This window comes from Pediococcus stilesii (genome assembly GCF_001437075.1).
Taxonomy (GTDB): Bacteria; Bacillota; Bacilli; order Lactobacillales; family Lactobacillaceae; genus Pediococcus; species Pediococcus stilesii.
Genome location: NZ_JQBX01000004.1, coordinates 1 through 54949, shown reverse-complemented (window position 1 = coordinate 54949; position 54949 = coordinate 1). Strand labels below are relative to the sequence as shown.

Here is a 54949-nt window from a genome sequence, read left to right as displayed (position 1 = left end):
CAAACCCTGAAGAGGCAAGAGGTACGCTTTGAATACGATCAATCCAATAACGTAATGACTCCTCATCTTCGGTTCTAAAAGCAACGTGATGGACATTTCCATAAGCTTGAAGCTCATCAGGCACCGAGCTTTTAACCGTCTCCATAATAACCTGTGCACCGTGACCACCATCATGAAGCTCGTATAACACTAAGCCATTTTCTGCCGTTTCCTTTTTGGTGAAACCCATCACTTCAGTCAAGACATGGTCAAGTTCAACGGGATAATCAACTGACACCATTGGAGCCCCAAGTCCAACAATCGCATACTCTTCTGGTACAGGACTGTAGCGATATGGCGTTCCACCGGCCACACCACTATTATTCTCATCCGAAATCAACTGATAATGCTCATGATCAAAATCGTAAAAATTTAAAACTTTACTCCCAAATTCAGTATAAATTTCTTCGTGTTCAACTTTAAATTCGTCAAACCGATTTTGCCAAAAATCGAGCGCAGCGTCTGATGGAACTCGGAAGCCAATTCGCGTTATTTCGTTCTTGCCCTTCGCTCCCTGGATCAATCCGGGAAAATCAAAAAAAGTAATATCCGTTCCCGGATTTCCCATGTCATCAGTAAAATATAGGTGATAGGTACGAATATCATCTTGATTAACGGTCTTTTTGATCAAATGTAATCCCATCACTTCGGTCATAAATTTAAACATTTTTGGTGCGCTAGAAGTTATAGCTGTAATATGGTGTAACCCAGTTAAATTTTTATTCATGGCAGATGCCCCCCGTAACTTATATTTCACGATAAGGATAACATGACTATTAAGAAAAATAATGCCAAACGACTTGGCTACCCTTATGAACTTTAATGATGATACCACACTTGCTAAAAGTAAGTAAAACTTTTTAAAGAACAAATTTATTCATTGCAACTGCAATTCCATCTTTATCATTCGAATTCGTTATAAAATCTGCATGGCTTTTAATAAATTCGGATCCATTCCCCATCGCAACCGCCATTCCCGCAAATTCAAACATTGGTAAGTCATTAAGTTCGTCTCCAAAAACAATCACTTCATCGGGCTTAACATTTAATTTTTCGGCTAATTTCTTTAAGGCACGCCCTTTATTAACGTCTTTATGCATAACCTCAAGAAAATTTTTAGCCGCCCGTACAACATAAAATTTTTCATCGAACGTTGCATGTACTTTGTCTTCCATTTGATCAAGTTCTGCATCTTCGCCAACGAAAATTCCCTTAACAATTGAAAAATCATCTGACAATTGATCCGGCGTGCGTACCAAAACACCAGCTTGATTCTCCCAAGCTTGAATTACAGTAATTCGGTTCACATCAAGATTACTAGTATAAATGTTGCCATCATCATCTAAAACGTTATATGGCAAATTATGTTGATCAGCAAAACTAACTAATTCGCGATAATCCGTATTGTTTAAAACCAATTTAGAGACTATCTCACCACCCACTGATTCAATCACTGCACCATTAAACGTAATTACATACTGATCTAATCCGTCAATTTCTAACTCACGCCAAAAATTCGATACGCCGACGAGCGGCCGACCTGTACACAGTACTACCTTAATACCTTTTTCTAGCGTCTTTTTGATAACTACTTTTGTTGAATCTAATATTTCCCCTTTTGAATTTAACAAAGTATCATCAACATCAATCGCCACTATTTTAAAAGTCATTTAGCTCTCCAATCTATTTGCCATTTACACTCATTATAATTAATTCTTAAAAATGAATTGTTTTATAAATCGGAATTTATTCCAAAACTAATAAAAAAGATATCTGACAAAGAATTATTTCGTCAAATATCTTTTTAGGCTCTCTAATTACTTCGAACGGTCATACTTCGATCAACCCTTGAGCGCCCTGTATTATAATCAAATTGAACTCCTGGCTGTACGTTCCAAACAAATACATTGAAGTTCAATGTTCCATCAGTTGAAAGTGCCTCAGCATGGTATCCAATTGGCATTAACCCATTACCTTTGAAAACAGTTGAAACTTTATAGATCACTTTTTTATTTTTCGCCAATGCGTTACGAACCCGTTCTTCAAAAATCTGCATTGTTTGCTGATTACTAAAAGCCGTTTGCGTTGCCAAATTTTTAGGGTTATCTAGTGATCCTAACTTTCGAGGATTATAGCGACCGTTATTATCAAACTTACCGGTGATTGAATAGGCTAATAAGTGCCCTCGATTCTGAATTTCAACCATTTTTCCATTAATTTTTAGTCTTTTTTGATGCCACCCGGTTGGATTCCAAGTTTGACTAGTACGCGTGTTCGACTTTACTAAATTGGCCCGGCTTAGATAACCAGTCGCCTGCGTTGTCCGATTTAGTCGATCTAAATTACCATAGACGATTTGATTTTGCTTCCAGTCCTTTGCATTTAGGTCACTTTTATTATTATTTACAAAAACGTAGGCAGTACCGCCGGATTTAAAAGTTAACTGTGATAAGCGATTATCCTCAACGCTTTTCACGGTTTTTGAATTACCAGGAATAAATTGATTAGTAAGATTATTGGCTAATTGATGAATATCTCCGCCCTTAAAGAAGAACGCAAAAACTGCCAAAATAATTACCAACCAAAAACTAGTATTACTGGATTGCTTTTTTCTTTTTCTTTTACTCATATGTCTTCCCCATAAGTAAAAAGTTGAGACGGCACTCTGATAGACGTCTCAACTTTTCGTGTTTAATTATTTTCGGAGTGCTAATGCCAATTCAATCGATTTATTGACCAAAACCGATTGCGAATCCGCAATTGGATAATTATGACGATGTGCCAATTCTTGGGCATACGATAACTCTGTACATCCCAAAATAACAACATCTGACTTTTGTTCTTCAATCATCATTTTTAAAATTCGATAAAATAACTCATCATCAACATAATTTTTTTCTTTAATGTCGTTAAAAATTAATTTGTTTGTCAATTTCTGGATTTCTTCCGTTGGTTTAACAACCTCATAACCCTGAGCCAGCAGTTCACGATCATAGATGCCGTCGCTGGTTGTTCCTGGTGTCCCAATAATACCAATTCTTTTTGCGGCAGGATATTCCTCTCGAATATGTTTAACCGTTTCACGTGGCATGTGGACGATTGGAATCTTGGTTGCTTTTTGTAAGTCATCATAAAAGTAATGCGCGGTGTTGCAAGCAATCACAAAAAAAGCTGGGTCTAATTTACTTTGAATTTTAATGTCATCCAATAAGTCAGGATATGGATTGGGCTTAGTATTATCCATTAAATAAGTCGAACGATCCGGCACGGTTGCGTGATTAACTAGAATGTAGTCTAAATAATCTTGATCGCGATGTGCTGGTGTTCTGGAATTTAGCAATCGGATATAACTTTCAGTTGCCGGTGTTCCCATTCCACCAATGATTGTAAAGAACTTTTCCATCATTAACTACCCCTTGTTCTCTTTAAAATACTTCTTAAAGTTTTTAACATAATTATGATTCATCCACCAAATAAGCAGACTACGCTTAAAATTCATATCATCATCATAGACAGCCGTAAATCCATACTGATCGCGGTCAATTAGGTCAAGGGCGGCTTTTTTATCTTCATTATCTTTTGCATACTTTTTAAATACCTTTACAGGTACTCCTAACCAAAGCTTGCGGTTTTCTGGAACATCGTTCGCATATACCGTTTCTCGATCGGATAACGTATTGTTTACTCGGTCATCAACCACCCATTTTGCCAGGTTATAGCCATTAAGGGTTACAAAGAAACTACTGCGTCCTTGTCGAATGTTAATTTCAAATAGCTTAAATTTGCCATCTCGATGATCATACTTCATATCAAAATTCGCATAACCGACATAATTAATACTTTCCAAGAACTTCTTTACAGTGTCATAAATTTCTTGATTAAACTCTGGAATAATTGTGACATAGTTTCCAATTGCCGAAGGTGCTGGGTCTTCAAGTAGCGGATGTCCCAAACACATCATCTTAACTTCATGATTTTGATCAACGTAAGCGTTCAAAACCCGCATGTTACTGTCATCGCCTGGAATAAAATCTTGCAAAATCAAATCCGATTTATATCCATTATCGTATATTTTACCAATGATATCGTCCAGTTCTTCTTGTGTCTTAATTCGAAAAGCTTTTTTTCGTCCTTCGAAATGAATATCAAGCCACTCCACGCTATCTGCCGGTTTTAAAGCCACCGGAAAGTCAAACGGTGAAACGAACTTTTTACCGCTCTCGTACTGATCCTTCGTAATAAATTGAGTTGCCGGATACGGTAGTCCATATTGATCACAAATTGCATAAAATCGTTCTTTATTATTTAGCTGCTTCAGCAAATCATAATCAATGTATGGACATACAAAAACTTTTGATAATTCGTCTTTATGTTTTGAAATTAATTCTGCGTATCCGTCACCCATTCCTAACAAAATTACTTTTTCATCAGAATTTTCATACTTTTTAGCAATTTTACGCATTGATTCGATAAAAACAGGATCTTCTGAAAAACCGGGAATAATTTCAACATTGATTATATTGGTAAATCGTGTCGGTGCTAACTCGGTCCCGGCAAACGCTTGTACTCGACGACCAGTTATTTCATAAAAAGAACGGGCCATTCCGTATGCGTTAAAATCGCTACCTAAAAGTATCGGTGTAAAATTATTTGTTGGTCTTTCCATAAATTAATCCCCTCTTCACTTCTTTTGCAACTCCCATATCCGTTGGCCAAGGTTCATCAACGCCCTCAATCTTTTGATACGGATCCTCACCTTTACCGGCAAGAACTACTACATCTTGACTGCCACTTAACTCAATAGCTTGCTGGATCGCATCTCGACGATCTAATACTTCCTTAATTTCAACCGTATTTGGTTCAATGCTTAACTCAATTTGCTTGATAATTTTCTCAGGCTTTTCAAACCCTGGGTCGTCCGTCGTTAAATACGCAATATCAGCCTGTTCGCTAAGCGCCTTCCCAAAACCAGCTCGTCTTGAAATTCCCTTATCTCCAGGACTACCAACAACTACAATAACCCTTCCATTTTGATACTGATGCTTTAAAAACTTCAGTAGTGCATGCAAGCTAGCGTAGTTATGCGCATAGTCCACGAAGACGGTCCCGTGGTTTTCAATCTCTAAATGTTCCATTCTTCCTGGAATCACAATTTCAGATAAGGGATTAATTGCATCTTCGTGGTTTGCTCCCACTAAACCTGCCGCAATGATAGCGGCCGTTGCATTGCTTTGATTGTAGTCTCCGGCAACATTTAAATCATAGTCTCCGGTAATATTCAAACCGCGAGAATTATCGGTATCAACAATAGTAAAGCGATTTACTGCAAGATCATCTTCATTATCTTGAATATTAAAGTCAACACCACCCGCCTCCGTATCAGCACTAAACAGATATATTTGATCAGGTTCGGTAGTTGCCTTCGCAGCACCAAAAACATCTTCAAATCGGTCGGTATCGGCATCAATGATACAACGCTTCGAATTAACCATTAATTGTAATTTACAATGTAAATAGTCTTCAAAATCCTTATGTTCATTTCTCCCAATGTGGTCGGGAGTAATGTTTAAGAAAATCCCGCAATCGAATTTCAAACCGTAAACTCGATCTCGTAGATACGCTTGTGAAGAAACTTCCATAACCAAGTATTTCATTCCATTATCAACAGCTCGACGCATATCATGAAATAAATTCATTGATTCGGGAGTTGTTAAATCAGACTTAAACGTATCTTCTGCTTTAGGTCCCACAATCCGATCAATCGTTGAAAATAAGGCCACTTGACCGGGATATTTTTGATTCAAAATGGCGTGGGTAAAGTAAGCTGAACTTGTTTTACCCTTCGTTCCAGTAATTCCAATAATATACAAATCATTTTGTGGAAAATCATAATATGTAGCTGAAAGAACCGCCATGGCTCTTGTAACGTTCGTTACAATAACTGCAGTCATGCCGGCTCCTTCAGGATATTCAGTCTCAGATACGTACGCGGTGGCACCTTTTTCTTTGGCTACTGATAAATACTCTGGTTTGAAATTTCCTTTGCAAAAGAACATATCATTCGGTTTTACAACCCTAGAATCATAAGTAACTCCGGTATTTAATGTTGTACCATTTGTTTTTATTTCTTTTAATAAATCATGTTCTGTAAGGATTGCCTTAACAGTGGCAATTTCAAGCTCCATTTACTCATCTCCACCTATACTTGAGTTCTTCTAACTAAGTTCACTGTCTTAGCACTTGTATTCTCTGGGAAATATACTTCATACCAAAGAATAAATGTGTAAATTGTAAAAATCTTTTGCATACTTGATTTTCCATTAACATGTTCTTCAAGAATATGCATCAAGGCCTCTGGTTTAAAGAACTTCTTGGCCACATCAGAATTGAAAGCTTCTTCAATTCGCTGACGATACTTGTCTTCTTTAATCCAATTAGCGATCGGTGATGGAAAACCTAGTTTTTCCTTCTTGGCAACACGTTCTGGCAGTTCAGCCTCTGCTGCCCTTCGAAGTGAAACCTTTGTTTCATCTTTATGAATTCTAGTTTTAATTGGCATCGTTGAAGCAAACTTAGCCACTTCACGGTCAACCAATGGTGTTCGGACTTCAAGTGAATTGGCCATGCTCATTCGGTCAGCCTTGTGCAAAATATCGTATGGAAGCCAGGTATTGATGTCAAAATACTGCATTTGAGTCATCTCATCTTTACCCTTAACTTCGTCGAAAATATGCTGTGTGTACGCACCAGAGTCAACATTTAATTCTGGTTTACGTAAAATTTGGTCACGTTCTTGTTGATTAAAGACGTAGTTAACACGATAGTAACGTTCACTCAATGGCTGAGCACCACGCATTAAGAAACGTCGTCCATGGAAACGAGGTAGCCCAGAAACGGCCTTTGCCAATCCTTTTCGGATAAATTGTGGAACCATTTTTTGATAACGTTCAAAGGTAAAGGACTCAAGGTACGTATTGTAACCACCGAAAAATTCGTCTGCCCCTTCACCTGATAAAGCAACTTTAACACTTTCGCGTGTCCCTTTAGAGAGATAGAACAATTGCATTGCTGAAGGGTTAGATAATGGTTCGTCCATATAGTACATGATCGTTGGTAAAATATCGAAGTAGTCATCACCATCCATGTAAAGTGGTGTATTTTTTTGGTGGATTTCCTTTGCAAACTCCGTTGAATAACTTAATTCACTATATTTTGAATCTCTAAATCCTAGTGAGAAAGATTGAATTGGTTTGAACTTAGCTGCTTCAGCCAAAACGTAACTTGAATCAATTCCACTAGAAAGAAAGCTACCTACTTCAACATCAGCAATCATATGCGCATCAACTGAGTCACTCACAATTTTACGAATCTTTTTAGCATCGTCTTCAATTGTTTGTGATTCATCAATATGATCATAATTAAATTTAAAGTACGTATGCGTTTCCGTCTTACCATTTTTATGAAGGAAATAAGTTCCTGGAAGAAGCTTATAGACGTTTCTAAACATGGTTTCCTTAGATGGAATAAACTCAAAACTTAAATGAATTGGTAAAAGTTCCTCGTTAAATTCCTTAACAAAGTTTGGATGATCCATGAATGCCTTAATTTCTGATCCCCATAGGAATGTCTTTCCATCATCATAATAGTAAAGTGGCTTGATTCCGAAATGGTCACGCGCCCCAAACACTTCTTGTTTTTCCATATCATAAATTACAAAAGCAAACATTCCGCGAAGTTTTTGTAACAATTCAGCTCCCCACGCATCGTAGCCGTGAATTAAAACTTCAGAATCAACATCTGTTCTAAACTTATAGCCTAGTTCCTTCAGTTCTTCTCGAACCTGTTTGTAGTTGTAAATTTCGCCATTGAAAGTTAGCACCTTTGTTTCAGTACTATTCATCATTGGTTGACGTCCGTGAGCCAAATCAATAATTGATAGGCGTCGGAATCCCATTGACGCATTTTCATCTTGGAAAAATGCTTCATCGTCTGGTCCTCGATGTTTAATTCGATCGGCCATCGACTTGATTGTGTCTTTATTTACATTAGCTTGATTAATGTAACCAGCAAATCCGCACATTTTTTAATCCCCTTTTATCTTTCAAATATATAGGTACTTATTTCCCGTAACAGATAATATTTTAGCAAAAATTACATATCAATACTACTACTGTTAGTTTTTCTTAAAATTGCACCAAAAATATCATATTTTTGGTTACTATACAAATTTTTAATATTAATGCGTTTTAATTGTATTTTATTATAAAAATAATTAAAATTAACTTATCAAATCGAAAAGAGAGGTCGAGTTATATGATAAAAGAATTTAGAGAATTTATTTCCCGTGGTAATGTGATGGATCTTGCTGTTGGGGTTATCATTGGTGGAGCTTTTACATCAATTGTAAAGTCACTTGTTAGCAATTTAATTAATCCTTTGATTGGAATATTTGTTGGTGGAATTGATTTTTCCGACTGGAGTTTCAAATTCCAAGATGCAACATTTAAAGTCGGCAGTTTCATTAATTCCATAATTAGTTTTATAATCGTCGCCTTCGTCGTTTTTATTTTGGTTAAAATTGTTAACCGGATTACAAGAAAAAAAGTTGATGATGATGAAGTGGAACCAGATCAATCAGAAATCTATTTAAAAGAAATTCGAGACCTCCTCGCAAATTCAACCATCAAGGAAGGTAGTGATTACAGTGGAAAATCGGATAAACAAATTTGACCCTTTTGCTTTAGTCTTAGGAATTCTATTCATAGTCATTGCCATTATGGCTTTTCAAAATCCGCTCTCAACTTTTGGGATCGTCGTCATTATTGCTGCAATTGCTAGTTTATTAGTTGGAATGTATAAATTGTTTTGGATTCGTCCTTTTTTAGGTAATTCCACGTGGTTAACATTTAATGCAATTTTCGATATTATTATCGGCCTTATTATGCTCTTCAATAAAGAATTTGGAATGCTACTTGTTACTATTTCACTAGCATTGATGTTCTTGTTAGACTCAATTACGACACTTGGGCTAGCCAAAACAATCCAATCATTTAGTACAAAGTACTACACCATTGATACTATCATTTCAATTATTGGAATCATTTTAGGAATTGTTTTGCTGTTTTCCCCAATTATTACGGTAATTTCGATTTCAACGATAATTGCCTTACTATTTATAATTTTTGGTATATCACTTATAACGCACTCATTTTAAACTAGTAATTTTACCCAGATAAATCTTTTAAATTCCAGTAAAAAAATAAAAGTAGTCACGGCAACTTGTTGTGACTGCTTTTATTTAGTTAACTTTATTTTTTTAGATTGAAAATTTTTGAATTGTTCGACCATTGATTTCTTGAAATTTTCGATTATTGTGATCTGGAAAAGCGGCTACGTACTGATCTAATTGTTTCAGACTTAGTTCTTGTGGGCTTTCAAAAACAACCCATTCTACTCCCTCTGAAAGTGGTGGCGTAGTTAGCGAACCCAAATAACGTAAATAATGACCTTGGGTTGGGATCAATTCGGTTAAACTAAACTTTCCGGTAATTTGATAATGGTCTTGCATCGCTGCAATTACCTTTTGAATTACCGGATTTTCTTTTCCAATTTTCATCGTTACTGCAACAACTGCAACTTGTCCCAAAGAGTTTTGATGGACAAAATGAATTTCCAGCGGTCTTAATTCTTCTTCACCCTCAAAGCCGTGTTCTGCCACATGATGAAAATGAACCTCTTGTAATGAGTAAATTCGTCCATCAATTTCAGTTTGGCCCTGGGCTAAAATTGACAGATTGTTAATTTTACTATGCATCCCCATTGCAAAATAATTTTCCGTCACCTCAAAAGCTCTTTTTTCAATTATTTCAGCGTCGCTGCCTATTAAGCGGATCGGTGATTGAATATTCTTTAGTTCGGGTTGCCATAAATCTTGTTTTTTATAATCCAGCTTTTCCATCTGTATGCTCCTTTTAATTTCCGAAATACGCTTGTAGTATACGCCTTTTTTAGCTTTTAGATGTCTATGTAAAAATTTGTCTATAAATCATGGTAAAAATAGGGTATATTAGTGAACAATAAAAACGGTTACATACACGTTATTTTTGTAACGCTTTTAATTAAAGGTACAAAAAAACTGAAAATCTAATGATTCTCAGTTCATGCACTGATTTAATTCAGTTCATTATTATCCTTTTTAATACCCATATGCCGCAGACAAGATTCGAACTTGCACATAGTTACCTATACAGCGACCTGAACGCTGCGCGTCTGCCAATTCCGCCACTGCGGCTTAACAAGTAATATTTTACACTAATTTGAAATGAATGTGAATAATGTATTTTTATTTTAAAAACATTACAAAAAGATTTATAACAGATTAAAAAACATATTATATACTATGGAATGGATATAAAATTAACACAAACAATCATAAATTCGATATAATAACAATAAATTAAGAGGGAGTAACTGAGCATGATGGCAACACTTAATATTAACTGCATCGTAAAATGCAAAAAATCAAAAGATTTAAAAAAGCCCTTTGTTGGTAAGGTTATCGAGGTTACCGATGAATATGTGGTTGTTAATATTCTAAATAATGATCCAAGTGAACGATATATTGCCTATGGTATCGATTATACAACACAGGTTGATAACTGTGATGTTAATCAAGTCAATATTAGACATATTGGCAAGAGGTGATATATTAATAGGTCACTTTCTTATTATTTCCGCCAGAAAAAACGTTTTAATAGATTTTCATAATAAAAAACCGCCACTAAGCTAACGAAATCTAACCTTTACTGGTCAAATCCTTTCTTAGTTTGCGGCTTTTATGATTATTTATCGATTGAAATAACGGTCCCATATGCGTGAACAATTAAAAATTTAGGAGCGCCTTGAACCTCGGTTACTTCTGTATTGTACCTGAGGCCAATGATGCCATCTCCATTTAGCAGTTCTGCCTTTTTTTGTATTTTATTTTTGGAATCATCAAATAACTGATCAAACATGTTGTACTTATCAATGTCTTCCGATGAAAGCATCAGACTACTAGTTGCTTCAACGACTCCTTTTATTGTATAACCAACATTTATCGCTTCCGTTGTTATAAACATCTATTGTTCCCCCTGCTTCTTTTCAGCCTCTTGTTTTTTTCGAAAATCCTTCATTCTTAATTTAACTTCAAAAATTGCGGTGGTTATCATTGAAAATAAAAATCCGACAACCCAAGCAATTATTAATGGCGCACCACTTAAATGAAAAAGCTCCGTTGCTACTACAAGAATCACTGCCACGACTAACGGTAATACAATTCTTAATGATTTCATTTTTTCCTCCTGTTTTTGGGATCATCGGTCAACCGAGCCGAAAAATACTGGATATACCACGACAGGATTACCCCAACAATGACTATAATAATTAATTTATTGGTCTGATTTAAGGACGATTGCCAGGTCATTACCATTATAATTGTTGACAAAATCAGTAATATCAATCCACTACGATAAAAATTTTTCTTTTTCATGCTAATCACCTAAAATAAATTTATTGATCGCTTCGGCCACTCCGCTCGTATAGTCTCCCTCAGTTACAAATTTTGCGGCGTTTCTTGCAGCATCATTCGCGTTCGAGACAACCACTGGTAGCCCAACCTTTTTTAACATCGCTATATCATTGCTATTGTCTCCCAAAGCCATAATCTCGTCACGCTTAATTCCTAATTTTTCAGCCAGTTCAAGAGTTGCATTCCCCTTGTCTACTCCACTTAAATTAAACTCCGTGTATCGATCAGATGAAAAAGTTGCATTAACTTCAAAATCAATTTCCTTTAATACCGCATCCCGCATCGCTACCCTTTTTTCAACATTTGAATTCATCGTAATTACTTTTAGAATAGGGTCGTCGCGGAATTTTTCTAAGTTATCCTCAGTAAACATTACTGGTTCTACACCCCGACTTAGCATGTAGTCCATATCTTCTTTAATTTCATTAAACACGTACACATGGTCCATTGTATACACGTGCGTTGAATAGTCCGCATATTTCTTAGCAACATTAAAAATTTGACTTGCTTGATCAAATGATAGTGCATTTGTCTGCAACACTTTTAAATCCTTATTTTCAACAATTGCTCCACCGTTGTAAGAAATTACGTATTCATTTTCTTGTTCTCTTAAACCCAATGTATCTAACAAAGGTTGAACCGATTGAAACCCGCGCCCTGTATTAGGAACAAATTTAACTCCCTTTGCCTTGGCCTTTTTGATGGCTTTGACATTTACGTCAGAAACCTTTCCATCTGGGCCAACTAAGGTTTCGTCTAAATCACTTACAACTAGTTTTATCATAATTATTTTCCCTCACAAATTAATATACTCCTAGCGTATCGAATTTGCGGTCGCTTTTCAATTACTATTCATTTTCAAAAAAATTTCAGTATGTTTTTTAAACTTAAAGCAGTTTTTTGATGAAAATTCAAGCTTGTTTTGTTTTAAAATTCTTTATACAATATGTTGTGGCTGTTTAAAGATTTAGTATCTCCGCATACTAGATTTCGGCAAAAAAATTAAAGAGGGGCATTTTATGGTGATAATTACAGCAGGAATGATCGGCGTTGGTAAAACTACATTAACAGGGAAAATTGCTGACTACTATGGCACCCAAGCATTCTATGAACCAGTTGGTGACAATCCAGTTTTGCCACTGTATTATTCAGACCAAAAAAGTTATGGTTTCTTACTTCAAATTTATTTCCTGAACAAACGATTCCAAATGATCAAAAAAGCTTTAGCCGACGATAATAACGTCCTTGATCGCTCAATCTACGAAGACGCACTGTTTACGCGCGAAAATAATAAAGAAGGTAATATCACTGATACCGAATTTGATGTTTATATGAACCTTCTAAACAACATGATGAACGAACTCCAAGAGCTTCCTAAAAAAGCTCCAGATTTAATGGTTTACGCTGAAACCGACTTCGATACCATTCTTTATCGAATCCGGAAACGCGGACGTGATTATGAACAATTTGATAATAATCCTGAACTAGAATCTTACTACTTTAAGATGTGGTCGGCTTATAAAGATTGGTACGAAGAATACGACGCTAGCCCTAAAATGAAGATCGACCTACAAAAATATGATCTTTCAAATGCAGATAACGTTAAAATTATCCTAAACCAAATTGATCGTAAACTTAAAGAAATTCGAATTGAAGAACCAATGCATAAAGCAATCTAAATTAAAAGAGACCATTGATGCACGTTTCTAGGTGACTAATTTTTCACCCGGAAATGTATCAAAACGGTCTCTTTTTTATTAACACTTTAAATTAATTTTTAACAATTATAACGTCAGCTGCCGAATTTTCAACGACGTAGCTTGCTGTAGAACCAATAAATACCTGAGCAACTTTACCTAATCCCGTTGCACCCAGAACAATTAGATCGATTCCATACTCTTTTGGCAAATCAAAGCTTAACACCGATTTTGGATTTCCAATTTTAAGAGCAATTTCAACATCACTAAGGTCCTTTTCTTCCGCTTGATGCTTTAAAACTTCCAGTTTTTCTTCTCTCGATCGTAGGGTTTCTTTTATGTCAACGTCCGTTTCGGCAACACCGAAACCTAACGAGACACTTTCAGTATTAGCGTGCTGCCTTTTAACAACGTTTGCAATCACTAATTTAGCACTATTTCTTTGCGCAATTTCAATTGCTTTGTCAAAAGCTGCCATTGATTCTGGGGAACCGTCATAGCCAAATAAAATTTTTTTATATTCCATAATACACACCAACCTTTCATCACCTATTATAACAATTTAGCGCTTCCATAATCATTATTTATGCACTTTATTACAATTTTTATATTGTTACTTTTAAGTTATACTGTATCTGGAGGTGATTCAATTGATCAACGTTGATAAAAATTATTTAAATGGTAAATGGCCTAAGCGACAAAATAATAGTTATAAAGGCAGCTATGGCCATATACTAGTTATTGCTGGAAATAGCCAATATGGTGGAGCTGGAATCCTGGCCAGTTCCGCTGCCGTCTATTCGGGAGGGGGCCTAGTTACATTAGCGACGGATCCGTCTAATTTTACGGCAGTTCATTCAACAACGGCTGAAGTAATGTTAATTAATTTCATGGATTTTTCAGAGCTAGGTAACGCTTTAAAAACGGCAACCATCGTTGTGATTGGCCCTGGTCTGGGACTGGCAGCTGAATCGCTTCGAATTTTAAGGTATGTTTTAGAAAAGATTAATCCAGTTGTTCCGCTTATTATCGATGGATCGGCCATTGATTTAATTGCTGATAATCAAATTAAAATCACGCATCCTAAAGCCATTTTTACTCCCCACCAAATGGAATGGCAGCGGCTATCTGGAATTAAAATTTCCAATCAACTTCCAGTCGCAAACCAAGCAATGGTTGACCAGCTCGATTCAATCGTTATTCTTAAACACTTTCAAACCGAAATTTACCATCCTCACGGTGAACGTCAAAAAATTATTGCTGGTAATCCTGGAATGGCGACCGGCGGTTCTGGCGATGTACTAACTGGTATTCTAGCCGCATTAATTGCGCAATCAGACTCCTTATCGCTTGGTATAACCCTTGGAACTTTTTTGCATAGCTTTGTTGCGGACCAAATTTATGAAACCGAATCAGTAGTACTACCTCACCGTTTAATCCAACAAGTACCTAAAATTTTAAAAGATCTACAATAACCACTTGTATTCAAAAGCACTTCATAAATTGTTGCATTTAGTTCCAACAACTTATGAAGTGCTTTTTTAGTTAATTAATTGATCAATTTCGGAATCAGTGAGTTCTCGATAAGTTCCGGGAAGCAAGCCAACATCTAAGTCTAATGGGCCAAAGGAGATTCTCCGTAAAGAAACCACCCTCTCACCAACGCTTCCAAACATCCTTCGAACCTGATGATATTTACCTTCATTTAAAGTAATATGCACTATCGTTTGATTATCTAGCGCTGAGTATTCTCCAATTAATAGTTCAGCTGGTTTTAATTGCGTTCCATCTTTTAAAACGATTCCCTGTTGAAATTCAAGCGCAATATCCTCAGTAATCTTTCCAGTTACCACAGCCTCATATGTCTTACTCACGTGGTGCTCAGGCGATAATAACTTATGTGCTAATATTCCATTGTTAGTCACCAACAGTAGCCCTTGCGTATCCTTATCCAGTCGACCAACGGGAAAAAGGTCTTTCCTTTTATCAATCTTATTAAATAAATCCATGACCGTTTTTTGTTTGCGATCTTCGGTAGCAGTGACGACTCCCAACGGCTTATTTAGCATAAAATAAAAGTAACGTTTATATTCAATCACCTGTTCTTCTAACCGAACCTCATCCGCCAGTGGATCGACTTTCATCCTCCCGGTCTTTACAAGTTCATTATTTATAAATACTAATTTATCCTTAATTAATTTTCGAATTTGTGTTCGCGTTCCGATATTCATATCATGTAAAAATTTATCTATTCGCATAGTTCCCCCTAGCGTATCCTAAATAGGCGCCGTAATCTTTCTGCCTGACCGCCAATAATTTCATCTGCTAATCTACTCCGTAAAACAAAAAAGAGATAAAACATTCCGCCTAAGATAACCGCAATCCCGATTACAATTAAGGCCTGCACTTTGCTAGCTGGATCCATAAATCGATAAAGACCGTTAGTAGCAACAATAGCAATAAAAAATGTGCCAAACGAATATGTAATTATCTTTGCAACAAATTCACTTATTCGATTGTAGTCTAGCCCATATTCTTGGTTTATGTGTCTTAAAATCAACCAGTTAACCACCGTGAAACCAATTGCAGTTGAAATTAGCGATCCCACTGCTGAAAAAAGGGCAACCATTGGAATTTGGAAGATAAATTTAACAACTGTACCAACCACAAAATACTTAACAGCAAGGACATTTTCGCCAATTCCTTGCATAATGGCCGAAATAACGGTAAAAAGGCCTAAAACAATTGCAACATACGAGTTAAATTGTAAAATTGAAGTTCCCACATCACTTAGATGATAAAACAAGGTATACGCCGGTTGCGAAATTGCTGCCATCCCTAACGCAGCAGGAATCATTAAAAAGGCGAATAACAAGATTGAATCAGTCACTTGTCGACTAATTTCCGCGTTATCTCCTCGTGTTTTTGCCTCAGATAAAATTGGAACCGAAGTAACCGCCATCGCCGAAGCAAGCGAAATGACAATCATTACAAGTTTATTCGCATTAAATGCAAATATAGCGTACATATTATTTAGAATGGTCGAAGAATAATCACTGACCGTATTCATTATTCTAAAAAAGGTGTACTGATCAATCAATTGGAAAATTGTAATGGCTGAACCAATGATAATAAAAGGAACAGCCTGTGCAATGATTTCTTTGTATAGGGCTGAGGTTGAAATAACCAGCTCATTTGCACTGTGTTCTGATAAGTACGCCAAACGTTTGCGGTACTTGATAAAATACAGTACTAAAACCAACAATCCTCCAATTGCGCCAATAAAGGCCGCAAAAGTTGATTGCGATACTCCATAAACCCAGTCACCATGATTCTTACCCATGATAAAATAGGCAGTGATTAGCATGTATGCAACCCGTGCAAGTTGTTCAACAAATTGCGAAATTGCTGACGGGCCCATCTCTTGATAGCCTTGAAAAAAGCCCCGTGTCAAACTCATCGTCGGGATTACCAGAACTGCCCAAGCTAACGCATGCAAAACCGTGTTAACATTGGGATCACCATCATTTAAAAATGGTGCGCCTAAGAATAAAATTGCAGCGCACACAATCCCAGTTCCAGCTGATAGCAACAATCCTCGCTTATAAAGCCGTTGCCCCAACGCAAACTCATTAATCGCATTATAATGCGAAACTTGTTTTGAAATTGCAGATGGAATACCAGCAATTGCTGCGATTAGAAAAAAACTGTAAATATTATAGCCCTTTGTGTAAAGGGCGTTTGCCTGATCACTATATATTCCAAACCATATTACCCAAGGAATAATATAAATAGCACCTAAAATTCGTGAAAAAATACTCCCAGCCGTCATCCATGCTGATCCCTCTAGCATTTTTGCTTTTGAAGATGAATTATTAGAATTATCTCTGAGGGGTTGGGATCCCATATATTGTGACTCTGGATTATCAATTTCAGATTGCTTATCCATTTATAAAAACCTACTTTCGCTTAGTCAATCTATTATATTCTAATATAACAAAATTAAGTAGTCCACATAATGCTAAATACCATTATATAGGCATTCTTAATTTTTAAATTAGCATACAATGGTATATAAAACGATGGGTATGTCCCCAAAATGTCCCCAGGATGTCCCCAGGAATTGAAGTAGCTTTCTGCTATATAATAGACAATAAAAACGTCACCCATCTAATTGGATGGCGTTTTTAATTTTCCCCAAAATAAAAAAGCCCACCAGCCGTTAAGCTAGTGGACTTCGTGTTGGGTGTAAAACTATTGAAATAATATTTTTACAAAGTGTATTATACACTATTGGTCAGACAACGTACAATTTATTGTATCATTTTTAAAAAAATAAAAAAACACGATAAATATTAATAAGCATCGTAATTATCAATATTTAATTGTAGCCGATCCATTGGTTCACCATAAATACCAGCCCAACTGTCGTAACCTGCAACTGTACCATTATCGGCACATGTACCTAGATAACCAGTGCGATCAGTCGTTTGTGAACGGTAATATGCCTGCTGATAGGTCTCGCCAGATGGCGTCGTGTAGTACATCTGAACACCGTCAATTGTGTGTCCCTTAATACCAGCAACTCCATTGACCGTATCTTTCTTATCAGCTTTAGTTACGTATGGTAACCAACCGTCTTCAATCGTGTGAACACGGTACTTAATTGAGCCATGGTTTACTTTAATGTACAACATATCATGGACGCTATTAGGAACGCCCGCGAATCCATTTGATCCGGAGCCAAAGTTCTTCACATCAGCTAACCAGTTCCCACCTTTTGAATGAAGTGCGTATGTTACATCAACGTTCTTCTTGTTCGTTGGCACAGATGGATTGCTAGGTGTTGGATTAACGTTGTTCCCTGACGAACTAAAACCATAGCGTACATCATGCTGGAATTGAGCCTTTGATACACCGTGGCTTGCTAAGTAACCATAAGGATCTACGTGGTCACCCCACACATGGTCAGTAATCCAACGATGTGATTTGACACCACGATATGTACCATCATCTACCGTAGTTGGAATGCCGTATTTTTGGGCAGAACTACGTAACAAATTGACATATGCTACATAGTCCTTACGGAATTCGTTATAGTTATATGTTTGTGCCAATTCAACCTGAACTGGAGAATTAGCATTCGCCCACGAACCAGCGCCCCAAGCTTGATATCCCTCGGCACCAACACGATAGATTTTACCACCGTCACCAACAATGTATTGAACATAGGCACCGTTACTGTACCACGTGCGTTTTTCAAAGATGGCCACGTTAACTGCTGGCGCATAATCACCCGTAGCATGAGCAGTAACAATATTGTTGGATGTCGGAATCGAGGAACCCTCGTTGCCACTCAATGCATACGTATTATCAATGCTTGCTGCGTCTGCATTCGTGCTTGAAATACTGACTCCAAAAGAAAGAGCCGCCACCGCTGTGACGACTCCCATTGTTAATTTATTTTTTAATCCCATATTCTATTCCTTTCTGTTTGGAAAATATTTGTGAAGTTTCGCAATCATTTCATCTTGAACCAATTTAAACAGCCACATCGGAAAATATTTCGACCACCCTAGCGCAGCAACATTTCCTAAAAACGAATAGAAATTCTGCCAGATGAACGCACCCGTAAAAAAGGCAAAAATAAAAGACTTCGATTCAAATACGAAGTCTAATCCAATGGAAGCTGCACATATTAGAACAATCAGGAAATCTCGCATAAAAGCATAGATTCCCTCGTGACTGGTACGATATTGGACTGGTGATTTATGTGCCAATGTAACGCCAGCTATCCAATCTAAGATGAACGTAAATATTAAAATTCCAATCATCACCGCATGGTCAATCGTGGGACCATTACGTGATAGCCATGTTGGCAATGCGATCGCTAACCCTGCCACATAGCTATAATCGTGGAACATTTTAGTCAAATTAAACACATTTAGTGGGTTACCTCCCTTGTTGAAATATTCAAAAATCACATGCAATTGATCACCTTCTTTCTTTGCTATAATAAAATTTATTGGAGGTGAATATCTTGAAACCAGAAACAATAACAGCCGTAATTGCTGTTGCAGCAGTTGTATCCCCCGTTCTAACTGCCTGGATTAATAACTACTATAAAAATCTTACTGACCAACGGATCAATGATGATAAGCTTCGATTAGAAAAACAAAGACAAGAAGAAGCTCAACATCAAAAATTTATTGAACAGAACGTCCGTATACGTACAATATATGAAAAATATGCAGAGTATACACTTGAATTAATTACAAGCAGAGGTACTTCTAGCATCCAAGAGCAAGGAAAATACTTTGGTTTAGCTATGATATATGTTGACGGATCAGTGTCATATCAAATTGACAAAGAAATGTCAGAGCTACAAGCTATGTTAATAAGCGAAGATGCTAAAATCGGTTCAATAAGCCGCGATCGTTTTCAAGTTGCAAATGATAAATTTTCTATTATTGCACCTAAGCTCAGAGAACTAATAAATAACTTGCCAAAAGAGTAATGACTAAGTTTGCATAGATACTATAAATCCGGTTATCAGGCCGGATTTTTTGCATCAACACATTGCAAATAATAGTGATTATACAAACTATCCATAACAACATAATTTTATGCAAAAATATGACCTCCTTCTAAAATAAAAATGTCTAAGCACCAACTGATGTGCTTTCAGACGTTGATTCAGATTGGCTAGTTGACTGTGAATCTGGTGTTGTATCTCCAATCAATTGATTATATTCATCAGTGGTAATCATGCCACCATTTTTAAGCGTAGCTAAATCAGCCGTTGTATATAATCCCATTGCGTAATAACTTTGCACATAGCTAAACATTTGCGGTACCTCCTAATTTTGCGATTTGCAGTAGAACTTGAGCGTTAAATGCATCTTGTTTCTGCTGTTGTTGAGCCATTTTTAATAACACTTGAGCATTCACTTTATCCTGTTCACTTGGACCCAATGCTGGTGGTTCAGGTTCAACAAAATCTGGATTCTCAACAATTTCATCATTTTTAAGTAAATAAAAAGACGGCTTGAAATTTTCTTCGAAGTCATCTGGTAATTTACTTTCATCAAAATCGATCACATCAGTCCCATCAATACCACCTAATTTTGACCAGGCGATAACTTGATCATTTTCTAATTGTAGCCACATCTACATCACTCCCTCTATTTCCCATATTTCGGTAACGTCAGTACCTTGGGCGACAGAACCATAGTCTTCGTGGCTAAAATTCTGAGTAATCGTTAGTTTGGTACCATCGTTTTTGTCTTTAAATTCCAGATCAATTTCTAGCTGAATCGATCCTAGTGCATCATTAGCCGGATTCAACCCAGTGATAGACATTAATTCACGGCGCTTAATAGTAGTGATATATACTCCGCCACCATTTGCATAAGTAATCCGTAATTCTTTATATTTAAACGCATTGTCGGCCATCTTGATGACCGTACCGACTTTGGTGGCACCTCCCTGCCATAATGGGTACGCCCTTAACTCTCGGCCCCATACATTAGGAGCAGAAACGTTGTTCCCGTCGCCATAGCCATGAATAATTTTAACGTAACTAATCCCGTTGTAGCCAATTGTCTGTTCATATCGAACGTGTTGATCGTCAATCTGGTCAACATCCAGGTAGTTAAACCCATTAGCGTCATCTCTAGGAACCCCATTAATCAATTGACCTGTCCCGTAATGACCTGGCTTTAGTTTCAACACGTCCGTATTAACTGGTAGCCAACGTCGTTGTCCCAATCCCTCATTAATGCTTTTGAGCTGGTCAATGCTTAGAAATCCGTTATGTTCTTTATCGGCAATCAAATGTGCATCATCACCACTACCGATATGCAAAGCTAATGCTAGCGCTAAAGTGTTTGATGCTAATGGTAAATTAAATTTATTCATTAAAATTTCCCTCCTAATAGTCAAAGGATCGGTTCGTTGCCATTCCGTATCCTGTGACCTTTAATTTGCGGTTGTCGGGATCCAATGTAAATAAACTCCAACCTCCATTTTTTGAACCTTTATTAAATCCGGTGACTGGAATTGATGAAACACAACTAATGTCATTAAATCCGTTCGATGTAGTCGATTCTTCGTAGTGCAGATGGCCGTGAATCCACGCCGCCATATCCCGTTTACCTTGCGTGACAAAATTTGTTTTAACTTTAATTTCCCAATCTTTAACATTGTTGGTAATAACGCTAGTTTGGCCGTTTTTAAAATCGTTAATAATCTGGTTAACCTGTTTCTGATTGGTATAGTGGCTCAGGGTTGGGTCTGACAGATCATCGTCTAACGCAGTTGGTGTGGCCGGTACATGCGCGACAATGATTGTTACATACTCTTCCGGAACATTTTGTAGAGCAATGTTAGCTAACCAATCTAATTGTGTCTGACGGTATCCCATGTAATTCAGTCCTGGATACTTAATCCCACCGTCACTAGCTTTAACGTCCTCTGGGACGTCATTAGAATTAAGACCGATTACCCGAACTTTAAAATCGGGATAATCTTTATAGAAATAGGCACTGTCACCTTGTCGATGTTCGTTAAATAGTAATCCACCTGTGACATAATCAGCTTTAAATTGCGCTTCTGAAATAGTTTCAGGAAAAGTGGCTGGCGCATATTGAGAGCCTTCTCTAAACCAACGTAAGCGTAGCGATCCATCATCATGATTACCTCTTAGTGCAAATTTATCGGCATGATTGGGACTACCAAATAATAGATCCAATGCGTATCCCTTTTCATCGTTTAATAAACCATTAGTTGAAAGTAAATGGCCATCGATATTATCACCACCGGCAACCACCACGTTGACTAAATCGTCCAAATATAATGCGGTATTAAGATGATTAATACCATATCGAGGCCCATAGTTTGGGATATCGCTCTGCATCCCGTAATGAGAATCGTTGATAAATAATAGATTGAATTTAGTCGTATCAACCGTTGACCTCAATCGATCGAGTACATTCTTTTCATCTGCGCTAATCGGACCACCAATGATCAATGCGTTATCAATGGGAACTGTTTTGGTTAACTCAGCTAATCCGTCCTTAATTGAGATTCGTAAATCTGCCAATGCGCTATCTAAAGCAGCTTGACTAACTCCCTTACCAGCGGCTAAATCCTTTTCGTACTGATCCAACCGTTCTTCGGCTAATTTCAAACGACTCAGATAAGTATCAAGATCAGTGTTCCCACTATTAATCATTTTCTGAATCGTATCCTGCAAAATCTCCCACTGCTTTTGAATATCATCAAAAGTAGACTTAGACTTCACTTCCGCTTCATCCAATAACTTCTGCAACTCCGTCCGAAAAGGCTCCCGATTAACAAACATATCCGGATTGCCATTGTAGACATGAAACCAAACGCTAAATGTCGAAACTCGCTTCGAATGATCCGGTGTTTCAAGTCCTAAGAATCCATAAAAATAACCCTCCTGTGGGAACATGGTTCCTGGAAGGTTCATCTTTACCATCCCTAAGCCAACAACCTCATCGCGGGAACCGGTATAACTGACTGGTTCACCTGTCTCTGCCGTAACTTTGCCACTATCGTCTAGGTTACCGACAAACCCGCTCATGAATGGAACTAATCCATCTTCAAATTGTTGTGCTTTGCCTCTTTCTAAAAATTTAACCACTAACGGAACCTGTTCATCCCCAACGCGTCCATTAAAGAGTTCTTGAAGATTGAACGCCTCACTAACGCCGTGTTGCTGCTTATACGTGTCTAACGTAATCATTGCATCTGTCATTTTAGACCTCCTTCTCCTTTACAATATTTTCTACATCCCATACAACCGGAACATCGAAATCATCATGCAAAATGGTAACTAGTTGTTGCATGTTTAGATGTTGCTGATCTAGCTTCTCAGCGTTTTCTTTTTCAATCGCTTCGATTTTATCCATCCGTTTTGAAATGTTTTCATGATCTGTTTTTAGATCGTTGGTATTTTTAATCAGCTGATTAACTGCTTTTTCAATTTCAGTAAAATTACTAATTAAATGTTTACGATAGTTTATATCGAATCCGTTAGCTAAAACATTTTTTATTAAAGTGATAAAATTCATCATCCACCATCACCCTCTTTCACCGCCGACAACACTCCATCATCACTAACGGCCAAATTAAAAACAGTCCCATTCGGAGACTGCAGTTTCAATTTATTAATCAGCAAATTACTCATCCGCTCGACATCCCCATCACGGAAGATAATTCCAAACGGCGTAATGACAGCATAAAAATTAATGCCATCGGTTGAATACCCAATCGAAGTACCACCTAGCATTCCACTAGTATCGTTGCCGTAGCCAACGTAGGCACCAGCTTTGGGAGCAGTTGGCGTTGTACTATCAATCGGTGGATTGGGGTCAATAGGATCCAACAACAACTGACCACTCGAATCAACTGCGTGGGTATCATCAAATTGCCATAGGTCATAAACGCTTGGCTCATCAGCACCCGTTATCCATTGATAATAGTCATCTTGCACATCCGACGTGCCGATTTTCCAACCCGCTGATAGCCAATTATTTGCAAATCCAAGTGCAGCATCAATTGGAGCGCCAACCAGAAACATGTACGCACCTTGAGCCAGCCCCAATTCAACGCCATTATTTAGCGAAAACGGAACTTCATCATCAACGCCCTCATATTCATGATATCCATGCACGTGCACATCCACTTTTTTGGCATTCGCAATATGTGCAGCTGCCGCCAAATCTTGTGTTACGCCATGCGACAATCGAATTAACGCCGCCTGTACGCCATTGGCCACTAAATCATTCCAATCAACATCAGCGGCTGCCTGCGTTTCAGATAACACAACCACGTTATACCCTGGTTCCAACTTTGGTTCTTCCGGATCCAAATTGACTCACCTCCTCATCAGTCCATGTCTCTTGCCCGGACGCTATATTTGTAGCACCATTTTTAACCGCACTTTGTGAAGCTTGTAGATTCTTGTAATGGGCTTTTTCGTAATCAATAATGGTCTTCGCATTCTGATTCAGCGTGATTGACGCATTGCTAGTTTTGCTAAACGGATAAACCGTGTAACCAACAATTCCCATATTCGTCACAAATTGCTTTGGTCGAATCTCCAATCGCACCATATCACCCGCAATTACCGACTTATTGCTGTCCGCCGTCACCGAAACGCTCAACGTTGGATCTGGTTTAAGCTGGGTCATTACCCACTTCTTCATCTCATCCGCTTTTTTAATCGAGTCACTAGTAATATCGCCACCCGGATGCAGTCCCCATTTTTTTATCGACGCATCATCTTGAACAATAAACGGTTTGAAATAATCTTCCGTCGATGTTTCGTAAGATGTCTTTTCATCTGTACTACTGCTACCGCCTGCACTTCCACCACCAGCAACAATCGCTGCCATCTTGTCATTTCGTGCATACCAGGATGGTGGATAATAACTAATTGGCTCCATCTTGCATGATTCACCTGGTTGTGGTTCGAAGATCATCGTCTTATTATCCAATGCCAACGCAATATGATGGGTTGCGCCATGCGGACCGTAGAACAACATATCGCCCGTCTGAACCTGTGACCGACTAATTTGCTTGCCGTAACTTTCCATCGAAACCGTATATGCTGGAATTTCAATCCCGAAATCATGATAGACTTGTGAAACAAAACCAGAGCAATCCATTCCAGCACGTGGGTTCGATTTATTATGACCACCCCAAACGTATGGGACGCCCAGATACTTTTTAGCATCGGCAATCACCTTCGCTGCGCCGCCTGAAGAACTGCCAGAAGAACCTGAATCAGATGGTGTAATCTTCAGCGAATCCATCCGCCGACTACCTGACGGATTACCCCAACCATTGATGATATTGTTGTAGTAATTTGTGCTGTTGTAGACGGCTAAAATCTGGTCCCAACCTTTTAGGATGTTGGTGTATGGCTTGATAGCGTAATTATTGAACGTAATATCAATGAACTGAACAATTCCTTTGCTCGGATGCCCAATTTGAGCGTTATGATCCCAATTATTAACAATATTCTCTTGACCGCGACTTTCACGCTCGATAATATTCAAAAATGCTTGAACAAATTTATCATCAATCTTCGAATTAGTAACCACCGCACCATACCGAATTGCAGCTTCCCAACTACCGTCTTTTTTGGTTGTTACGCCATTCAAACTAGTAGTTCCAGTCACAACTTTGGTCTTCTTTTCGTACGTTGGGCCAACTGCCCGCACCTGATTAACAATCTCCGTGCTGTCGTACTCAAAGCTCACTTCTGAAGCACTGTTCAAATAATCAATCCGGTGGCCATTATCTTTAAAGAACTTGTCCTTCGTGTAAACAACAATCTTGCGTCCATTAGGATAGATGATTGAGTCTGGCCAAACTTCCACAATCTTAGATAAGGCATCTTTTCCGGAACAATTGCCTAAGTCGGTCACTTTCTGTTTTGCAAAAGTACCAATAACTTCATAGCTAAATCCAAACTTATTTCCTTTCAAAAAATACTCCAAGATATCACTCGGAGTGTAATCGACATCACCTTTTTTAACTGACCGTTGAAATACCCGACTAACCTCATTGTAAATATGTGTGGCCGTTACGTTTACCGTTTCAATTCCCTGAGAATGATCCGGCGTTACCTGTTTAATCACATATTCGGTATCATCAAATTTAATCGTGCTCTCAATCGTCAAATTATTAAAAGCTGGCGTACCGTCGTTAAAGGCGGTAAATGTCAGCTGAAAATCACTGTTCATTTGCCAACCGATGTTAAAACTATCTGGTAGAAACGACATCAAGCGGTCAACACTGGAGCTGTTAATCGCCTGCACCAGGACTGGTTTATTAATCATGCTAGATACAGAAACGGAAAGCTGAACGTGATATCAGTTGAGGTTGCTCCAGTTACCTCAATCTGATTGTCACCACGTTCGAGGGCGAGGTTGCCCCAATCGGTATCACTCCCACAACTCTTCCCGTCTCGGAAACTGTTCACGCCATCTAGGATGATCGTTTCCGTTCCATCCGATTTCTTCTTGTACGCCCATTCGGTTCCATTCGTTTTATTGGTTATTTTCAGTGAATCGCCTTTAAACTTCGAGATGATTTTCAAATCATGCTTTTGGTAGTAAGGATCCACCGCAATATCCGACGCGTTATAGACCGTGAACTTCGAACTCATAAAATGATACGTCGGTATTCGATCCGCTGGTAAATTCATCCCGACCTGCCAACCGTTTTGTTCGAAGGTGTATGGCGTGTCGGAACGGAATAAGGAATATCGATATCCACTAGGATTGTCGAACGGAATCGTAAACAAAGCATAGTGATCACCAGGGCTTGGGATTGCAATCTCAAATGGCGTTGGATAAACGAAATAAACTTTGGCCGGATCTGTATCAGTCCGAATCCGGATTAACTTGCGCGTTCCAAAAATCCGATAAATCTCATGCTTCGCCAATTTGTAATCCGTATAGTCCGTAAACCTTAACCAGAAATTGGCATTGATTGTTGACCGTTCCAGCGTTTCATACGCAAACGGTGAACCGTCCCGACTGCTGTCTTCCTGATAAGTATTGGTGAATTGTGGCATTGAATCTTCTGATAAATATGTCAATCGACTAATTTTTTCAGTCAGATCAAATTCATCCTGATCTCCAATTTTCATGTAGAATTTTGTCTTCATGGTTCACCTCCTTACGTTATTCCATCATACTGACTGATTGATAGGTCTTTAGCTTGCCGTTTATAGAATGACTTCGTATCAAACGTCCCCTGGTCTTTAATTGCCTGCAAAATTGCATTGTTAACACTAATCAGCTGGGTAATTAACGGCGTCATATCCTTTTGGCCACCCTGTTGATTAATTAATTGTTGAGCTTGTGATCCACTAATACCATTCATGTTTTGAGTTGTATTGTTAACCGTCTGAGAGACGTGCACAACCGAGTCACTAATAGCTCTGGTAGCTTCCATGACTGATGAGTTCAACGGAATTGTTCCGGTTGCGAATTGTGGAACCTTGTACATCTGTGCTGTTAATCCAGCTGGAATGACAATTGTTCCCTTAGGTGCATCGTCAAGAATCACATTACGACCGTGAGGAATAAATGGCGTCCGTCCGGGGTATTTAACTGCTTCACGGAATACGGGTCCCTTTTGGTCATTAACCATGATTGCTCCTCCGGATGTCCCCATAGAACCTAAAGCGTTTTGTTCAACTTTTTTAACGTAAACATGTACATATTTGTCTTTCATTGAATCAAGCGCCTGTTGAGCATCCTTAATGCCATTTGCAGTCTTATTATCTGCAAGGATCTTCTTGTGAGCAGATTTTTTTGTGAAATCTTCAACCGACTTTTTCGAACTTGAAACGCCTTTTTGTGTCTTATTTGAAGCTTTAATATCTTTAGTTGCCGCACCCTTAGCGAATGAACTAATATCATTTTTGGCGGACTTAATTCCACCAGCAGTCTTGTTAGATGCTTTCAAGGTCTTGCTTGTGCTCTTGGGAAGATTTCCAAACTTTTTATAGTCACTAGTTACCTTGCTAATGATCTTTCTAGCGCCTTTATCCTTGGCAATCAATTCTTTGACTTTTTTAGGAAGACTATTCCAATCTTTAACACCTTTAACTCCCTTAGCGACGTCTTTGGTACCTTTTGCCTTAGCAATAGCCGTTTTCATTTTTGGCGTTAACTTGTTCCAATCCTTTAAAGTCATATGGGCCTTTTTCATTGGACCAGAAGCACTATCTTTAATGACAGCTTTCTTTTCCTTAACCGATAATTTATTCCAAGTCTTAGTTTTGGTCATAGCTTGGAGCAATTCGTTACCACCCTCAGATTTAATGATGGCCTCTTTTTCTTTAGTAGTTAATTTGCCCCATTCTCCACCTTTGGTCATCAGCTTAGCTAACTCATCTCCACCTTTAGAGCGGATTAAAGCCTGTTTTTCCTTAAGGGTTAACTTATCCCATTTGCCGACGTGCAAAGCGGCGATTCCAACCATGGCAGCGGCGTTAGAGCTCATCTTCCCTTTTTTCGCAAGCAGTAGCATCGAATTCCACTTGTCCTTATCCTTAACGGCTTTATCGACTTCTTCTTGCGCATTGGTCTTTAACTTACCGGTCTTAGGGTCAAGTACTATATCATTCCAAGCTTCGGCAGCTTTCTTAACAGCGTTACTCATATCACCGGTAATCTTAATTGATGTACTAGCGGTTTCTTGGAGGCTTTTAAGATAAGCTTTCATGGCTGCTTTCGCTTCTTTAGGCTCAAAGCCATTGGACTCTAAATCGTCCATAATTTCTTTTCTACTCTTGCCTTGCTCTTTTTCCGTTCGAATTAAATCTTCGCCCAACTGCAACATAGCTGCGTTATGAGTCTTAGTGAGCTGTTCTTCTGCAACGTTGGCTTCTTTAGAACTAATTTGCCCGTCCTTTCGAGCTTGTTCAATTTGACCATATTTCTTATTCCATGCTTCTTTTTCGCTGTATGCTGCATCACCAATATCCTTGGCGGTCTGGGCCAACTGCTTCTTAGTCATTGACCCTGTTTCACCGAGTTCAGCAGCTAAAATGGATTTCTTCTGACTAGACTTAAGTTTTAATGTATCAATCTCATCTTGAGCCATTTTACGTTGGAGATTAGCAATTGTAGTTGCTTGGTCCGCGGTTAATTTAGTGCCATCTTTGGCGGCTTTTGATGTAATATCATTAACCTTTTTAGCCGTCTGTTGCATATCTTGGATGCGTTTTTCATTCGCATCTTTTTCTTTGCCAGCCTGCTTTAGTAAAGCGGCACCAGCATCTCCACCAATTTGTTTAGCTAATTTTTCAGCATCCTTGTATTGTTTATCAACCGCTTTGCTAGTTGAATCAACCATATCTTGAAATGCCTTAGAAACTTCTTTAGCATTCTTTTTAACATTTGAATTGAATCCATCTAATGCCGTTGAAGCCTTAGTTTCAAAACCGGTCATTTTTTCGGCTGCATCAGAAGCAGTCTTACCGATATCAGAGCCCCATTCATCAACACGCTGTGCACTTTCATGAGCTTGTTTACCATATAGCTCCCAATAGGCTACGCCTGCTAATGCGGCTACACCGACGCCAGTAACAACAGCCCCGGTGGCTGTTAGGGAGGTTCCTAATATACCAGCTCCTGCTTCAGCGGTAGTCATGGACTTCCCTAAAATACTTAATCCACCTTCAGCGATCTTGGCATTATCACCAACACCTTTAATTCCCTTACCGGCGATATCAGCTCCAGCAGAAACATCATTCATTACTGCTTTAGATGCGGCTACTTTTGCTCTCCATTCAGCAAATTTGGATACTGTTCCAACGATCGTGCTTCCGACTTTACCAAAACCACCAACTAATTTACCCGTCATACTTAACACGGGACCAGCAGCGGCGGCTAACAATGCAAACTTGATAATGGTATTTTGAGTCGAATCGTCTAAATCAGAAAAGCCTTCAACTAAATCCTTAGCTTTATTAACTAATGGAATTAATTTAGGAACAAGTTTAGCTCCAACTTCGATACCCAAGACCTGTAATGAGGCTAATAACTTTTTGACGTTATTCTCTGAAGTGTTGCTCATTTCTTCGGCTTGTTTTTTAGTAGCGCCGGTTGAGTTTTCAGTATCTTTCGTTAATTGACGTAATTTACTTGATCCGGTTTCTAGCAAAGCGTTCATTGCTGATTGATTTTCACGACCAAAAGCCGTTGCAATCGCTTTGTTTCGATCAGCCTTATCCCAACCTTTAGTACCATTAGTGATATCATCAATCAATCGTGGCAAGTCACTAGCATCCTTCTTTAGTTCTCCGGCTGAGATCCCCATTGAGCTAAATGCCTTAGAAGCGTTTGGAGTAACTTTAACCAACGATGTTAAAATTCCTCGTAAGTTAGTACCAGCTTTTTGACCTTCGATACCTTTATTTGAAAGTTCACCAATTGCAGCGGCTGTTTCTTGAACAGATAATCCGGCAGCATGTGCTTGTGGACCAACATAACTCATGGCTTCACCCATATCACTAAATCCAGCGGCAGTAGCATTGGCAGCATAAGTAATTGAGTCCGTAACCATTTGGGTGTTCTTTAACGTTCCGGCCGTTGATTTAGATTTAAGTCCAAACTGTTCTACGACAGATGACGTAGTATTAAGTACCGTTCCTAAATCTTCGCCGGAAGCCATTGCGGCATCCATGATTGAAGGCATAGAACCCAATACTTGATTGGTATTATAGCCACGACGAATTAATTCCGTCATACCATTATTAATTTCAGTCGTAGAGACGCCGTACTTAGTCGACATCTCTTTTGAGGCGTCACCTAATTGGTCAAGCTGTGCTTTATACTTGGCTGTAACTGTCGCACCGTTGGTTAGCAGTGGCCCGATTGACTTGATTTGTGAATCGAATTTAACTGCTGACTTGGTAGCATAAGCTAATCCGGCAGCAATCGGCAAACTAACCTTGGACGTCATCCCTGAACCAATTTGACTCATTGCAGCACCGGTTGTAATAGCACCTTTACTTAGTTTGTTTAGTCCGCCAGTGAATCCAGTTGTTTCTACACGTGCTTTGGCCATTGCTCCAGCCGTGTTGATATATTGTGTTCTCAAGGAAGCCAGTTTAGCATTGGCATTCTGCAACTGCGTAGCTAACTTAGCAGTCGAAGAACTGGCTTTGCCATCAACCAACGAGTTCTTATAGGCTTGACCTAGTTTTTCAACGATTCGTTCCTGACTCATCATGACCTGCGATAGGCCCTTAGATTTAGCAGCAAGAATATCAAACTGCTTACCCGATTGTCCAACAACCGCCAACGATGACTTCATTTCAGCCATTGCGTATTTGGTTTCTTTCTTCGCACCAGCTAATCCCTTGCCGAAATCAGAATGATCTAATCCCAGCTCAATCACCATGCGACCTAATGGTTCATCAGCCATTTATATTTATCCTCCTTTCCTCAATTATTTCTGTCGTGCCAAATCAAAAAGACTCATAACTGGTTGTCCGCCAGGGTTAACACCTAATTGACCAGGTGTAACCGACATCCCACTTTCAGTTTTTTGAGTCTTTTCTTGCACATCTTCAGCCGTTGCCTTCATAATTTCAGACAACATTTTATAATCAATATCATTAATGACGGAACTCAACGTATATCCAGGTCGATTTTCAACAATTGATCCTAAAACTGCGAGAATCCTCTTTCGAGCCTCTGGGAGGCTTAGTCCTCCGTCGGTTCCGTCATCACGTTTTTTAGTTCAATACCGCCAATTTGAGCGATAATTTCAGCAACTTCATTGTTAAAATTAAGCGCATTAAATCCATTCCAAATTAGTTCTTCAGTCACATTCTTATCTGTAAAAACTTCAGACAAAAATTTAACACGCTCTTCAGCGATCACTTTTAAATCTCTTCGTTCTTCGAATGTTAATAAATCAATCGCTTCAAGTAGACGCTTTGCCGGAATAAATGTTTCAGTAAACGTCTTTTCTTTACCATTAACCATCAAGGTCATCGATACTGGATCACTCATTTTTCCACCTCCAAAATAAAAACAAGACCAGTCTTGCGACCCGACCTTGTCTAATTAGTATTATTAAGCTGTAGCTGATTTAACGGTTAAAGTGACAGTCGAATCATCTGACATCGTTAAAGTTCCGCCCGTTAACTTTCCGTCTGCATCAGTTGTTAACTCGCCAGACTTAACTGATAATCCGTCTTTACCTGCGGGTCCCGTCACACCATCTTTACCCGCTGCTCCGGTATCTCCTTTAGCTCCAGTGGCTCCATCTTTTCCATCGATGCCATCTTTAACAGCAGCTACTCCATTTTCTAAATTATTCAATTTATCGGCGGTAATAATTTCGTCGGTTTCCCATGTATGAGGTGTATATGCCATTTATATCATCCTTTCTACTCCGTTAATTTAGTTGCGCCCACTTTAGCCGTTCCGACCGTGGGCGATGTTAGTTTCCCGTTCCACCGCCATCAACATCTGATCCACTAGAAATTGCTGGATCAAATAGTTGCTTTTCAAACACGGTAATAGCTTCTGCATTTTCAGTTGTATCGCCAATAAACTTCTGCATCACTTCACCATTAGTACTATCATCTGCCATTGAAGCACCTGGTTTAAATGACCACGCATCAGGTTCCGGCTTAAATGTTTTAGAAGAATCTAAAGTTTCAAGATTTAACTTGTCTCGAGTGAATACTCCCTTAAAGAATCCAATCAAAGCAATTTCTCCAGTATCCTCTGTCGATTCTAGTTCAATTGAGCAGTAAGGTGGCATCGTATCTGAACCGCCGTAAGTAATTCCGTTTGCATCTTTTCGGAACCCTGATAATACATCGGCACTGTCTTCTGGCAAATCTAAGATACCTAAAGCGACTTTAACCTCACCTAATCCACCACGTGCGATGTAATAATCGATGTTGGAACCAGCCACAGTGGATGAGTCTTTTGCCAACCCACTAATTTCAGCGGTAGTCGTAGCACCCTTATGCTGCTTACCTTCAACGATAATTAATTCGCCCTTTTTTGTTCCATCTTCATTAAATGGTTGAATTTTTAATCTTTTGTATCCAACAAACATATTCCATTCCTCCTAATAATTAGTGTCATATAACGCCGTATTTCCTCGATATCGACGTGCATCAACAAAATGACCGGTGGCTTCGAAATATACATCGAGTCCATCGGTCATCTGTCCATAATTTAATTTTTTCATTTCTTTTTTGATTTCACTTTGAACCTGCTTAACTTCTTTTCGATCAGGTGACTCGACTGCAATTTGAAAAGTAAATTCAATCTGCATATCCTCGTCACTTGCCGAATTACTTGCAATTGGTGGACCTAATGGCTTAATCAAAACAAAGGTTTTGCTCTGATCGGCAGTTTCCGGATAATCATATTTTCGGATACGATAACTGCCGTCAGCTGCTTTAGTTAATCCGCCAATCGTCGGATTATTTTTCAAAGTTTGATAAATCAAATCAATCATATCTTTAACTTCTGTCATAGCAATTTCCCCTTAAGAATTGATCTTACCAATGCTTGATATTGAGGTTTGATTTTGTCATAGGTTGCCTGCAATTTTCCCAAACCACGAGGAGTGTAATGTTTACCGTTTCTGGTATAACCAAATTCGTTCAAATGAATAATCGCATAACGGCCCATCGGACCATTCCAACCAACTTTAACCGAATTTTCACCCTGTCGTTTTCTAGGTTTGCCAACAACCACTTCGTTAACTGTTGCTCCTGTATCCTGAAAAAAGGAAACAGCTGATTTAACTTCATTCTTAACGTAATCAGCAGCAGGCTTTAACGCTTCTTTTTCAACCGCATTTAGCTTCCGCTCACCCAGTTTTTCCTCAAGCTTCGCTAAAACTTCATCCATCCCTTTAATTTCAGCACTCATGCAGTCACCCCCAAAACAATAACCACAAAACGGTCATCCTCAAAATCCGGACGAACGTCAACTATATTCCAGATAATATAATTTCCATGCACATCTTTATATCGATAATCTGAAATGACAACGGCATCATTGTTCACTGGTTGATATTCGCCCCTGGTGTCTCGAATTTTGATCGTGACCCCACGTTTGACCCCATGTGCATCTAGGATTGCATTGTCTTTATTACTCGACCCATAAACTTGAGCAAAGCATTCGAAAACAATCTTAGTCGGCATTTCACCCGGCTCACCATCAGGGTTTTCAGTTTGTCTATAGAAACTGACTGGGATTCGTAAATCGCCACTATTTGTCTTCGGGCGTTGATACTGATTCATCACCAGTCACCTCCGTTTCCGAAATAACGGCTGACATTCCTAAAATTTGGGCTTGGAAGTTGTCTTCGAAAAATTCAACCGAATCATTGTAGACATATCGAGAGCGCTCCAATACCAATTCTCGAATGCCGATAATATTCAGATCATCACTACCAGTCATCCGCTTAATCTCTGATTTAGATCCTTCAATGATCGCTTTTAAATTATCATCTTCTGAATCATGAAAAATGTGCATGCGCTCTTTAAAAATTGGTAGTAGATCAACTTTTTCTTGTTCCGTCATCTACGCACCACCTATTCTGTTAATTTAGCAGCGCCCACTTTAGCTGTTCCAACGGTGGGCGCGGTTATTTTCCCGTGTTACCACCAGTTGTTGGATCAGTTGGTGCTGAACCAGCTCCAGATAATTTCAAATCGTAAACAGCTGATGCAGTATTATCATGTGCTTTACCATATAGGAATTGTTTAGCAGTAAAGAGGTCTAAATCTTCTAGCGCTAAAGTTTGGTCAAACTGCTTAATTTGAAGTGGACCAGCTTGGAACGCATCATAGCGATCTGGAATAAACGCAATCACTTTACCTTCTGGTACGAATTCCGATTCAACAGTTGTTAGTCCAAATGGCATCGCTGTAACAAATTGACCGTTCAAGTTTTGAATCATGAATTGAGCTTCAACATCTAACGTGTCACCAGGAGACATTGCCAAAACTGTTCGACCTTTAGCAACTACTGGGTGACCATTTTCCTTCTTGGATAATCCTTTAATTACTCCGGCTAATTCTTTGGCAGCTGTTTTAGTATCCGCAAAAGTTAGTTCTCCAGCAGACGTTTTTTCAGGATATGCACCATCTGTGACCGCTACACCTTTTGAAACATCACGATTTAAACCGATTGGCTTATCTTTACCATCACCAGTCAAGAATGCTTCTTCTGACGCTACGGCAAAGGCCTCTGTAATTTGAGTTACAACAAACTTCTTAATCCATTGTGGTCCGAAGTCTTCTAAATCCTTTGGAACAACAACGAATGCAGTTGCTTTGTTTTGAGTTGCATCGTCTTCGGAGAAGCTGGCATCTAATTGACCCTTAATTTCACCAAAGATTTTGCCCCATACAACCGTTCCAGTCGTATCAGATTTGATGATTTTTAAACTGATACCGTTGTTCTTAAGGCCGATTGCAGATAAGAATGGGTGTTGTTGAACCATATCTTCAAAGATTTCATCAACCGTTGTTTGTGGCAGAATCTTTTCGCCAGTGGATTTAGTATCTGTATCCGTCTTGAGTTCGTTAAAAAACTTAACCTCTTCGTTGGTCATCTTCATTTGATGAGCATTTTCAAGTTCTGCCATCTTCTGTTCCGTGATAGATTTAACCTCTTTTTTAGCATCGCTACCAAGCGCGTCCATCATGTTATTTAAAGCCGTTTCTTTGGCTTCACTAGTTGCTTCTGGATCCATAGCAATTTTTGCGTAATTGGTACGTTCTTTAGCAAAGTTTTTGTAATCACCAAATTTAATCATGTATTATTTCCTCTTTTCTTTGTATTAAAAAACGAACGGATCAATATTGACCTGTTCGTTCTTAGGTTTATGTGTATCTACATTTTTTAATCTTTTTGCAACTGCATCAGCAATATTTTTCACTAAATCATCTGAAATCGGTGCACCTAAGGCAACTGTGGTAAATTTATCAATTACCGTTTGTGGAATCATCCCTGAATTACTGTTTTCAAATAACGGCGCTTCTTCTGCATTATCATTTTTAAAATTGATTACAGAATCAATCAAGCCTGCTTCTAAAGCTTCATCAGCAGTATAGAACGTGGTTTGCGCCATAATATCAAGAATTTCTTCTTCGCTCTTACCCGTTTTATCCATGTAAGCTTGAGCAATCGATTTATCTGTTCCTTTCAGAACATCAGAAATCTTGTCGAAATCATTATGATTTCCTTCACCATAGGTTGATGAATTATGAATCATCATCCTTGCTGTTGGGGACATCTCCAAAGTGTCGGCGCCCATCGCAATTACCGAAGCAGCACTTGCTGCCATCCCATAAATTTTGGCTGTTACTTTTCCTGAATAAGATTTAAGTGACGTCCAGATATCGCTAGCGGCATATACGTCACCACCATTCGAATTAATAACCAATTCGATATCATCTGTTTTTCCAGAAAGTTCATCATTGATTACTGATGGTGATGTATAAGGTAAATTAAAATAATCGTAAAATGCCGAATTTTCGTCTGAGATAATTGGACCCTTAACATCAATTTTCACTGTCATCTTTCTCACCTCCCTTCGTATCAGTCGTGTAGTTCTTCGTGATGATCACTCGGTCACCATCTGGCAGTGGCTCTAATCCCATAGCTTCACGGACTTCATTAATCTTCACAACGCCACTGGATGCCAATTTATCAACCTGCTCTGATAGTTCAAGAATGTTAGGTTGATCAAGTCCTACCGCTTCAATGTACGCATCACCCGCCAATACTTCGTTCTTGCTAAAGAACTTAGCATTCAGTTCATCCCGAATCTTTTTTAGTAATGGGGATAGGCAGTAACGATTGAACAATGTTGTATTTTCATTGCTTTCGACATTTGAACCATGGATTAACGCTGTTGGAACACCGATAATTCCAGCAATATCATCAATAAACGCATCTTTAACTTGATTAATTTCATCGAAGTTTTGATTCTTTGCAGTACTATTACCGAGTTCCTCATAATCAAAACCTTTAGTCGTTGGAACAATCGCCACGGACTTTTTCTCAAACGAAGCATAGATGTTATCAATATAATTCTGTAAGGCTTTCTGCTTAGCTTCTTGCGTCCCAGATGTCATATTTGCTTTAACGTTTGCTCGAATCTGATTATTACGAAGCTGGAGATTAAACATGCGTCCCATTAGTTCACCGTAATCTGACCAGAGTCCGTTTAGATAACTATCCAAACGAGCATTTCCGTACGTTAAATAAATCACATCGTCCATACTAAACGTTCGTTTAAACTCATAATCTTTGACTGTCACTCCATTGAAAGAATCAGGATACAACGCATATTCATTTCTTACAAAACTGTCGGCAATCAATAAATCATTAGTATCACTTTGAACAATTAAAACTTCACCTTTACGCAATAACTTATAGACTACTTCCTGCCAAAAGTCGCCAGCCGATTTGTCGGTATTCGGTCGGACATTCAAATGATAATAAGCTTCATCTTTAACCGGTTTATGATTTTTCAGTACTCTAAACTCCGTCTGGCCGACTGCTCTTGCTACAAAGTTGATCACTTCATCAATGGCCAAGCGTTTCATGTACGCACGTTCCGCCGTACTCTCATATTCCTCAAGGTCATAAATAAAGCTTGAATCATGACGTCGTGTAAATATTTCCGCAAAACTACTAAACACACTCATACGTTCACCTCCCTTCGGCTAGAAATTAAGTCCATTCAATAAATCGAGTGATTCTTCCGGATCAACATCTTCAATTTCATCAACCCGATATTGGCCATACTCAAATGCTTTGAATCCATCAGTTTTTCGACGGCGTTCTTCTTTCTTGCCATACTTCTTATTACCACGCGCATCAACCGTTACCAACACGTTCTGCGTATTCCAACGTAACAATGGATTATCTCCCCAGACGAACTTATTGGCCGCGAAGCCATCTTCAATGCGGGGGGCCAACAGTCCATCAATCGCTGTTGGGTTTTTGATTACGTCAACTTCGAAGTCGGCATCTTCAAAGAACTTTCTTAATAAGTCAGCTCGGAAGTTATCAAGAACGACCTTATCAATTACGTACTTTTCACGCATCTCGGTAAACCAATTGACAACCTCACGGGGATCAATTGTTTCAGTATTTAGAATTGTTAATAGTCCTTGATCTTCCCACTCACCAATTGGAGCAACGTTCCGCGGTCGATCAGCTGGGTTCGCTGAATATCCATAATACTTATCAACAAATTGCTTTCGAGCAAATTGATGTGAAACAAAGTAGACCTTACCGCCCATTTTGAAAGTTAAACCACACGCTGCAAAATCTCGCATGCTGGCAAAATCAAGTGAGCCAACTGCCTCTCGACCTTCTAACTGATAAAGCGGAATTGACTCATTAGTCGCTTTGATTTGTTCATAGGGTGCCACCGACTTTTCAGGATCCTTTAATGGTAAGTCCATTCGTTTAGTTAGAAATTCTTCCCGCATGCTCGGCTGAGATTGCATTTTTAGATACTGTTTCCGAATCTTTCGGAATAATGTCTTACCATAACCAGTCAGGGGTTTAGAAAGCATTGGATTGGCTTTTTCCCACATGGTTTCGTCATCAACTTCTTCTTCGGAATCCAATTTACACCAGAATGGAAACATAGTATCCGGTGGTAGTTGGCCACCCATAACTTGTAAAGCAATATCTTTCTTTTCGTCCAGATAGCCGTCACGAACATATCCATCCGACCCAATTTCAAACTGCCGAGATTCGGGTACCTTACCTAACCCCGATTCATAAACTGAAACTCCAGAATCGTCCTGATACATGTGGATTTCATCAAACACATCAAAGCCATCACGCAAACCATCTTTGGTTTTCCCATTAGATGTCTGATACATCACAATTGAATTAGTCGCTTTTGATTCGATCTGTGATTTATTCGCATTAAATGAACCACTAAGTACATCATTTCTTTTAACTACATTGTATATTTCGGTGATCGAAGTTTTAGCCTGGTCTTCCGAATTGGCCACAATTGAGCCGTTGTAACCAGGTATTCCATTTAATTGGCTAATTAAAAACGCTCCAAGTGAACTGATTGTTCCATTCTTACCAGCTCCTCGCCCAACCACCCAAAAATGCTCATCATAATAAACATCATCAGTGGCCTTATCATAAAGAAAAATGAACGCTGCCAAAAATCTTTGGTATAAAACTGTCGGGAAAAACCATTTTTCCGTGAAGCTAATATAGTCTTCAATTTTCTCTTCGTTGAAAAAAAGCTGGTCGTTATTTAGGACAAATTTCTCCAAATAATCAATCAGCATCACTCGTTCTTTATTCAGTTTTATTTTGCCCGTTTTATAGGCGTTTATATAGGCGTCTACGTATTTTTGATGTATCATACTAGCCCACCTTTACTACTGCTTGAGGGGGCATTTTGGGCGTGATTTTCGATAGTACTTTTAGTTGATTTAATCGTCTTAAAAATCTCATTTTCCAAATTCAAAAGTTGAGTATTCAACTTCTCTTTTTCTGGAATTGCTGGATTAACCTTAGTAAATTTTTGATTGCCATTCTCAACTGTAATAGTGGCTCCGTCCTTTTGTATTGCTGTTCCTAGCTTTTTATATAATTTTTTCAGATCCAAATAGCGAGCGATTTTTTCTTGCAATAAAATATTGTCTTGATCACTATTATTTTTAAAATATTCTTCGATTTTTGATAAACTCAAACTCCCCACCCCCCCTCGTTTTAATTTTTTCTCTTTTTTCTGGGAAGTCGAGCTCACCCACCGGTTTTCAATTTCAATTTTTTTACTAAAATTTTTGACCCCGGGGGATGATTTTTAATTTTTATTTTTTAAATTTAGTTAAAAATGCCTGCCAATCAAAAAATACGCATTTTTGTACATAATAATAACCATCAAAGTTATCAATATCGTTGATTCTCTTCTTGACATAGTTCTTTGCTCGCCGTTCACTAAAGTAAACTCGGTTGGCTTCTGTGATGTTAGTTTGTGGTTGTCGCATTACTACATAGACAATGACCTGCTTAGTACCATCGACTCTTGACTTCATTGTAATCTACCTCCACTATCTTCTGATGTTTGCAATGACTGCATGAGTAGCAACGATAGATACAACTGTTAGCACTCATCAGTCCATGATAGATATAGTTATGGCCTGAGAACAAACACTTTATACTCATAGCTTCACCCGATCCTCATGAACCAAACCACATCGTTCACATCGACAGACCACCAATAGATCGCATAAGCTTGACCTATTGAGTACTTCAATATACTTATGGCCTAACAACTTACATCTTAATCCCATCGTTCATCATCCTTCCATTTATTCTGCTGCTTGCCATTACCATTACTACGATAGTTCATTCGACCATGTCGTTTGTTATGACAGTCCTTACATAATGTCCTTAGGTTGTCCTTATCAAACCGAAGCTCTGGATAGTACTCAAGCTCTTTGATATGATCAACCTCTAGCACTGTATCCATATCAGTAACCACTAATCCATTAGCTTTACACCATTGGCATTCATGGTTATCACGTTCCAATATATGATTACGTAACTGACGCCATGCAACACTGTTATAAAAAGCTGTTCGCTGTTGTTGGTTTAACTTAGATTGCATAAGCATTGATAAGCCTTAAGTGCTTGCTGTTTAGTAAAGCCACGTTTAACTAATTCATCAATAGCTTTTACATCACTATTTCTAGGACTTTTTAAACGATATTCATTGCCGTAAGTTGTTTGACCTGTAACGTTATCAATCATGATGTGTTTAATTTTGTCACCATCTATATATTCAGCAATCAATATGTTAACTCCATCTTTAATACCATTAGTTAGATATTGATATGACAACTGAACAATAGGATAAGTGACTCCATTTATAAATAATTGTGGTGCACCATCTTTTTCTATATTCAATAAAGCACGGTTATATTTATATTCATCCATAGCCGCATTAAAGTCACCATCATCAAGTGAAACATGAATCGTTAATTTATCTTCATTAATTTTCATTATCTATTTACCTCCAACATATATTCACGTGTTTCTCCATTACCTTGTTTATCCATTGTTTTAAACCTAACGCACCATTTAGTCCCGCCAGATACTGGGAATCTAATCTTCATTGGTTTAGGAATCTTAAGTAATGGCAATGTACTAAATAAGTGTTCATCAATCCATTTGTGTTTCCACATGTGATTATCTCCAAAATAAAAAGCCTTAATAAAATTAATTATCAAGACTTGGTACTATTATTTAATAATTTTTAAATCGTCAAAATTATCAACCACATTACATACACCCCTAAGGTTACCAATATAGATATTATTATCACTATCAGTATCCTGTGATTTTATAACAATTCTAAATTCCTTTTGATCACTATATTTAACTCGTTTCCGAAAAATAATTTTAGCAATATTATTCTCTTGTTCTGCTAATCCCATGACATCATCAATATCATTCGAATCATAATATTCAACATCTTTCCAACCAACATTTTCACTTTCAAGTCGTTTAAACAATATATTTGGATCTATGATAATTGGTATTCTTTTATCTGTGTTGAAATTACGGAGCCTTTTTATAGCACTCTTTGTGAGTTTAAAACTTTTTGTTTTTTCATCTTCTACAATATCGTCCGTATCTATCCACGAAAAACAAGAAATACAAATCGTTTGCTTTAATTCATCAGGTATATTTATATGAATTGATGCAGTAGTAGTAGGAATTACAGTTGCTGGTTTTTTATCACCTGCTATTCTAAACATAAATGCCCAACCACTTTCAGGGGAAATATTACCTTCCACCTTTCCTTCTAAAGCGTCACCTATTATTGTGTCTCCTTGGTTATTTTCTAAATCAATAAAGTATTGCAGTGGATTAAAATGAATTTCTCCATTATCAAGAAAGTTTTCAACATACTGTTTCTCAAAAAATCTAATTAAAAATACATGTTTATCCTTATTACTCATAATTTCCTCCAACACAAAAGTAGAATTACTACATAAGTTTACTTCATAGTTTCTGGAAGATCTATATAAAAAGTCACACAACAATTAAGTCGTGTGACCTTAGTTATAAGAACGAGATGGTAAGGATTTGCACCTTACATATACTGGATTTTGTACTCTCCTACCTTTTCTTGGCTTCTTTCAACCTTAGCTTCGGATAGCGTTTACCTGTTCCGCCACATCTCACGTTAGATCTATGAACATCCTTTGACTGTTGCGTGCACTGCCGTCTTTTCATCACTCTCCAACCATTATTGATAGCTTTCGGGGCTATCTCACTAACTATAATTGGGCTTCGCAGATGTTCAATAAGACAGCAAGGAATCGAACCTTGCCACAAACGTACATGACTTTCCGAATTGAATTTGTTGAAACGGAAGCTTGTGTAACCATCTATCTCACTCGAAAGATTGTATAATATCGGCATATTAGAGGAACCTTAGTTATTTGATTCTTTCGATAATACTAATATAACTCGAACAATGTAGAATATGTGACGTGTAATTGTCCGGATATTGTCATCTTTTGAATACTCTCAAATCATCCACATCAACAAATGCCCATGCGAATTGTAAGAAAGCCTCATTAAGTATGTCATTTTCATGACTTCGACTATAGCCAGTTAAGTCTTCTATTTCATACCATGTTAATTTTTTGAAATATCTTAACTCTAATATTTGTCGATGCTTATGATCTAAGCCACCACATGCTTTAACGACTTTACCTAAAATATCTTTGGCATACGCATGTAAAGTAACTTTAGTTTCCACCCCATTATCAGCACTGTGGGATACTGGCATGCCACTAATGACTGGCGATTTAATATCAACGTATACAACATGCGCCATATTCTGCAACGTCGGAAACTCTTTTTCAAAAAAACGTTTCGTGTTTTCAATTGTTTTATTTTCGTCTAATTCTGGTAATAATGACACGCCCTCAACTCCCGTAGTATAATGGTATTAGTCGAATACATAATATTACGGGCATTTCTCGAACGAGGGATGCTTTTTTATTTCCTTTGAATTTCAATCTCAAACTCTTGCGCACGTTTACTGACATAATCCACACTGACACCTATTTTCTTACTAATTTCAGATCGGATAAATCCTTGACCTGCCAGATTAGCAATCTTAATCGCATCCCGTTCGTGCCTACGTTGCGTGTTCATCTTGCGATGATCCCATCTTCCATCTTCAATACGTTCATTTTTCAATAAACCAATTTTCCGAGTGTAATCACTTAATTTAGTGCACACTTCGCAATCGCAATAACGCTTATTAACGTGTCCCACTCTAACCACATCATCTAATAACTGATTAACCTTATGCCATTGTTCGACTGTTGGTTTTGTCTTTCTAATCGTAATTACCCTCTATGTCTCTAATACGCCGATATAACGCATTATCATAATCACGCATTGCTTCGTATTGGTCGATCATAATTGCCTTGTGACTATCCGAAATACCAATATACTGGTCGTTGATTACATCACTTAACCTTCTCATTTTTCTTTCCAGTTTTTCGCTTTCAAGTTCTAACTGTGCTATCACTTTTTCTTTAAGCATTGCTATTTCTCCAAATCTTCCTTCTTGATAAACACACCATCAACGTTCTTGCCTTCACGATCCTTGATAGTATCGTACGCCGATTGGATACAATCGTTGATATCTAATCCGTTCTGTTCGGCAAATAATGTCATAACAACGAACATGTCGCCTAGACTATCCTTAACCTGTTCCGGTACCCTTTTGTTAAAACCTTCTGCCAGCTCGCCCAATTCTTCGGTTAATTTATTTAGCTGTCGGCTAGGGTCTCCGTCTGTAATGCCACGTTCTGCACCCCACTTTTTAATATTTTTTACTGCATCATATAAAAGGTTCGCCTCCATTGCCTGTTCAAAGGCATTGTCCATTATTTTCTTAAATTCATCTTTATCCATCGTTTAATCCTCCTAAAATTGTCCTGTTAGTAAAGCAATTATTACTGCAATCGTGATACAGATAATTGCTAATATCCAAAGCATGAATCGTTGTTTGTCTGTCATTAATGCCTCCATATTGGTCAGTGCAAATATTGCATTAACCACTTTATCTGCTAGTTATCTGCAGGTTTTTCTACACACATATGCTGTAATCGTTGGTATAACAGCATTCTATCTACACATTTATCTACTGGTTTTCTGTTAGTTTTTTAAACTGATCAAAATTGATGGACTTAGGTTTAGCTTGTAACTAACCTTTCCACACATTCATTAAGCGTTGCTTTAAAAATATAAATAACGGATAATTTAATTTGAGGTGAATATCTGTGAATATCAATAACAAAACTTTATTAGCACTCTGTATAGCACTTATTGGCTTAATAGGTTCTATTCTTGGTGGGCGCTACTCTAAAATAAATGAGCAACAAATCACTGATCGAAAAATATTTGATAATTGTTATTCCAAAATTTTTAAAATAATGGAATACAATTTTTACTCAAAAGAATTAAATCTTTTCGAATACCAAGAACTTGGTAAGCAATTGTTAAAAATATTTGATAAGTCGCAAGGATACTTCTATCCCTCACTTAAGGAGTACGCAAAATGGTTAGCATCTGCTAAAGATACCTCTACGGCACAATTCGCATTGTCATCATTTTCATGGACCTTTGACAAACAATACACAAAGGTATGTTCAAAGATTGGAATGCCCAAAAGAAGCCGTTACTATCGCCAAAATACTCATCAATACAAAGATTTGAAAAACTTAATATTTTTATCTTTTTTCGACGCATATGCTTGGATAAATTGGACCTATGTTCTTATGTTTATTCTTATTGTAGTTGCATTAATATAACTACAATCGTAAAAACAAATCCTGCAAACATACTATTAAACGTGTTACTAATACAGAACGCCATTAAAAAAATAAGTATAAATTCCACTGGTATTCACTAACTTTCTTTTTTATTTTTATTCCTTAATCTGCCACGAAATAACACTGACCCACGTCTGTATAATCACGGCTGCAATATAGATACCCCAACCAATTATTCCGTTATGTAGTCCGTAACCGATTAGCACTGACGGCATAATCCATGCTACCGCTGAAAAATACCATAGATAGAACATACTAATCACCCTTTCTAAATCGTTCTAATACTGGACGAAACTTAGCTTCTAAGTTCTCCAACTCGTCAAGATACTGGGTCAATTCCATCACATCGTACTTATCTTCCAACATTAGATGAATACAAGCGTTCATAGCACGGCTCATATTGGAATAGTAGCCTTTTGTAGTGAACATAGGTAAATCATCCTTGCCAGTCTTAATCGCTCCAGATTCGTCTCTGATAGCTTTCAGCAAGGTGTAGTTTGAATAGTTATCTACCTTAACCTGATAATCATCATTAATAATTACAATCATTAGATTTCCTCCACTTTAAAACTAAGATCAACACCAGCTCTTGCCATAGCAGTAGCTAAATCAATTGCTTCACGCTTAGCGTCTTCTTCAGTGGCAAACAGTTTGGCTTCTTCTTTTAGTGCATTCCATGAAACATTGCTTGCGTATCCCACGTCATTTTGATTCTTCAATACATAAAACTTGTGCTCCATTCTTATCCAAAGTTACCTTTTTCACGTTTGCGTTAAATATAAAGCCGTTATCCTTCATTCTTAATCTCTTCCATTTAATTATTTGACGTTCTATTTCTAATTAATTCACGAGCACATTCCATTAATTGCGATGCAATTATATTTGTATCACCTAGCAACTGATCTTTTGTTACACGAAACTTGTTATCTTTATCATTATTAAAAGTAATTAAAACAGGATCCGAGTTTAAATTATTAATTATTTTTATTTCCATTTTCTTAATTCCTCCTAAAATGGTAATAATATTTCAGCTACCACGTGATTGTGTTCTTCCCTACTTAATTTCCGATAAGCGTTATAGACGTCTAATCTATCTCGTCTTAATTCGTACATCTTTCTACTCATTACTGAAATCACTGAAAAAATATCGTTATTTTCGTCAAGCTTTTCCAGTAAGTAATTAGCTAGAACTCTTTCATCATGACTATTCAAATTCATACGGAATCACCAACATTTCTATGTGTGGATTTTCTGAATAATATTTATTCGTTTTTGTGCTTACTATCTGTGCATCATCAACCCATAACAGCCCCGTACAAGCATCCGTGACCGCTTTAAAAAGATTATCTATATCTGGTTTCATCGTTGGTCTATGAAGTCCTGACAACCTTCTTTGACGTTCCACCTTTGAAACACTTTTCTGTACCGATCGATAGAATTTAATCTGTACATAAAGTGGTTCTAGAATCACTTTATCTGTATACTGTTTTTCAATTATTTTTCGAACAGTCTTTTTGTACGTGTTATATGGTTCCTTATAATACGGTGAACCAAATCGAGGTACTTGTGGTCTACTTGCCGCTACTGGTTCACCTGGTATTGTTAGTCTAATCATTACTTGTATCCCTTTCTTTTGCGGTAAGCCTTATTACATTTAGGACATGGATTAACTTGTACTCCAATTGAACTTTCAACATATACTCTTCCAGTCCCTTCGCATATTTCACACATTAAAATATCGCCATCCTTTTATCTTTAGTTTGTTTAAATTTGATAATTCCATCGTTTTTCATAACGCCTTTATACATTCGACTTAGCAGTTTCGGATTATAAATTTTGGATAATTCATCACTATTAAGATTAGTGGTTATAATCGTCCGATTTCGCTTGTTTAAGACGCCGAACAGCACTTGCTGGACATATTCACTAGCCTCTCTTGATTCACGCTTAAACGACGCCTCGCTGCCTAAATCGTCTAGCACCAATAAATTAACCTTGCCTAGCAATTCCACCATTCGAGACTCGGTATATTGACTATCAGGGTGACTAAATGAATCCTTAATCAGTCGTATTAGCTCGTTAACAGAAACAAATAGGCATGAAGCATTCGGCTTAATATGCTCGTTGACCGCTTTTAACATTGAGATCGCTAAATGAGATTTACCCACACCGGGATTACCCGTGATAACTGTATTGGCTGTATAGCTGCGGTTAAGATATCTACCAGCCAAATGCCGCGCTTTGTTCAGGTTGTTTTCTGCTTCGGTTCCCTTTTCGACTTCATAGTTGCTAAAGTCGGCTTTCCATAAGTCTTCGTCATCAATGATTGAATCCTTAATTAGAACGTCCCTAAATCCACGGTGGTAGTTACTAAGCACCCCTTTTAGCACCAAATCGTTCATGTGTTGTTCTCGTTGTTCTTTAACACACTGGATACAGAAAGGTTCATGTTGGTTGCCTACTTTAATCAGCTTTTGGCTCGGATGAATTTTGCAATATTCATCAATCGCCTTCGCTTGGTTCAGCAGATTAAAACTCAAGTCCTCCATACGATTGCCCCTTCTTCTTTAATTCAGCCGGTTCTTGATTCAAATAGCTTTCAAATTTAGTGCCAAATAAGGTTTCTGGTCTAAGATACTTCGCCATATCTGTCCCACTCCATTCTGCTGCCTTAAGGTCAATTACCTTGTTAAAATCATCGCTATTAAACCCGTCATTAAACCTAGCTTTAATTAATCGTTGTGTTTTAGCTCCACTAGCTCGGTACTTAGTGCCCGCTTTTTCATTTAGATAATCAACAATTTCCTGATAAGGTATGCGGTCGGGTTCGTCAGAACCAGACAATATATCTTTACTATCCTTACCTAACCTATCCTTACCTAACCTAACCTGTGCGGTCCATTGGTTGTCCAGTGGACGTCCAGGTATTTTTCCCGTATCAGCTCTGCGTTTAGAGGATTTCAATTTTATGTTTGGAACCATTTGAATAAGCATTTCTTTGTAAATTGAATCTACTTTTCTGTCTGCTCTAATTCTGTTGTTTTCATTCCAATCCGTTATATAAGTAACTAGGTCTTCATTCAAAACAACTATAAATTTCTTAGCGACTAATATTCTTAAATCATCCTCAACAGCGCCAACTTGTCGCATGATCGGGAATGCTTCTACCACTCCGTCATCGTCTGCATGTAATCCCAGATGGAAGTAGAGTGCCTGACTGCTCAAGGGCATTTTGATAAACCTTGCACTATTAGTTATACGTTTACTAAACATTCTTCTTTGCGCCACAATTATTTACCTCCGTAATTACCTCTTACGCCAATCTTTTTAAGCGTTTCAACATCTAATTTAATTCCCGTTACTGGTACGTGATACTTCTGTGCAAACCTGTTCGCTCCAATTGCCTCAATAATGCTATGATGAGCTCTACAGAGTGCCATGACATGTCGCTTCGTATGGTCAACCTTGGTCCGATCCATCCCGCTACCAATCACATCGACATGGTGAATATCAGCATGATTTCCGCACACGGTACATACACGGTGCCTACAGCATTGGTATAGGTAATATTCTTCTTCTTTTGGCAGTAGTTCATACCCTTTCTTAAACGGCACGTGCCACTCAAACATAAAGTCAATAACTAGGTCTAATAGCACGTTAGCATCGCTTACTGATGATTTAGTGTTATCTGATAAGCTAATCTCTTTCCCTGCCGTATAGATTGAATATTGCGTATAGAATAACGTTTTAAGGAAGTCTTCGGGTGCCATCGTGAATTCTGCAATGTCATGTAATAGTGCAAAGAATAAGCGCCTTTGGCTCGCTCTAGCTTTGCGTAAATCAGCTACTTCAAAGTCAACATAGAATTGGTTATCGGTTCCACTAACGGTTTCTAGATGATCGAGATTGATTGGATAATCAAGATGCAGTATTACATCATCGCCCTGTATTTCCGCTCTAGTTCTCCGCATGGTTCAATCCTCTAGAATGGCAAATCATTATCATCAATATCAATTGATTGTCCATTATTAGTAAAAGGATTGTTATTAGCTTGCGGAGCCGTATTATTAGTATTATTTCCACGTTGATTATCGGGTAAATCAAAGTCTGATACATTCACACCTAATTGTGTTTTACCGTTGTATTCACTGACCTCTAACGATCCCGTGACGCTAACATGACTACCTTTTTTGAAATATTTTTCAACAGTCTGGGCTCGCTTGCCCCACACAGAACATCTGAACCAATCGGTACCATATTGTCCTGTATCGTCCGCTCGATTCTGTCGTACCGCCACATTAAAGTTGGCCACCTGTCCGCCATTGCTGGTGGTACGTAGTTCTGTATCTTTGCCAATGTTTCCTGAAATTGTAATTTGTCGCATTATTTACATTCCTTCCTTTTCTAATTGTTTATCTAATTGACTGGCCACTTTATCAATTAAGCTGACAGCTATATCATCATTTAGCTTAGTGAGGCTATTAACCTTAGCCATTTGTAAATAACCACTAGTTACTTTCTTGACATCGGTATTAGTTACGCTTGCCATGCTGGCAAATAAGTCGGTTAATGTTTTTTGGTGTTCTTTAGAAATTGGATCAGGTTGTTTTTTGCTTTCAACGTTTTTTTGAAACGAATCAGGATCGGCATTATCAGTAGCAATATTGAAGAATTTTAATAAAAAGTATTTTTCGCCATATGTTAATGCTTTCCCAACCCCTTTTTCTCCCGCCGTATCGAATCCTTGGGCATACCATGGACATTCAATCTTTTCTTCTGGATTATCCGAATTAACCCATGTCATGGTTAGTTGCAATTCAGTAAATACCACTTGTGATCCTTTTTTGTTTGTACTAATTTCTGTATGCTGGTCAACAACTCTAGGGATTAGCAATAGATGTTCTTCATCCATTAATCCATGGACTTGACCAAGCACATCAGACGAACCAGCATAGGTGTATTGTGACCCGCTTTGCGATTTCTGAATGTATGTTACTTTGGAGTGAATGCTTTGTAATTTTTCGTAGATTGTTTTAGTGTTTTCCGTGGTCATTTCATCGCTCCTTGCGTTATTCTAAAATCATCCTTCTTAAGGTGTGTTTCTATAAATGGAATAATTTCACCATTGGCATCGATGGTCTTACCATTGACGGTCTGCCATTCCCCACTGGCTAGTTTTTGCTTAATTAGCGTGTTACTAATTGATTTAGTTGTCTTTTCTACCAATAATTCGGATAAATACTCTGTATCACCATATTTATCTAGAATAGCTTTGGGCGTATCGGTCAATCTAACTTCGTAACTGTTCTTCTTGTCAGTCGCAAACGGCATACGCTCGATACCATCTAATACTTCGGCATCCCCAAACTCTGCGAGTAATTGCCCGTACGCTAATTTAGCTTCGCTTTGAACGGCATTTAATTTATCAATGCCTTCTGACCGGACCTTGTCCAACCTTGCTCGATTGTCTTTGACAGTTTGCTTAACCTGTCGTTCGGCGTTCTGCCACTTAATAAACAATTCATCAATGTTATTCACTAGCGCTCTCCTTTCCGAATAATGCTTCAATTTCCTTACGCTCTCGTTCTTGTTCGTATTCACGTTCATATTGTTCGAACTGTTGTTGATTCATTTGTGTTATACTTCCTTTGATATTATTTGTTTTCAAGTCCGCTATTGCCGTAGCGGGCTTTTTATTTTGAATTCTTAATTCTGAACACCTTCTTTTGTGTATAATCGATATGAAAGGAGGTGATATTTATGAATAAAAATGAAATTTTATCTATTGAAGCAGCTGTCGCATTTTCAAATGAAATTGTGGAAAGGCAAAGTAAAGTCGATTACCCAACTTATAGAATTTTATGGAAAACATCTTTTGGATTGGCTACTGGAAATATGATTCGATACGATAAGTACCAAAATCCAATTATTAATGAATCCCACGATAACTTAGATTATTGGGACAAAACATACACACCAGAAGCGTCTGAAGATTTATTCGCCGTCGTACGACACAAAGTTATACCCTACTTTGTGAGTGATTCTGGATTTGGATTAAAAAACATGATATTGATGAACAAGCCTGACATGCTTTTAGATCAATTACTTAAATTATCAAAGGTTGAAATTACCGAAGACTTAAAAATTCCAAACTATTCTTCAATTCTCGACTTTAAAACACTTGATAATTCTGTTAGTTTGCCTTTCATAACGTTAGAAGCTGCAGAAATAGAGAGTGTTGCTAGTTTAATTTCAAAAAGTTAGATTCATACTGAATTTTGTTATAAGCATATTGAAGACTTGCGTATGCGCCATCATGCGTTAAGTCTTCTTTTTTTAATAATTCAACAATTTTTTCACCAACTTCAATTGTCCCTTTACCAAAGACGTCGTCAATTCTGTTATTCACTCTGCTAAATTGTCTTAAATAATATTCACGATCCGTTTCCTTATCCTTATTCACTTCTCATCACCTCCAGTCATTGCATACCCAACAAACCACGCCACTAACATTGAAATTAGATAAAATGCTGCTTGTCCTAAACTTACTGATGCGACCATCTATAATCCCTCCTCTAGCCATCTGTTAACCTTTAGTTTGTTCAACCAAACTTTCTGAACGTGTGGAATCTCTTCAATAGCAATACTTAAACCTTTAAATTGAATGGCGTTTTCTAACGTCTTAACGCTGAAACCAATATAGTCAGACGCCGTTTGCTTATCCATGTACATAGGAAATTGACTGTCTGGTAGTCGTTGCTTATCAGCCATCTTAATCACCTCCTAACGTTGTTTGTCCTTCAACTACATTACTCATTTGTTTAATAATTTGAACGGTAGCCGTTGATGGTTGCCAGTTGTCAATAAGCTCATCTGCTATATCAAAATCTTTCTGACGTAGTTGTGAACGTGTCTTAACACCTGTTACTTCGTTGATTCCTCGGCTAATATCCTTAAATAACTTGCTTCGTTGAGGAGCTGTTAATGTTAACCCGTGCATATCAATATATTCGTATACCTTTCTACTAACATGCTTAGAAATATAGCTATATTCTGCTGAATCGATACGTTGATTGTCTTTCAAGTACTTAACATCTTTATCAATCCGCTCTACTTTCTTATCTGTGTTCTTGTTGGCTTCAAATATTAATTCCAGCACTTTCATTGGATCGCTAGGTAATTGGATACGTTCTTCCTTAATTGCTTTTTCCATGCGATTGAATTCTTTAATATATTCAAGTTTGAATTTGTCGGCTTTTTTACCGTTAAATCCTACAGCGATAAATATAAATCCATCACGATTTAGGTAATACATTTTCTGTTCTCTACCACGTGAATCCACGTAGACTCCTTGTGCAAACATATCTTTGTAATCGGCTGAATTTTCAGCCGAATTAATTTTTTCTTCGATTGTTTGAATAACATTCTTATGCTTCTTTTCGAATGCTTCTGCTACTTGTAAGCTAGTTGTAACTGCCCGTTGGTCTTTCATGATTACTAATTCGTTCATTTGTTTTCCTTCTTTCTGTGTATAATTTAATTAGTTCAAATAAAGGTGGTGATACCATAATGTCAGACAAAGAAATTGCTCTTGAATTAACTAAGGCTTGGCTGGAATCAAATTCTAAATTAGATACTGTGCCTGCAAGTTCTGTCCAAAATGTATATGTCGGTTTTTTAGACACCGTAATCAAAGCTTCTAAAGAATAGATTTTCGTTGTTCGCTTATATTTAACGCATCGAAAACGCGTACCATGGCATCCGTCAAAACTGATAATTCTAACGGATTGGCTTTTTCAGAACTCTTCGATATCAGTTGCAGCTGATGTTGAAGAGTTTTTTCATTTAAAGATTCTAAATTTTTATTTTTTGCTTCCATTGTTGTTTCCTCCCTTTCTAGATTCCGTATTTTTCACGCAAATACTCATAAATTTCATTTACTAAAATTTCCGAAGCCTTCGTTACTGACTGTTTATTAAGCGATAAACTTACAAAAGTTCGAGACTTGCCAAATTTTTTAGCCAAGCTTCCTTGATTTTCTAGGCGTCGATTATTTGATAACCAAGCCTTGATTGCTTCTGCTTTGTTATTTGTTTCCATGTGAATAAACAAGTGAATCCCTCCTTTTTTGTAAAATATGTTAAGAACTTTTCCTAGAGCTATTTACTTTTTCTATAAAATAATGCTAGAATGTAGCCATAGTTAAATAAGCAATAAAAACCATTACATCACGCCTGCCAGCTGATTGATTGGTGTTTTTAATTTGCTCTTTTTAATAACAATATTTCTTAACAAAATCTATTCTAGAATATAATCTAGTTTTTGTCTAGTTATTTCTAAAAATATTTTCTAGGTATTTTTTGTTAACGCATTGGAGATACCTATATGACGCTATTTGATAGAACCAAAGAAATAATAAAAAAACGTGGAATGTCTGTTTCGGAAGTTGAACGTAAAGCGGGTTTGAGTGAGAATTATCTTTATACTTGGAAAAAATCTGATAATCCTAGAAAGAAAAGTATTGAATCTGTTGCAAAAGTTCTAGGAGTCACTGTGGACTATTTGCTAGGTAAGAACGAGACGCCTGAATGGGCAAACGAAAAAGATACGAAAGATTTGGAAACTTTCTTGGAAAGAAATCTTGAGGGTGGAATGACTTATGGTGGCGAAGATTTAACCGAGGAAGAAAAGCAGCAAGTAAAACTTGCAATGACAACAATATTCTGGAAACGCCACAAGCACGATTAAGAGGTGTTACCTATGAATACCGATAAAATCAAAGAAGCCGTGGAAACTGTGGTTGAAAGATACAAAACTGCTGATCCGTTTGTCATTGCTGACAAGTTAAATATAGATGTTGAATGGACTCCCTTATTTGGAAAAAGACCATTTGCTAAAACAACTTATGATAATGACGAGCCTGTTGTTATGATGAATGAGCGAATTAAGTACCTACCCTCTCGTTACTACACTATGGCTCACGAAGTTGGGCACGTAATTTTACATGAAGGATTATCTGGATACTACACTGGTATTAGATTTGGACACTCTAAACTAGAACACGAATCAGACGTCTTTGCTGCTGCTTTACTTAGCGTTCTTTATATAGAAGAAAATGATCGATATCCAGAAACGTTAAATGAATTGGTTTCTTCATATGGGATACCAGAAGAATAACCTTACGACCAAAAATCTAACGTCGGTAAACTTTGTACATATTTTGGAGGAATACATAATGAAAAAAATGCTTGGAGTTGTCACGGTATCCGCCACTCTACTTATACTTTCGGGATGTGGCAACAAAAATTCAGAAGTTGCATCACTGAAATCAGAAAATAGTTCGTTGAAAACTGAATTAAAGTCCTTTGAAAATAAATCTTCAAAGAATGCTGCTAAACAAACAGATAAAGTATCTACAACAGTAGGCTCTGTTCAATATAGCATTAGTAAAATAACAAGTGAGAAAGTCACTAATAAAGAAGACAACTATACGAATGCTGAATACAATATGCCAAACGTCAAATCTTTGCCTAAGCACTACTATCGTACAAGGATTGACTACAAACTCAAGAACGTTGGCAAAAAAACATTTGATTTATCTTATTACCATGCAACCGTTATTGATGATAATGGAAACGAATTTAATCAAGAATCGAATTCAGAATATGGATTCGATGATAACTCTAATGGCATCGTTAACCCAGGAACAAAAACTAGTGGTTCATTCTACTTAATCTCAAAAGAACCCATTAATATTTCACATTTCAAAATTAATATTTCGGAACAATCTGATGGAGAAAATGATGTTGGCAAAGCGGGCGTAGTTGAATTCAAATAAATTCTTTCCCGCATACAGAGTCGAACTGTGTGCGGGAATACGTCCAAATACTGAAGACGTTAAAAGCTGAACTGGTAAAGGAGTTTTATTATGAATAAAGACGACATCATGAAGAAAGTTGAAGATATGATCGGTGAAGGCAATATTGATAAAGCCAAAAGCTTTATTGAAGATCACAAAGAAGATTTAGGCGAATATTACGAAAAAGCCAAGGACTTAATTAGCAATAATGCTGGAGATGTTATTGATAAAGTTAAAGGCATTTTTGGCAAGTAGCACCATTCCCCCACTCTGGCGACTTGCAGCGGTTCGATTCCGCTCGTGGGAAT

General features: G+C 37.8%; 76 protein-coding genes and 1 tRNA gene (1 of these 77 cut by a window edge). 13 read left to right on the top strand and 64 right to left on the bottom strand.

Annotated features, from left to right (window positions below):
• From IV81_RS02595 to asnB, 7 genes are all read right to left on the bottom strand, one after another.
• On the bottom strand, nucleotides 1–766 hold the 5' portion of the coding sequence (locus IV81_RS02595; protein ID WP_057801989.1) for a ring-cleaving dioxygenase. 203 nt of this gene lie to the left of the window's left edge; 766 of the gene's 969 nt are visible here — the first part of the coding sequence; the start codon lies at nucleotides 764–766; the stop codon falls past the left edge of the window.
• A 133-nt stretch (nucleotides 767–899) separates the two neighbouring features.
• On the bottom strand, nucleotides 900–1709 hold the full coding sequence (locus IV81_RS02590) for a Cof-type HAD-IIB family hydrolase (RefSeq protein WP_057801987.1): 810 nt from the start codon (nucleotides 1707–1709) through the stop codon (nucleotides 900–902).
• 143 nt (nucleotides 1710–1852) lie between these two features.
• The gene (locus IV81_RS02585) at nucleotides 1853–2668 is read right to left on the bottom strand and encodes a DNA/RNA non-specific endonuclease (RefSeq protein WP_057801985.1); all 816 of its coding nucleotides are present in this window, start codon (nucleotides 2666–2668) and stop codon (nucleotides 1853–1855) included.
• Nucleotides 2669–2734: 66 nt separating this feature from the next.
• The gene (locus IV81_RS02580) at nucleotides 2735–3442 is read right to left on the bottom strand and encodes an aspartate/glutamate racemase family protein (protein WP_057801983.1); all 708 of its coding nucleotides are present in this window, start codon (nucleotides 3440–3442) and stop codon (nucleotides 2735–2737) included.
• A gap of 6 nt (nucleotides 3443–3448) precedes the next feature.
• Nucleotides 3449–4705: a carboxylate--amine ligase gene (locus tag IV81_RS02575; protein WP_057801981.1), complete on the bottom strand. Its 1257-nt coding sequence runs from the start codon at nucleotides 4703–4705 to the stop codon at nucleotides 3449–3451.
• Nucleotides 4686–6224 (bottom strand): UDP-N-acetylmuramoyl-L-alanyl-D-glutamate--2,6-diaminopimelate ligase, encoded by a 1539-nt coding sequence (locus IV81_RS02570; protein ID WP_057801979.1) that lies wholly within the window; start codon nucleotides 6222–6224, stop codon nucleotides 4686–4688. The genes IV81_RS02575 and IV81_RS02570 overlap by 20 nt, the downstream gene beginning before the upstream one ends.
• 14 nt (nucleotides 6225–6238) lie before the next feature.
• Nucleotides 6239–8119: an asparagine synthase (glutamine-hydrolyzing) gene (asnB, locus tag IV81_RS02565; RefSeq protein WP_057801977.1), complete on the bottom strand. Its 1881-nt coding sequence runs from the start codon at nucleotides 8117–8119 to the stop codon at nucleotides 6239–6241.
• A 233-nt stretch (nucleotides 8120–8352) separates the two neighbouring features.
• On the opposite strand from asnB, the gene mscL reads away from it, so the two are divergent.
• Nucleotides 8353–8769: a large-conductance mechanosensitive channel protein MscL gene (gene mscL, locus IV81_RS02560; protein WP_057801975.1), complete on the top strand. Its 417-nt coding sequence runs from the start codon at nucleotides 8353–8355 to the stop codon at nucleotides 8767–8769.
• Nucleotides 8744–9253, top strand: a complete 510-nt coding sequence (locus IV81_RS02555) for a DUF308 domain-containing protein (protein ID WP_057801973.1) — start codon at nucleotides 8744–8746, stop codon at nucleotides 9251–9253. Before mscL ends, IV81_RS02555 begins: the two co-directional genes overlap by 26 nt.
• 102 nt (nucleotides 9254–9355) lie before the next feature.
• On the opposite strand, the gene IV81_RS02550 is transcribed toward IV81_RS02555, so the two are convergent.
• Both IV81_RS02550 and IV81_RS02545 read right to left on the bottom strand, forming a co-directional pair.
• The gene (locus IV81_RS02550; RefSeq protein WP_057801971.1) at nucleotides 9356–9997 is read right to left on the bottom strand and encodes a carbonic anhydrase family protein; all 642 of its coding nucleotides are present in this window, start codon (nucleotides 9995–9997) and stop codon (nucleotides 9356–9358) included.
• 249 nt (nucleotides 9998–10246) lie between these two features.
• Nucleotides 10247–10330, bottom strand: a tRNA-Leu gene (locus IV81_RS02545).
• 185 nt (nucleotides 10331–10515) lie between these two features.
• Between IV81_RS02545 and IV81_RS02540 the strand changes: the two genes are divergently transcribed.
• Complete coding sequence (locus tag IV81_RS02540; protein WP_057801969.1) at nucleotides 10516–10743, top strand: hypothetical protein; 228 nt, start codon at nucleotides 10516–10518, stop codon at nucleotides 10741–10743.
• A gap of 137 nt (nucleotides 10744–10880) precedes the next feature.
• Here the strand turns inward: IV81_RS02540 and IV81_RS02535 are convergent, their stop codons facing one another.
• The 3 genes from IV81_RS02535 to IV81_RS02520 form a co-directional block, all read right to left on the bottom strand.
• A complete protein-coding gene (locus tag IV81_RS02535) occupies nucleotides 10881–11159 on the bottom strand; it encodes a hypothetical protein (RefSeq protein WP_057801967.1) in 279 nt (92 codons plus the stop codon).
• Nucleotides 11160–11372: a hypothetical protein gene (locus IV81_RS02530; RefSeq protein WP_057801965.1), complete on the bottom strand. Its 213-nt coding sequence runs from the start codon at nucleotides 11370–11372 to the stop codon at nucleotides 11160–11162.
• A 198-nt stretch (nucleotides 11373–11570) separates the two neighbouring features.
• Complete coding sequence (locus IV81_RS02520; RefSeq protein WP_057801961.1) at nucleotides 11571–12392, bottom strand: Cof-type HAD-IIB family hydrolase; 822 nt, start codon at nucleotides 12390–12392, stop codon at nucleotides 11571–11573.
• Nucleotides 12393–12627: 235 nt separating this feature from the next.
• Between IV81_RS02520 and IV81_RS02515 the strand changes: the two genes are divergently transcribed.
• Nucleotides 12628–13287, top strand: coding sequence for a deoxynucleoside kinase (locus IV81_RS02515; RefSeq protein WP_057801959.1), 660 nt, complete (start codon nucleotides 12628–12630; stop codon nucleotides 13285–13287).
• 91 nt (nucleotides 13288–13378) lie between these two features.
• Here the strand turns inward: IV81_RS02515 and IV81_RS02510 are convergent, their stop codons facing one another.
• A complete protein-coding gene (locus IV81_RS02510) occupies nucleotides 13379–13831 on the bottom strand; it encodes a universal stress protein (protein ID WP_057801957.1) in 453 nt (150 codons plus the stop codon).
• Nucleotides 13832–13946: 115 nt separating this feature from the next.
• Here IV81_RS02510 and IV81_RS02505 point away from each other — a divergent pair, with 115 nt between their 5' ends.
• Nucleotides 13947–14780 carry an NAD(P)H-hydrate dehydratase gene (locus IV81_RS02505; RefSeq protein ID WP_236696816.1) on the top strand — a complete coding sequence of 278 codons (834 nt, stop codon included), beginning with the start codon at nucleotides 13947–13949 and terminating at the stop codon, nucleotides 14778–14780.
• A gap of 66 nt (nucleotides 14781–14846) precedes the next feature.
• Here IV81_RS02505 and IV81_RS02500 read toward each other — a convergent pair whose 3' ends face one another.
• The 4 genes from IV81_RS02500 to IV81_RS02485 form a co-directional block, all read right to left on the bottom strand.
• Nucleotides 14847–15563 (bottom strand): pseudouridine synthase, encoded by a 717-nt coding sequence (locus IV81_RS02500; protein ID WP_057801953.1) that lies wholly within the window; start codon nucleotides 15561–15563, stop codon nucleotides 14847–14849.
• Between the two features lie 8 nt (nucleotides 15564–15571).
• Nucleotides 15572–17254: a putative polysaccharide biosynthesis protein gene (locus IV81_RS02495; RefSeq protein WP_057801951.1), complete on the bottom strand. Its 1683-nt coding sequence runs from the start codon at nucleotides 17252–17254 to the stop codon at nucleotides 15572–15574.
• Between the two features lie 406 nt (nucleotides 17255–17660).
• The gene (locus tag IV81_RS02490; RefSeq protein ID WP_083484673.1) at nucleotides 17661–18782 is read right to left on the bottom strand and encodes a peptidoglycan recognition protein family protein; all 1122 of its coding nucleotides are present in this window, start codon (nucleotides 18780–18782) and stop codon (nucleotides 17661–17663) included.
• Nucleotides 18783–18785: 3 nt separating this feature from the next.
• On the bottom strand, nucleotides 18786–19247 hold the full coding sequence (locus IV81_RS02485) for a phage holin family protein (RefSeq protein WP_157059750.1): 462 nt from the start codon (nucleotides 19245–19247) through the stop codon (nucleotides 18786–18788).
• 98 nt (nucleotides 19248–19345) lie between these two features.
• Between IV81_RS02485 and IV81_RS02480 the strand changes: the two genes are divergently transcribed.
• The gene (locus tag IV81_RS02480; RefSeq protein ID WP_057801947.1) at nucleotides 19346–19822 is read left to right on the top strand and encodes a hypothetical protein; all 477 of its coding nucleotides are present in this window, start codon (nucleotides 19346–19348) and stop codon (nucleotides 19820–19822) included.
• 145 nt (nucleotides 19823–19967) lie between these two features.
• Here the strand turns inward: IV81_RS02480 and IV81_RS09425 are convergent, their stop codons facing one another.
• The 30 genes from IV81_RS09425 to IV81_RS02325 form a co-directional block, all read right to left on the bottom strand.
• A complete protein-coding gene (locus IV81_RS09425; RefSeq protein WP_057801945.1) occupies nucleotides 19968–20153 on the bottom strand; it encodes a hypothetical protein in 186 nt (61 codons plus the stop codon).
• Nucleotides 20146–20475, bottom strand: coding sequence for a DUF2977 domain-containing protein (locus IV81_RS02470; RefSeq protein WP_057801943.1), 330 nt, complete (start codon nucleotides 20473–20475; stop codon nucleotides 20146–20148). The genes IV81_RS09425 and IV81_RS02470 overlap by 8 nt, the downstream gene beginning before the upstream one ends.
• Nucleotides 20476–21225: a hypothetical protein gene (locus tag IV81_RS02465; RefSeq protein ID WP_057801941.1), complete on the bottom strand. Its 750-nt coding sequence runs from the start codon at nucleotides 21223–21225 to the stop codon at nucleotides 20476–20478. It abuts the gene before it with no gap.
• Between the two features lie 13 nt (nucleotides 21226–21238).
• Complete coding sequence (locus tag IV81_RS02460; RefSeq protein ID WP_057801939.1) at nucleotides 21239–23089, bottom strand: metallophosphoesterase family protein; 1851 nt, start codon at nucleotides 23087–23089, stop codon at nucleotides 21239–21241.
• 1 nt (nucleotide 23090) lies between these two features.
• Nucleotides 23091–23408: a hypothetical protein gene (locus IV81_RS02455; protein WP_057801937.1), complete on the bottom strand. Its 318-nt coding sequence runs from the start codon at nucleotides 23406–23408 to the stop codon at nucleotides 23091–23093.
• Complete coding sequence (locus IV81_RS02450; RefSeq protein WP_057801935.1) at nucleotides 23405–24205, bottom strand: hypothetical protein; 801 nt, start codon at nucleotides 24203–24205, stop codon at nucleotides 23405–23407. The genes IV81_RS02455 and IV81_RS02450 overlap by 4 nt, the downstream gene beginning before the upstream one ends.
• Entirely contained in the window at nucleotides 24168–26183 is a 2016-nt protein-coding gene (locus IV81_RS02445) for a phage tail protein (RefSeq protein ID WP_083484672.1), read from the bottom strand. The genes IV81_RS02450 and IV81_RS02445 overlap by 38 nt, the downstream gene beginning before the upstream one ends.
• Nucleotides 26180–27016 (bottom strand): phage tail domain-containing protein, encoded by an 837-nt coding sequence (locus IV81_RS02440; protein WP_057801932.1) that lies wholly within the window; start codon nucleotides 27014–27016, stop codon nucleotides 26180–26182. Before IV81_RS02440 ends, IV81_RS02445 begins: the two co-directional genes overlap by 4 nt.
• Nucleotides 27017–27027: 11 nt before the next feature.
• Nucleotides 27028–31293: a phage tail tape measure protein gene (locus IV81_RS02435; RefSeq protein WP_083484671.1), complete on the bottom strand. Its 4266-nt coding sequence runs from the start codon at nucleotides 31291–31293 to the stop codon at nucleotides 27028–27030.
• Between the two features lie 24 nt (nucleotides 31294–31317).
• Nucleotides 31318–31503: a phage tail tape measure protein gene (locus IV81_RS02430; RefSeq protein WP_236696815.1), complete on the bottom strand. Its 186-nt coding sequence runs from the start codon at nucleotides 31501–31503 to the stop codon at nucleotides 31318–31320.
• Between the two features lie 71 nt (nucleotides 31504–31574).
• Nucleotides 31575–31886, bottom strand: coding sequence for a phage tail assembly chaperone G (gene gpG, locus IV81_RS02425; protein WP_057801928.1), 312 nt, complete (start codon nucleotides 31884–31886; stop codon nucleotides 31575–31577).
• A gap of 63 nt (nucleotides 31887–31949) precedes the next feature.
• The gene (locus IV81_RS02420) at nucleotides 31950–32252 is read right to left on the bottom strand and encodes a collagen-like protein (protein WP_057801926.1); all 303 of its coding nucleotides are present in this window, start codon (nucleotides 32250–32252) and stop codon (nucleotides 31950–31952) included.
• A 67-nt stretch (nucleotides 32253–32319) separates the two neighbouring features.
• On the bottom strand, nucleotides 32320–32949 hold the full coding sequence (locus tag IV81_RS02415; RefSeq protein ID WP_057801924.1) for a major tail protein: 630 nt from the start codon (nucleotides 32947–32949) through the stop codon (nucleotides 32320–32322).
• A gap of 12 nt (nucleotides 32950–32961) precedes the next feature.
• A complete protein-coding gene (locus IV81_RS02410; RefSeq protein WP_057801922.1) occupies nucleotides 32962–33375 on the bottom strand; it encodes a hypothetical protein in 414 nt (137 codons plus the stop codon).
• The gene (locus IV81_RS02405; RefSeq protein ID WP_057801920.1) at nucleotides 33372–33776 is read right to left on the bottom strand and encodes an HK97 gp10 family phage protein; all 405 of its coding nucleotides are present in this window, start codon (nucleotides 33774–33776) and stop codon (nucleotides 33372–33374) included. Before IV81_RS02405 ends, IV81_RS02410 begins: the two co-directional genes overlap by 4 nt.
• Entirely contained in the window at nucleotides 33773–34150 is a 378-nt protein-coding gene (locus IV81_RS02400; protein ID WP_057801918.1) for a phage head completion protein, read from the bottom strand. Before IV81_RS02400 ends, IV81_RS02405 begins: the two co-directional genes overlap by 4 nt.
• On the bottom strand, nucleotides 34119–34433 hold the full coding sequence (locus tag IV81_RS02395) for a phage gp6-like head-tail connector protein (protein WP_057801916.1): 315 nt from the start codon (nucleotides 34431–34433) through the stop codon (nucleotides 34119–34121). The genes IV81_RS02400 and IV81_RS02395 overlap by 32 nt, the downstream gene beginning before the upstream one ends.
• 64 nt (nucleotides 34434–34497) lie before the next feature.
• On the bottom strand, nucleotides 34498–35673 hold the full coding sequence (locus tag IV81_RS02390; protein ID WP_057801914.1) for a phage major capsid protein: 1176 nt from the start codon (nucleotides 35671–35673) through the stop codon (nucleotides 34498–34500).
• Between the two features lie 24 nt (nucleotides 35674–35697).
• The gene (locus tag IV81_RS02385; protein ID WP_057801912.1) at nucleotides 35698–36438 is read right to left on the bottom strand and encodes a head maturation protease, ClpP-related; all 741 of its coding nucleotides are present in this window, start codon (nucleotides 36436–36438) and stop codon (nucleotides 35698–35700) included.
• On the bottom strand, nucleotides 36422–37573 hold the full coding sequence (locus tag IV81_RS02380; RefSeq protein WP_057801910.1) for a phage portal protein: 1152 nt from the start codon (nucleotides 37571–37573) through the stop codon (nucleotides 36422–36424). The genes IV81_RS02385 and IV81_RS02380 overlap by 17 nt, the downstream gene beginning before the upstream one ends.
• A gap of 18 nt (nucleotides 37574–37591) precedes the next feature.
• Nucleotides 37592–39274 (bottom strand): terminase TerL endonuclease subunit, encoded by a 1683-nt coding sequence (locus tag IV81_RS02375; RefSeq protein ID WP_057801908.1) that lies wholly within the window; start codon nucleotides 39272–39274, stop codon nucleotides 37592–37594.
• Nucleotides 39271–39603, bottom strand: coding sequence for a P27 family phage terminase small subunit (locus tag IV81_RS02370; RefSeq protein ID WP_057801906.1), 333 nt, complete (start codon nucleotides 39601–39603; stop codon nucleotides 39271–39273). The genes IV81_RS02375 and IV81_RS02370 overlap by 4 nt, the downstream gene beginning before the upstream one ends.
• Nucleotides 39604–39724: 121 nt before the next feature.
• Nucleotides 39725–39949, bottom strand: coding sequence for a hypothetical protein (locus IV81_RS02365; RefSeq protein ID WP_057801904.1), 225 nt, complete (start codon nucleotides 39947–39949; stop codon nucleotides 39725–39727).
• A 248-nt stretch (nucleotides 39950–40197) separates the two neighbouring features.
• Entirely contained in the window at nucleotides 40198–40524 is a 327-nt protein-coding gene (locus tag IV81_RS02360; protein WP_057802105.1) for an HNH endonuclease, read from the bottom strand.
• Nucleotides 40509–40919 carry a hypothetical protein gene (locus IV81_RS02355; RefSeq protein ID WP_057801901.1) on the bottom strand — a complete coding sequence of 137 codons (411 nt, stop codon included), beginning with the start codon at nucleotides 40917–40919 and terminating at the stop codon, nucleotides 40509–40511. Before IV81_RS02355 ends, IV81_RS02360 begins: the two co-directional genes overlap by 16 nt.
• A 239-nt stretch (nucleotides 40920–41158) precedes the next feature.
• A complete protein-coding gene (locus IV81_RS02345; protein WP_057801897.1) occupies nucleotides 41159–41881 on the bottom strand; it encodes a hypothetical protein in 723 nt (240 codons plus the stop codon).
• 557 nt (nucleotides 41882–42438) lie between these two features.
• Nucleotides 42439–42855, bottom strand: a complete 417-nt coding sequence (locus IV81_RS02340; protein ID WP_057801895.1) for an ArpU family phage packaging/lysis transcriptional regulator — start codon at nucleotides 42853–42855, stop codon at nucleotides 42439–42441.
• A gap of 77 nt (nucleotides 42856–42932) precedes the next feature.
• Nucleotides 42933–43136: a hypothetical protein gene (locus IV81_RS02335; protein WP_057801893.1), complete on the bottom strand. Its 204-nt coding sequence runs from the start codon at nucleotides 43134–43136 to the stop codon at nucleotides 42933–42935.
• Between the two features lie 142 nt (nucleotides 43137–43278).
• Complete coding sequence (locus IV81_RS02330) at nucleotides 43279–43488, bottom strand: crAss001_48 related protein (protein WP_057801891.1); 210 nt, start codon at nucleotides 43486–43488, stop codon at nucleotides 43279–43281.
• Nucleotides 43489–43490: 2 nt separating this feature from the next.
• Nucleotides 43491–43862, bottom strand: a complete 372-nt coding sequence (locus tag IV81_RS02325) for a MazG-like family protein (protein WP_201780911.1) — start codon at nucleotides 43860–43862, stop codon at nucleotides 43491–43493.
• Nucleotides 43863–44230: 368 nt separating this feature from the next.
• On the opposite strand from IV81_RS02325, the gene IV81_RS02320 reads away from it, so the two are divergent.
• Nucleotides 44231–44761 (top strand): hypothetical protein, encoded by a 531-nt coding sequence (locus IV81_RS02320; RefSeq protein ID WP_083484670.1) that lies wholly within the window; start codon nucleotides 44231–44233, stop codon nucleotides 44759–44761.
• A 116-nt stretch (nucleotides 44762–44877) separates the two neighbouring features.
• On the opposite strand, the gene IV81_RS09275 is transcribed toward IV81_RS02320, so the two are convergent.
• From IV81_RS09275 to IV81_RS02270, 12 genes are all read right to left on the bottom strand, one after another.
• Nucleotides 44878–45036 (bottom strand): hypothetical protein, encoded by a 159-nt coding sequence (locus IV81_RS09275; protein WP_157059748.1) that lies wholly within the window; start codon nucleotides 45034–45036, stop codon nucleotides 44878–44880.
• Between the two features lies 1 nt (nucleotide 45037).
• Nucleotides 45038–45331 (bottom strand): hypothetical protein, encoded by a 294-nt coding sequence (locus IV81_RS02315; protein ID WP_057801887.1) that lies wholly within the window; start codon nucleotides 45329–45331, stop codon nucleotides 45038–45040.
• Nucleotides 45331–45501: a hypothetical protein gene (locus IV81_RS09270; protein WP_157059747.1), complete on the bottom strand. Its 171-nt coding sequence runs from the start codon at nucleotides 45499–45501 to the stop codon at nucleotides 45331–45333. The genes IV81_RS02315 and IV81_RS09270 overlap by 1 nt, the downstream gene beginning before the upstream one ends.
• A 95-nt stretch (nucleotides 45502–45596) precedes the next feature.
• Entirely contained in the window at nucleotides 45597–45776 is a 180-nt protein-coding gene (locus IV81_RS02310) for a hypothetical protein (protein ID WP_057801886.1), read from the bottom strand.
• A gap of 14 nt (nucleotides 45777–45790) precedes the next feature.
• Nucleotides 45791–46000 (bottom strand): hypothetical protein, encoded by a 210-nt coding sequence (locus IV81_RS02305; RefSeq protein WP_011673236.1) that lies wholly within the window; start codon nucleotides 45998–46000, stop codon nucleotides 45791–45793.
• On the bottom strand, nucleotides 45987–46397 hold the full coding sequence (locus tag IV81_RS02300) for a RusA family crossover junction endodeoxyribonuclease (protein ID WP_057801884.1): 411 nt from the start codon (nucleotides 46395–46397) through the stop codon (nucleotides 45987–45989). Before IV81_RS02300 ends, IV81_RS02305 begins: the two co-directional genes overlap by 14 nt.
• Nucleotides 46398–46512: 115 nt before the next feature.
• Nucleotides 46513–47331: an ATP-binding protein gene (locus IV81_RS02295; protein WP_057801882.1), complete on the bottom strand. Its 819-nt coding sequence runs from the start codon at nucleotides 47329–47331 to the stop codon at nucleotides 46513–46515.
• Nucleotides 47312–48070 (bottom strand): conserved phage C-terminal domain-containing protein, encoded by a 759-nt coding sequence (locus IV81_RS02290; protein ID WP_057801880.1) that lies wholly within the window; start codon nucleotides 48068–48070, stop codon nucleotides 47312–47314. Before IV81_RS02290 ends, IV81_RS02295 begins: the two co-directional genes overlap by 20 nt.
• A gap of 2 nt (nucleotides 48071–48072) precedes the next feature.
• Nucleotides 48073–48753: a putative HNHc nuclease gene (locus IV81_RS02285; protein WP_057801878.1), complete on the bottom strand. Its 681-nt coding sequence runs from the start codon at nucleotides 48751–48753 to the stop codon at nucleotides 48073–48075.
• Between the two features lie 11 nt (nucleotides 48754–48764).
• Nucleotides 48765–49166 (bottom strand): single-stranded DNA-binding protein, encoded by a 402-nt coding sequence (locus IV81_RS02280; RefSeq protein WP_057801876.1) that lies wholly within the window; start codon nucleotides 49164–49166, stop codon nucleotides 48765–48767.
• 3 nt (nucleotides 49167–49169) lie between these two features.
• Nucleotides 49170–49835, bottom strand: coding sequence for an ERF family protein (locus IV81_RS02275; RefSeq protein ID WP_057801874.1), 666 nt, complete (start codon nucleotides 49833–49835; stop codon nucleotides 49170–49172).
• Nucleotides 49832–50320 (bottom strand): hypothetical protein, encoded by a 489-nt coding sequence (locus IV81_RS02270; RefSeq protein ID WP_057801872.1) that lies wholly within the window; start codon nucleotides 50318–50320, stop codon nucleotides 49832–49834. Before IV81_RS02270 ends, IV81_RS02275 begins: the two co-directional genes overlap by 4 nt.
• A 222-nt stretch (nucleotides 50321–50542) precedes the next feature.
• Here IV81_RS02270 and IV81_RS02265 point away from each other — a divergent pair, with 222 nt between their 5' ends.
• Nucleotides 50543–51046, top strand: coding sequence for a hypothetical protein (locus tag IV81_RS02265; RefSeq protein ID WP_057801870.1), 504 nt, complete (start codon nucleotides 50543–50545; stop codon nucleotides 51044–51046).
• Here the strand turns inward: IV81_RS02265 and IV81_RS02260 are convergent.
• From IV81_RS02260 to IV81_RS02250, 3 genes are all read right to left on the bottom strand, one after another.
• On the bottom strand, nucleotides 51024–51245 hold the full coding sequence (locus tag IV81_RS02260) for a hypothetical protein (protein ID WP_057801867.1): 222 nt from the start codon (nucleotides 51243–51245) through the stop codon (nucleotides 51024–51026). The genes IV81_RS02265 and IV81_RS02260 overlap by 23 nt on opposite strands.
• Nucleotides 51246–51343: 98 nt before the next feature.
• A complete protein-coding gene (locus IV81_RS02255; RefSeq protein WP_057801864.1) occupies nucleotides 51344–51553 on the bottom strand; it encodes a hypothetical protein in 210 nt (69 codons plus the stop codon).
• A gap of 1 nt (nucleotide 51554) precedes the next feature.
• Complete coding sequence (locus IV81_RS02250; protein WP_057801863.1) at nucleotides 51555–52292, bottom strand: Rha family transcriptional regulator; 738 nt, start codon at nucleotides 52290–52292, stop codon at nucleotides 51555–51557.
• Nucleotides 52293–52351: 59 nt separating this feature from the next.
• Between IV81_RS02250 and IV81_RS09265 the strand changes: the two genes are divergently transcribed.
• Nucleotides 52352–52492: a hypothetical protein gene (locus tag IV81_RS09265; RefSeq protein WP_011673224.1), complete on the top strand. Its 141-nt coding sequence runs from the start codon at nucleotides 52352–52354 to the stop codon at nucleotides 52490–52492.
• Here IV81_RS09265 and IV81_RS02245 read toward each other — a convergent pair.
• Together IV81_RS02245 and IV81_RS02240 are read right to left on the bottom strand one after the other, a co-directional pair.
• A complete protein-coding gene (locus IV81_RS02245; protein WP_057801860.1) occupies nucleotides 52482–52661 on the bottom strand; it encodes a hypothetical protein in 180 nt (59 codons plus the stop codon). The two genes, IV81_RS09265 and IV81_RS02245, sit on opposite strands and share 11 nt — an antisense overlap.
• Nucleotides 52662–52678: 17 nt before the next feature.
• A complete protein-coding gene (locus IV81_RS02240; protein WP_057801858.1) occupies nucleotides 52679–52894 on the bottom strand; it encodes a hypothetical protein in 216 nt (71 codons plus the stop codon).
• Between the two features lie 273 nt (nucleotides 52895–53167).
• Between IV81_RS02240 and IV81_RS02235 the strand changes: the two genes are divergently transcribed.
• From IV81_RS02235 to IV81_RS02220, 4 genes are all read left to right on the top strand, one after another.
• Nucleotides 53168–53530, top strand: coding sequence for a helix-turn-helix domain-containing protein (locus IV81_RS02235; protein ID WP_057801856.1), 363 nt, complete (start codon nucleotides 53168–53170; stop codon nucleotides 53528–53530).
• Between the two features lie 12 nt (nucleotides 53531–53542).
• Nucleotides 53543–53959 (top strand): ImmA/IrrE family metallo-endopeptidase, encoded by a 417-nt coding sequence (locus IV81_RS02230; protein WP_057801854.1) that lies wholly within the window; start codon nucleotides 53543–53545, stop codon nucleotides 53957–53959.
• A 58-nt stretch (nucleotides 53960–54017) separates the two neighbouring features.
• Nucleotides 54018–54620: an LptM family lipoprotein gene (locus IV81_RS02225; RefSeq protein WP_057801852.1), complete on the top strand. Its 603-nt coding sequence runs from the start codon at nucleotides 54018–54020 to the stop codon at nucleotides 54618–54620.
• A gap of 90 nt (nucleotides 54621–54710) precedes the next feature.
• On the top strand, nucleotides 54711–54896 hold the full coding sequence (locus IV81_RS02220; RefSeq protein ID WP_057801850.1) for a hypothetical protein: 186 nt from the start codon (nucleotides 54711–54713) through the stop codon (nucleotides 54894–54896).
• Nucleotides 54897–54949: the final 53 nt, after the last annotated feature.

What these genes read in the sequence shown, in the direction of transcription:
- IV81_RS02590 (WP_057801987.1), bottom strand. Translation starts at nt 1,709, where the DNA reads ATGACTTTTAAAATAGTGGCGATTGATGTTGATGATACTTTGTTAAAT.
- IV81_RS02585 (WP_057801985.1), bottom strand. Translation starts at nt 2,668, where the DNA reads ATGAGTAAAAGAAAAAGAAAAAAGCAATCCAGTAATACTAGTTTTTGG.
- IV81_RS02580 (WP_057801983.1), bottom strand. Translation starts at nt 3,442, where the DNA reads ATGGAAAAGTTCTTTACAATCATTGGTGGAATGGGAACACCGGCAACT.
- IV81_RS02575 (WP_057801981.1), bottom strand. Translation starts at nt 4,705, where the DNA reads ATGGAAAGACCAACAAATAATTTTACACCGATACTTTTAGGTAGCGAT.
- IV81_RS02570 (WP_057801979.1), bottom strand. Translation starts at nt 6,224, where the DNA reads ATGGAGCTTGAAATTGCCACTGTTAAGGCAATCCTTACAGAACATGAT.
- asnB (WP_057801977.1), bottom strand. Translation starts at nt 8,119, where the DNA reads ATGTGCGGATTTGCTGGTTACATTAATCAAGCTAATGTAAATAAAGAC.
- mscL (WP_057801975.1), top strand. Translation starts at nt 8,353, where the DNA reads ATGATAAAAGAATTTAGAGAATTTATTTCCCGTGGTAATGTGATGGAT.
- IV81_RS02550 (WP_057801971.1), bottom strand. Translation starts at nt 9,997, where the DNA reads ATGGAAAAGCTGGATTATAAAAAACAAGATTTATGGCAACCCGAACTA.
- IV81_RS02540 (WP_057801969.1), top strand. Translation starts at nt 10,516, where the DNA reads ATGATGGCAACACTTAATATTAACTGCATCGTAAAATGCAAAAAATCA.
- IV81_RS02535 (WP_057801967.1), bottom strand. Translation starts at nt 11,159, where the DNA reads ATGTTTATAACAACGGAAGCGATAAATGTTGGTTATACAATAAAAGGA.
- IV81_RS02530 (WP_057801965.1), bottom strand. Translation starts at nt 11,372, where the DNA reads ATGAAATCATTAAGAATTGTATTACCGTTAGTCGTGGCAGTGATTCTT.
- IV81_RS02520 (WP_057801961.1), bottom strand. Translation starts at nt 12,392, where the DNA reads ATGATAAAACTAGTTGTAAGTGATTTAGACGAAACCTTAGTTGGCCCA.
- IV81_RS02515 (WP_057801959.1), top strand. Translation starts at nt 12,628, where the DNA reads ATGGTGATAATTACAGCAGGAATGATCGGCGTTGGTAAAACTACATTA.
- IV81_RS02510 (WP_057801957.1), bottom strand. Translation starts at nt 13,831, where the DNA reads ATGGAATATAAAAAAATTTTATTTGGCTATGACGGTTCCCCAGAATCA.
- IV81_RS02500 (WP_057801953.1), bottom strand. Translation starts at nt 15,563, where the DNA reads ATGCGAATAGATAAATTTTTACATGATATGAATATCGGAACGCGAACA.
- IV81_RS02495 (WP_057801951.1), bottom strand. Translation starts at nt 17,254, where the DNA reads ATGGATAAGCAATCTGAAATTGATAATCCAGAGTCACAATATATGGGA.
- IV81_RS02490 (WP_083484673.1), bottom strand. Translation starts at nt 18,782, where the DNA reads ATGGGATTAAAAAATAAATTAACAATGGGAGTCGTCACAGCGGTGGCG.
- IV81_RS09425 (WP_057801945.1), bottom strand. Translation starts at nt 20,153, where the DNA reads ATGTTTAGCTATGTGCAAAGTTATTACGCAATGGGATTATATACAACG.
- IV81_RS02470 (WP_057801943.1), bottom strand. Translation starts at nt 20,475, where the DNA reads ATGTGGCTACAATTAGAAAATGATCAAGTTATCGCCTGGTCAAAATTA.
- IV81_RS02465 (WP_057801941.1), bottom strand. Translation starts at nt 21,225, where the DNA reads ATGAATAAATTTAATTTACCATTAGCATCAAACACTTTAGCGCTAGCA.
- IV81_RS02460 (WP_057801939.1), bottom strand. Translation starts at nt 23,089, where the DNA reads ATGACAGATGCAATGATTACGTTAGACACGTATAAGCAGCAACACGGC.
- IV81_RS02455 (WP_057801937.1), bottom strand. Translation starts at nt 23,408, where the DNA reads ATGATGAATTTTATCACTTTAATAAAAAATGTTTTAGCTAACGGATTC.
- IV81_RS02445 (WP_083484672.1), bottom strand. Translation starts at nt 26,183, where the DNA reads ATGATTAATAAACCAGTCCTGGTGCAGGCGATTAACAGCTCCAGTGTT.
- IV81_RS02440 (WP_057801932.1), bottom strand. Translation starts at nt 27,016, where the DNA reads ATGAAGACAAAATTCTACATGAAAATTGGAGATCAGGATGAATTTGAT.
- IV81_RS02435 (WP_083484671.1), bottom strand. Translation starts at nt 31,293, where the DNA reads ATGGCTGATGAACCATTAGGTCGCATGGTGATTGAGCTGGGATTAGAT.
- gpG (WP_057801928.1), bottom strand. Translation starts at nt 31,886, where the DNA reads ATGAGTGATCCAGTATCGATGACCTTGATGGTTAATGGTAAAGAAAAG.
- IV81_RS02420 (WP_057801926.1), bottom strand. Translation starts at nt 32,252, where the DNA reads ATGGCATATACACCTCATACATGGGAAACCGACGAAATTATTACCGCC.
- IV81_RS02415 (WP_057801924.1), bottom strand. Translation starts at nt 32,949, where the DNA reads ATGTTTGTTGGATACAAAAGATTAAAAATTCAACCATTTAATGAAGAT.
- IV81_RS02410 (WP_057801922.1), bottom strand. Translation starts at nt 33,375, where the DNA reads ATGACAGAAGTTAAAGATATGATTGATTTGATTTATCAAACTTTGAAA.
- IV81_RS02405 (WP_057801920.1), bottom strand. Translation starts at nt 33,776, where the DNA reads ATGAGTGCTGAAATTAAAGGGATGGATGAAGTTTTAGCGAAGCTTGAG.
- IV81_RS02400 (WP_057801918.1), bottom strand. Translation starts at nt 34,150, where the DNA reads ATGAATCAGTATCAACGCCCGAAGACAAATAGTGGCGATTTACGAATC.
- IV81_RS02395 (WP_057801916.1), bottom strand. Translation starts at nt 34,433, where the DNA reads ATGACGGAACAAGAAAAAGTTGATCTACTACCAATTTTTAAAGAGCGC.
- IV81_RS02390 (WP_057801914.1), bottom strand. Translation starts at nt 35,673, where the DNA reads ATGATTAAATTTGGTGATTACAAAAACTTTGCTAAAGAACGTACCAAT.
- IV81_RS02385 (WP_057801912.1), bottom strand. Translation starts at nt 36,438, where the DNA reads ATGACAGTGAAAATTGATGTTAAGGGTCCAATTATCTCAGACGAAAAT.
- IV81_RS02380 (WP_057801910.1), bottom strand. Translation starts at nt 37,573, where the DNA reads ATGAGTGTGTTTAGTAGTTTTGCGGAAATATTTACACGACGTCATGAT.
- IV81_RS02375 (WP_057801908.1), bottom strand. Translation starts at nt 39,274, where the DNA reads ATGATACATCAAAAATACGTAGACGCCTATATAAACGCCTATAAAACG.
- IV81_RS02365 (WP_057801904.1), bottom strand. Translation starts at nt 39,949, where the DNA reads ATGAAGTCAAGAGTCGATGGTACTAAGCAGGTCATTGTCTATGTAGTA.
- IV81_RS02360 (WP_057802105.1), bottom strand. Translation starts at nt 40,524, where the DNA reads ATGCAATCTAAGTTAAACCAACAACAGCGAACAGCTTTTTATAACAGT.
- IV81_RS02355 (WP_057801901.1), bottom strand. Translation starts at nt 40,919, where the DNA reads ATGAAAATTAATGAAGATAAATTAACGATTCATGTTTCACTTGATGAT.
- IV81_RS02345 (WP_057801897.1), bottom strand. Translation starts at nt 41,881, where the DNA reads ATGAGTAATAAGGATAAACATGTATTTTTAATTAGATTTTTTGAGAAA.
- IV81_RS02330 (WP_057801891.1), bottom strand. Translation starts at nt 43,488, where the DNA reads ATGCTTAAAGAAAAAGTGATAGCACAGTTAGAACTTGAAAGCGAAAAA.
- IV81_RS02325 (WP_201780911.1), bottom strand. Translation starts at nt 43,862, where the DNA reads ATGGATAAAGATGAATTTAAGAAAATAATGGACAATGCCTTTGAACAG.
- IV81_RS09275 (WP_157059748.1), bottom strand. Translation starts at nt 45,036, where the DNA reads ATGTTCTATCTATGGTATTTTTCAGCGGTAGCATGGATTATGCCGTCA.
- IV81_RS02315 (WP_057801887.1), bottom strand. Translation starts at nt 45,331, where the DNA reads ATGATTGTAATTATTAATGATGATTATCAGGTTAAGGTAGATAACTAT.
- IV81_RS02310 (WP_057801886.1), bottom strand. Translation starts at nt 45,776, where the DNA reads ATGGAAATAAAAATAATTAATAATTTAAACTCGGATCCTGTTTTAATT.
- IV81_RS02305 (WP_011673236.1), bottom strand. Translation starts at nt 46,000, where the DNA reads ATGAATTTGAATAGTCATGATGAAAGAGTTCTAGCTAATTACTTACTG.
- IV81_RS02300 (WP_057801884.1), bottom strand. Translation starts at nt 46,397, where the DNA reads ATGATTAGACTAACAATACCAGGTGAACCAGTAGCGGCAAGTAGACCA.
- IV81_RS02295 (WP_057801882.1), bottom strand. Translation starts at nt 47,331, where the DNA reads ATGGAGGACTTGAGTTTTAATCTGCTGAACCAAGCGAAGGCGATTGAT.
- IV81_RS02285 (WP_057801878.1), bottom strand. Translation starts at nt 48,753, where the DNA reads ATGCGGAGAACTAGAGCGGAAATACAGGGCGATGATGTAATACTGCAT.
- IV81_RS02280 (WP_057801876.1), bottom strand. Translation starts at nt 49,166, where the DNA reads ATGCGACAAATTACAATTTCAGGAAACATTGGCAAAGATACAGAACTA.
- IV81_RS02275 (WP_057801874.1), bottom strand. Translation starts at nt 49,835, where the DNA reads ATGACCACGGAAAACACTAAAACAATCTACGAAAAATTACAAAGCATT.
- IV81_RS02265 (WP_057801870.1), top strand. Translation starts at nt 50,543, where the DNA reads ATGAATAAAAATGAAATTTTATCTATTGAAGCAGCTGTCGCATTTTCA.
- IV81_RS02255 (WP_057801864.1), bottom strand. Translation starts at nt 51,553, where the DNA reads ATGGCTGATAAGCAACGACTACCAGACAGTCAATTTCCTATGTACATG.
- IV81_RS02250 (WP_057801863.1), bottom strand. Translation starts at nt 52,292, where the DNA reads ATGAACGAATTAGTAATCATGAAAGACCAACGGGCAGTTACAACTAGC.
- IV81_RS09265 (WP_011673224.1), top strand. Translation starts at nt 52,352, where the DNA reads ATGTCAGACAAAGAAATTGCTCTTGAATTAACTAAGGCTTGGCTGGAA.
- IV81_RS02245 (WP_057801860.1), bottom strand. Translation starts at nt 52,661, where the DNA reads ATGGAAGCAAAAAATAAAAATTTAGAATCTTTAAATGAAAAAACTCTT.
- IV81_RS02235 (WP_057801856.1), top strand. Translation starts at nt 53,168, where the DNA reads ATGACGCTATTTGATAGAACCAAAGAAATAATAAAAAAACGTGGAATG.
- IV81_RS02230 (WP_057801854.1), top strand. Translation starts at nt 53,543, where the DNA reads ATGAATACCGATAAAATCAAAGAAGCCGTGGAAACTGTGGTTGAAAGA.
- IV81_RS02225 (WP_057801852.1), top strand. Translation starts at nt 54,018, where the DNA reads ATGAAAAAAATGCTTGGAGTTGTCACGGTATCCGCCACTCTACTTATA.
- IV81_RS02220 (WP_057801850.1), top strand. Translation starts at nt 54,711, where the DNA reads ATGAATAAAGACGACATCATGAAGAAAGTTGAAGATATGATCGGTGAA.